This window comes from uncultured Eudoraea sp. (assembly GCF_947258925.1).
Classification (GTDB): domain Bacteria; phylum Bacteroidota; class Bacteroidia; order Flavobacteriales; family Flavobacteriaceae; genus Eudoraea.
The window spans coordinates 1-57,671 of the sequence record NZ_CAMYKG010000012.1; the positions used below are offsets into that span (position 1 = coordinate 1).

A 57,671-nucleotide genomic window follows, 5' to 3' on the forward strand; every position below is an offset into this window, starting at 1 on the left:
AGATTCGGTCATTCCTTTTAAAAGGGTATAGCCCGGGATTTTAGACAGCACTTTTGCTTCAATCCATTTCTTTAATTCGTTGGCTTTTTTTGTTTTGGCAAATAAACCCGCTATAAAACAAAACAGTAATAGTACCAATAAAGCGATTATCCGGGATACGGTTATTCCTGCGACTGTTTCAACCGGAATCAAATCCGAAATGGGTGCGACCAGTTTTCGCAAAATATCCAGGACCTTGTCAATAATTAAAATGAGCAATACCAAAGGGATTACAAGAAAAAACCCTCCAATCAGGGTCGTTTTAACAAAGGATATAATACTTTTCATATAAGTAATTTTGGAAATTATATAAAGCTTGTAATGATTAGGTCAATTTCGTAAAAATATTCCTAATGACAACAAAGCCATTGTTTATCAACTTCGTTATTCCAAATCATCATCTACAATGATCGAAACATTTCCCGTTTTTTGACCTTTTTCTACATATCTAAACGCCTCAGGAATCTTCTCAAAAGGATAAGACCTGTCAATTACGGTTTTAAATTTACCCTCTTCCACCAATTTTTTGATTAAAAGGATACTACGCCTGATATTTGGTGGATAAGGAAATTTTACTTTTTTTCCTTTCTGGCCCGGGAGTTTTCCGAATAACGCTGAAACGAGAGCATAAAAGAGATTTTGAGACCAGGGCCCCAATTCAGATGAGATATAAACTCCGCCAGGATTTAAGATACCCTTGCATTTGCCAAACGTACTTTTACCCACAGTATCAAAAACGTAATCGAATTTTTCAGGATCTTTTGTAAAATCTTCTATTGTATAATCAATGACTTTCTTTGCCCCTAATGATTTCACCAATTCTAAATTTTTAGTGTTGCATACCCCGGTTATTTCTGCCTCATAATAACTGAGTAATTGTACTGTTGCCGTTCCAATGCCTCCGGAAGCCCCATTCACCATTACTTTCTGGCCTTTAACCATATCTACCTTGTTGATGATGTTATAGGCGTAATGTGCTCCTTCAATACTGGTTGCAGCCTGCTGATAAGTGTAGTCTTCAGGAATAGTGGAAACACCTTTGTCTTCTGAAATCACCAAATATTCGGCATATGAACTCAAAACACTATCGTCGAACCCAAAAACCCTGTCTCCTTCTTTAAATGAAGTTACAGCAGGACCAAGTTTAACCACATCACCAGCGAATTCCGTTCCCATCACGATCTTTTTTGGTTTAAAAAGACCCATTGTAAAGCGCATAATAAATGGTTTTGCCCTGAGGTTAGCACAGTCTGTTCTATTAACCGAGGTAGCTCTCACCTTAACAAGAATTTCATTATTCTTGGGTTCTGGTTGCTTTATCTTACGTAGTTGCAACACATCTGGAGATCCATATTGCGTATACACAATGGCCTTCATATTCGACTATTAATTTTGAGTGGCAGGAAGCATATTGCGAATCGCACTTATTTTCCAGTCCCCCGATTCATGAACTACTATAAATGTACTCCACATTTTTCGGCTCATACCATCCATATTTTGAATTACATAGCGAGCATCGACTATTCCACAATGTGGATTTAAAAACCGGATATTTTCAATTTGCAGTGTTCTTGTACCGGGATTCTTCACTGAGCTTTGCGACATACCCTTCATGGATTCTTCTTTACCTTTTCTCCATTTCCCGGAAGAAACCAATTGGTCAATATCGTTTGTCAAAATGCGCCCCAATAGCATGCTATCTTTTTGTTGTCTTGCTATAGTGTAGTTATCAATCAGGGTTTTAATAGCCTTTTCCCGGGTTATCGTGGGTTCAATTTCCTGAGCATAAACGTAAACCATCGTCGATAAATTGAATAACAGTAGAAAGAAAATTTTGTTCATTATTTGCAATGTTTTCTAATAGTTCCGATCTGCATCCTTATTGCCAAACTAAAATTTCTTTTATTATGCTAATTTATTTTTTAGTTCATCAAAGCTGATAAGGTTCAGGCTCTGTTTCCTGTTTTTATCCAAAACCTTGTATTCATAAAAAGGATTGGTGTTATCCATACTCTTCCCTATCGGATGTTTTTTAGATAAAATACCAACTCCCCAATCCGTATCAATACAACATGAATATAAACCGGAATTAGAACGCCATTTTAAAAAGGCCTTCCAGGTAGTTCCGTTCCAATACCCGCTCGCCGGAGAATTCGTGTACTGATAGTCTTCCCTTGCATGCCATTCGGTGGGAGGGTTGCAGTCATGAAGGACTATAAAACCGTCATCTTTAATATAAGCTAATGAATTTTTGATGTCCAGGTCTACTTGCTCTGCCAGATGCAAGCCATCAATAAAAATAACATCAAATCTTATATCCTTGGAAAGAATTTCATTGTTATTTAGTTTATCAAAGAAACTATCACTGGTAATCTTAAAATCTATTGTTTTTTCTTTGTATTCCACACCCGGGTCTACACTATACTTCGTGGAAGCATTTATATGATTATAATTGTCCGCCGGATTTCGGACTCCTATTTCCAAATAGCAAGTTTCACCCTTAAATTTTGATAATAAAAAATTTATAACCTCTGTTCTTTTGGGAGTTTTTTTGAGTTCTAACCTGGTTTTTTCTAGTGTGATTTTATGAATAGGGTCATTTACTACACGTTTCCCGTGTTTATTGTAGTTTTTTAATTTTTTGAAAATGTTCATAATAAGCGTATTATCTGTCAGGGTTGTATATCAAACTTGATTGATTACTCTTTTTTTGCAGTTCCTCGAGGTTGTTCTGTAATGTTGTATACCTTTCTAAAGCATCTTTCCCTATTTCCTGATCTGCCTTGTTCATCATATTATATAAATATTTTATTTGGCTTATCAACATGGGTTGCTGGTAAATGCCTTCCCTGGTATTTAGACTTTCCAGAATTACGCTGATTTGTTCTGCTTCTTTTGTTTTCCCATTCGCCTCCAATGTTTTCTTTTGTTCTTCCAGGTCTTCTGCCATAGACAAAGCTCTATTTAACAAGTCCAGGATATTTAATTGAAATCTAACTTGCTTTCCTATAATTTCTTCGGAGATTCCCGATTCCTCAACCCTTGGATCAACTTTTATTTCGAAGGTCTGTGCGAGTATTTTGTCATCAATGGTTAGTTTAATTGTATACATACCCGGTTTTACAATTGGACCGTTTTTATAGCGATCCTCCACTTTTTCACTCCATGGCCCTTTAGCCCTCATGTCCCATTTAAAACGATTATAGCCTTTTTGGGCCTTAAATTTGTCGGAAACCCTTACATCCAGGAATTCCGTGCTCATATCCCTTTTAACACTATCCTTTGAAAAGTTAGTGGTATCGCTCATAAAGGTATTCAGAATAACTTTCTTTTCGTCCAGAATTTCCAATTTGATTGGCTTGTTCACTTCTGATTTTAAATAATAATCAATATTGATTCCCGGAATAGGATACTTAGGGTTTTTACTGTTACGTGCACCAGACGGGGAACGATATCGAATGCCGTCATTTGGTTTGAACAAGACATGATTAGTAGTTTTATCTAAATTACCCTGTCTTAAAAGGTTCATATCTTCCAGGATCCAGAATCCTCGCCCCATAGTTGCCAAAACCAGATCACCCCTATGAATTTTCAAGTCGGTTACCGGTGTAGTCGGTAAGTTTTGTTGAAACGCCTGCCATGTTTTGCCATCATTTAGTGAAATAAAAATTCCATATTCTGTACCTGCAAATAATAAACCTTCCTTCACTGGATCTTCACGCACTACCCTTGTGGGATATTCTTGAGGGATGCCATTGTTACCGGTTGTAAGCAACTCCCAGGATTTACCATAATTATTGGTTTTATAGATATAAGAATTGCGATCACCGAGTTGATATCGCAGAACACAGATATAGGCTTTTGCAGGATCATGTTTTGAGGGTTCAACGGCATCTATACGTCCACCTGGAGGAAGATTTTTTGGTGTAACATTTTTCCATGTTTTACCTCCATTCCTGCTCATATGCACCGGACCATCATTGGCGCCTACCCAAAGCAGGCCTTTTTCAATAACAGATTCCTGTATGGCATAGATCGTACTATAGAACTCTTCACCGGTAATATCTCGTGTAATAGGACTCCCTGAAATTACCTGTTTGTCGGCTTCAAAAGCCGTAAGGTCAGGTGAAATAATTTTCCAGGATTTACCCTCGTCTGTGGTTTTGTGCACATACTGAGAGGTATGGTAAATGACATTTGGATTATGCGGAGAAACAAGAATAGGGGACACCCTTTGAAATCTGAATTTAAGATCTATTGGGTTGTGCCCATACATATTGGATGCTCCTACGTAAAAGGACTTTTCTGTTCCGGTTTTTTTATTATAAACCGTAAAACGACCTTTACAATTGGAGTAGACGATGTCAGGGTTTGTTGGATGAGGTACCGCAGGCCCTGTTTCACAGCCACCTGTATTTATAATATAACCAATTCCTGCTGCCTGAATACCATAAGGAGGCATACTTGGGACCGCTACTGTTGAATAGTTATCTTGCTGTCCACCATAAAGCCAGTAAGGATATTGGTTATCTACTTCAACCTGGTAAATTTCTGAAGTGGGCTGGTTGAATTGGGTGGACCAGCTCTTACCCCCATTATGGGTTACATTAGCCCCGCCGTCATTGGCTTGAATGAATAAATCCGTGTTTTCAGGGTTTATCCACATATCGTGATTATCTCCATGCGGAACAGTAAGGGAAACCCAGGTTTTACCTCTGTCTGAAGATTTCATGTAGTCTGTGGCCATACTATAAATAACATCCGGATTTTGCGGGTCTACTTTTATGTTTGTATAATAAAATGGCCTTGTACGTATCTTTTTATGATCAGATACTTGATTAAAAGCATTGCCGTTATCTTCGGAAATATATAGTCCGCCTTCCTTCTCAGGTGCTTCAACCAGGGCATAGAGCAAGCTGGGATCTGCCCGACAAACCTCAAGATCTATTTTGCCAATCAGCTTTGATGGAAGACCAGTTTCAAGTTTGCTCCAGTTTTTGCCTGCGTCAACAGATTTATAAATCCCGCCTTCTTCAGGTGTACCCCCACTAATTATTGTCCAGGGTTTACGTTCCGCTTTCCAGGCCGCTGCATAAATGATATTGGGGTTATTGGGCATCATCTCTATATCCGAGATTCCTGTATTGTCAGAAATAAACAGAATTTTGTCCCAAGTTTTACCCCCATCTGTAGTTTTATAAAGGCCTCGTTCAGAATTTGATTCAAACGCACGTCCAATAGCGGCCACATATACCGTATTTGGATCGTCTGGATGAATGCGCACAGCTCCTATCTGTCCAACTTCTGAAAGCCCTATTTCTTGCCATGTTTCTCCGGCATCTATAGATTTATACATGCCCATACCTTCAATAAGGTTGCTGCGTAAACCGTCAGATCCGGTTCCAATATAAACTATGTTTGGATCTTTTTGGGATACTGCGATACTTCCTATAGAAGGTGTTTTAAAAAAGCCATCGGAGACATTGGACCAGCTAGTCCCATAGTCATTGGATTTCCAAACACCACCTCCTGTTGCACCTAAATAGAAGGTGGAAGGTTGTGAAGTAATCCCGGCTACCGCCGTAACCCTACCACCTCGGTATGGACCCACATTGCGGTATTCCATTGAAGAAAAATCCTGGGCATGCAGGACACAAAAATTTGCTGATAACAAACCAAAAGTAAAGGCGAGAAATAATGGTCTTAAAATATTCATTTACTAAAATTGAGCTCTAAAAAAGTATGGGATAATAATTTAAAGACCGGAAAGATAAATTCCTTTGATCATTTTTCCTACTACTTTTGATGATTATAAGCACATAATTTTTCAATCCATCAGATCAATAAAACATTTTAAATACATGTGCTTATACAACCCGATTTTAAGAAGGGAACCTTTTTTTAATGAATTTAATTTGTCCATTGTGATTGGATTCATGTTCACAAACATGAAACCATTTACAGTAATTATTGGTGGGTTGTTCCTGGAAAAATGGCTCGGACTTGTTAAGCCATTCATCATTTCTTTGGGCAAATTCTTCCTTGGTAACTTCTCTTACCTCATTCAATTTAGAGATATAATACTCTATTTCATTGCCTTTAATCTGATCTCGACCTTTTTTACCCAATCCCATGGGTACATCCCATTCCTTTTTTATTTCCTCACTCCAGCTACCCCAGGCCAACTCTTCAAAGGTGTTTAATTGATAATACTTTTCAGTAGCGGCCAGGTGCAGTAACATTGCACCAATAGAATTTGATTGGTCATCAATTTGATAATCCAGTTGTTCCACGGTTAAATCTTTAACACTATAAATCAACCATGTCCGCATCATGGTCATGGTAGACAAAAGCGTGCCTATCTGGGGAGCATAACCTTCTTTGGGACCAATAATATAAAGCCCTTCAGTGTTGGTATTTGATCTTTCATGTGCCAGACTCAATAAAGGACTTGAGATAAGTCCTGCGGTTAGGATAGTAGACCCTTTAATGAATTTTCTCCTGTTCGTTTGGTCATTGTTGATTTTCATAGTACTAAGAAATTAAGTTGATTTATTGGATAGGTAGGGGGATTATTGATCTGAATTCTCCTTTTGTTCATTCTTTTTTGATACAGCACCAATTGCAATACCGGCACCGATCTGGTTTTTATGTTTCATAGATTGATGTTTATAGTTGGCTGAACTAAACTTTAATAAATGACTTATAAGATACTAAATTCCTGATGATACAGGTTCGAATAATTCAAAATAGGAAGTTAAGCTTCTGTACGCTCTAATTCGAGCCTATACTTTTTTAAAGCCAACAATGAGAAATAGCGTTTGTAATTCCTGTAGGAAACCATTGTTGTCTTATAAAATAACCCGGTTATAGGTTGAACGGGCCAGTCGCCATCTTCCTGTTGCTGATCAATAAGCCAATTTATCGCTTTTAATAGTCTGGGGTCTTTGGCATAACCCCCATTTAATAATGCGAGTATGCTCCAGGCTGTCTGATCTACCACACTTGCCCTGGCTTGGATGTAATGTCTTGCCAGGGCGGTCTCCTGTGCTTCACCCCAACCGCCATCTTCTTTTTGTTTAGACCAAAGGTAGGTACAAGCATTCTGTATTGCCTTATGATCTTTGGGCAACCCATACATGGTCAGCCCTTCAAGAACAAAACAAATGCCATAGGTAAAACAGAGGCCCCAAAGGGCTTCCCAGCTTCCGTCTTTGTATTGCGAATTCAGCAAGTATTTTACCGCCCGTTCCATTGCTTTTTCCATTTCTATTGTGAACAAATGGGGCCGGCTTTGTTTTATTCGCATAAAACATTGAATAATACTGGCTGTGCATTCTACATAGGAATGGTCAACCATAATATCAACAAATACATTTGCTGCGTTGAACCACTCCAGTTTAGGGCTCCCAATGGCTTTGTCCACGCTGGTCCACCCACCATCATCTCCCTGAAGTAGCATAATAAAATCAATAGCCATTATAATTCTTTCATCAGATAGTATTTCGTCTCCCAAGCCCTCAGTTTCCAAAAGGGCTTTAACAGCCTCAGCCGTGCAATCAGATACTACCCAGCCATTATCCAGGTAACTGAAAGTCCAACCACCTGCTCGGGGTAGGCGATGGTATTTAAAAGGATCTTTGAGTTCTTTCATGACCTGGTTATCCATCAGAAATTTACGGGTCCTTAGGGTTATTGGATTTAACAATGGATCAGTACAATCCTTACCTATAGCCTGTAAAAAGAACCCATTATCCCAGGTATAGGTATTCGTAAATCCCTGCATTAATATTTCATCTTCACTCTCCCATAGGTATAAAGGAAGTTTTTCCCATGATTTATCCAATTTCTCCTGTTCTCCCCTAAAATGGTACACCAAAGTATTGTAAACGGCATTAACAGGAGCTTGCCTTATAAACGAAGAATTTTCATCTTCATATTCAATATGTTCATATACCAATGCAAGCGCCTTCTTTTTAATGAATTTGGGAATGATAGGATCTATTCTTTTTATCCACCACATTGAAATTTTGAATATTCGCGTTTCGGGGAAGATATTATCCGTATCTGCAAATGTTCCTCTGTGCTTGGCAAAGTTTATCTTTTCGTAATCTTCCTTGTATAATTCCTTTCTTAGTTGCAGAATTAGTTCATCCGGTTCAATTTTAAGGCGCTCCCTGTAGAAGTAGCACATAGGCAAATAGATAATCCTTACATAGCCCGAGATTTTTCTAGGGTGAAAGGGAAACCAGCTGGGAAGTATATAAAGTTCCGGAGGTACCGGGGCAACCCCCTTATAGGAATACAAATTTAAAAATGAAAGGATAAATTTACACCAACTTGCCGCATACAGGGGTCCGCCTTTTTCATGTATCCAATTCAAAGCATTTTTTAATTCAGTCTCTGTAGCTGAATGACCCAAAAAACGCAAGGCCACATAATTTATTACACTGGTAAAAATTGTGCCTACCTTGGATTCCTGATGCATTCCAAAACTTCCATCAGGCAATTGATGCCTGAGGATATAATTACTCATTTTAGTTCTTGTTGCGGTGCTCATGGGCTGCCCGCATATTCTCATAGCAAAAATGTACAGGGGTAATAGGAAAAATGGGCCATCATAGGGAACTGGCCAGGTTCCTTCCGGGGTTTGATTAGCCGCCATCCACTTATAAACTTTACGAATAGCTTGCTCTATTTTATGCTTTGGGTTGGTCATTAATGAAAAACAAATTATAATTTACGGCAATTAATTTAGTGGCCCATGATTAAGCTAATAATAAACTATATAGCAGATATTAATTCCATTGCAAATATAATTCAATTTAGTTTTTAGTTCTGTTTTTTACAGGTTTGTATACACCTGCTAAGGAATAAAAAACAATAGATTTTTTTCAAGTTTATCTTTAATGCAATACCTTTGTCTCATTAGCTTATACATTGTATAAGCTGTTTTCATGAAAGCTAAGGTGCAATCAGGGAAAACAGCCATAACTAAATGTAATGATATTTAGAAAAGACAAATGGTAAACAATAGAACAAACAAGGATATTGATGTACTGATTGTTGGTGCAGGTATCGCCGGTGCTTCGTTGGCCGCTAATTTGGCCAAAACGGGAAAGAACATTGTTGTAGTTGAAAGAGATTTGAGCGAAAGAGATGTTATCATCGGTGAATTGTTACAGCCAGGTGGGGTACAGAAGCTAGAAGAGATGGGTTTTTCATCATTTATAAACGATATTGATGCACAGCCTGTTTATGGCTATGATATTATTTATGAAGAACGTGATTATGTTATACCCTATCCAAATAAGAATGGCGAACCTTGCGGATATGGATTTAGAAATGGGGCTTTTTTACAGAATATACGGAAGCACATATTGGCACAGCCCAATATAAGAGTTATTGAAGGGACGGTTACCGAGCTAATTGAAGCAAATGAAGCCATTACTGGTGTAAGATATAAACTCAAAGGGGCTACTGATGAAGAATCTCTTTATGCGCATCTTACTATTGTTACTGATGGCCCTTTATCCATCTTTCGTGAGAAATTATCTAAACCGGTTAAACAAGTAAATGGCTTTTTTCTTGGACTTTTAATGAAAGATTGTGAGATGCCTTTTGCAAATCACGGACATCTTGTAATGGGTGATCATCCACCAATGGTTATATATCCTGTTACTTCTACATCCTGGAGGGTTCTTATAGATTTTAAAGGAGAAAAACCTCCAAGGTTGGGTAAGGATATCAGACAATCACTATTGGAAAAGTTTGAAAATGCCATACCTCAAAGCGCAAGGCCTGCTTTTGTAGCTGCCGTTGAAAAAGGAAAATTCAAAACGTTCCCGAACCATAGACTACCTGCAAGCCCGGTAAATAAGGCCGGTGCAGTACTTCTGGGGGATGCACTAAATATGAGACACCCTTTGACTGGGGGAGGAATGACCGCAGCTTTCAACGATGTTTTAAGGCTGAGTAATAATCTCGAAAAGGTCAAGGATTTTAGTAATAAAAGGCAGCTTACTAAAGCCATCAAAAACTTCTACGAGAAACGTCATCTTGGAACACAAACAACAAATATTTTGGCTGATGGCCTTTATGGGGTAGTTTATAATGCCGATTTAAGAAATGCTTTCTTTGAATATGTGAGCAGAGGGGATAAGTATGCCGAGGAAACCTGCTCTATTCTTGCGGGACTTAACAAAGACAAGAAATTATTACTGAATCACTTTATTGGGATGGCCAGATATGGGACCCAATTAAAGATAAGTTCAGAAAAGAAAAGTGTTGTTGTAACTGAATCTATTACTATGGTAAAAGATGCAGTTGGTATTATTACCCCACTACTTCTTTCCGAAAAACCGGATCCGGGAAATAAATTAATGCTGGAGGCATTGAACCGGATAGTGTAAAAAAGGCTATTCTGAAATTATTAAGGCGAGTAAACATCTATTTCGGTTCTTACTTGTAGTAATAATATGAGTGACTCAGATGTTTGCTTATACTAGTAATTTATTAATTACAGTGTAGTCTTTAAAATAGCTTATGAAATCCTTATATAGTTTTATAATTATAGTCTTCAGAACTTTGATAAAATGGAGAAAGTATAAACCTCTGAGTAAATATCCTTTTGGACATTTTTATACCCCGATTGTGTCAAAGGCAGAAATTATTGAATTTGAAAACCAAATTTGGGAAGAAGCTAATCAGCATAATATCTCAGGGATAAATTTGAATCTTGACCAACAATTATTTTTATTAGAGGAATTTGTCCAATATTATCCTGAAATGCCCTTTGGAGCAGAAAAAACAGGTAGTCAAAGATATTGTTTCAATAACGGAGCCTATTCGTATACAGATGGGATAGTCCTTTATTCATTTATACGGCATTTTAAACCTAAAAGAATTATTGAAATTGGTTCAGGACATTCATCGGCTGTAATGTTAGATACCAGGGAGACATTTGTAAATGATATTAAACTCACATTTATTGAGCCTTATCCAAAATATCTTAATAGAATTATTAAAGATAATGACAGACTTAATTGTGAAGTCCTGGAAAAAAAAGTTCAGAATGTTCAATTGAATAAGTTTCAGGAACTGGAACATGATGATTTTCTATTTATTGATAGCAGCCATGTATCAAAAACAGGAAGTGATGTAAATTACGAGATATTTAAAATATTACCTGCTTTAAATCCGGGTGTAATTATTCATTTTCATGATATCTTCTACCCTTTTGAATACCCTAAAAGCTGGGTGTCTGAAGGACGGAACTGGAATGAAAACTATTTGCTTAGAGCATTTTTAAGTTATAATGATCAATTTGAAATAATACTCTTTTCACACTATATGCATCAACATCATAAAGATGCATTCAAGCAGATGCCGCTTACCTATAAAAATACCGGAGGTAATCTATGGATTAGGAAGAAGTAACGCTTTAATCCTAATGCTTATTGGTATCAATTAATTCATGGTGCAGTTCATTGTGCTATTAGTCAGCGCTAAATTTTAGGACTCCGGATTGGGAAGATTAACCCCTTTCAAAAGTATTGTGACTCCCATCAAAGCCAACCAAATAACTTTTACATGAAAAATTGGTTTGTAAATTTCAAAATTATCGGGTATTCCCATGATAATTGCCATAGCTGCCAGACCCAAAACCACAGTAAACCATCCCAACAACGGATTGAAAATTTTCCACTTCACAAAGCCAAAGCCCAGTAATACCAGACCAACGCCCGAAAAGATTCGTCCAAACCTTACAAAACAGGTAACATATTGGTTGGTATAAAGGATATTATCCATGAATTGTTGAATTTCCGCAGCTGACTTACCCATGGTTTGTCCAACACCCCAGGCCCCGAAGTTATAGTAAAATGCCGAAGCAATAGCAAGGGTCATAGTGCCAATAACTACCATTCCAGCACCTGGCACGAGCATAACCCTGTAGGGCGCTTTCGCTGTTATTGAAGCAAGGGAAAATATGGCTATTGCCATGGTAACCCAGCCAAAAATATGAAACCGGAACATCCATATCCAATACCACAGATCTTCGCCAATGGCAGTAAAATCTGAAGCGACTATATATTCTCCTATATGATGAGGTGAAAGTGCCCATCCACCCCATAATAATATGGCTGCAAAAATAAATACCCAACCCGTAAATTTGGTTTCAAAATCTTTTTTCATAATCCAAAATTTCTAAAATTAATAATACATAAAATTACTTAAAACCTAAAATTTTAAGCGCTTAATTTATGAATTTATTTAATCGTTAAGCGCTCTGTTCTTTGCTATAGTTCGAAACTATTTTTAAATCGGGCAATATGGTACCCTTTTGATATCACCAATTTAGACTCTTTACTTTCAGGATTGAGCATTGGATTTGTATGGTTCATATGAATAAACCAAACTTTATTTTTTTCCTGAACCATCAGACTATCAAAAAGTTCCATACTCTCTAATACCGTCGGGTGTGGAATTTCAGAAATATCCCTATTGTCAATTTCAGCTTCACTGAAAAATCCGGCATCGAGAAAGGCATAGTCAACTTTTTTTATCTCATCCACTATACTGGACTCCCATTTATACCATTTATCAATATCAGGAATAAAGAGAGCCGTTTTCTCCGGACCTATTATCTTATATCCCACAGTTTCTGAATATTCATCCCTATGAGGTACAAGAAAAGGGATGACCTTTAAGTTTGAAGTTAATGCAATCTCTTTTTTATTTTCCAGCGTTTTCAGATTAATATTTTTATTCCCGACAAGCTGACTCCAGGGACCGTTGTTCCTTAAGTAGGAATCCATTTCTGGCATGGCATGTACAGCAATATTTGTAGCTCCCATCGCCTCGGTTCCAAAATACATCAGGCCGGTATAATGGCCAATATGTGCATGGGTCAGGAAGATGCCATCAACGGTCTCACTTGTGTTGTCTGGCAGGTAATCCTTCAATACCTTTAATTGTTCAGGCATATCAGGGGTAGCATCGAACAGGTACTTCCTGTTATTTTTCGGATCAACAACTCCCAGAGACACAACTTTTCTGTTCTTATCAGGATTTTGGAATAGCCTGCGACAGCATTCTTTTTTACAGGCAATATGAGGGGAACCCGCGTCCTGGACATTGCCAAGTACTATCAATGAAGTTTGAGTTTTATTAAATTGTTCCAATTCGCCGGTATTTGTTTTTTTATCCGGGGCGGGATTGCAGGCGAAGGTGAAGACCAATAAGAAGAGTATCACATTTTTCATTTCGTCCTATTTTGGGCCCACTCTGTCCAGGAACCGTCATAAACGGATTTTTTATTATCAACTACCAGTTCACTTGCAAGTAAGATAATACAGGCGGTGATTCCCGAGCCACAACTGAAAACCAATGACTTTTCTTCGATATTCAAAGTATTAAATAGCTCTACAAGATCTTCCTTGGGTTTAAATTTTCCATTTTTCAGGACAGCAGTATAAGGCAAATTAATTGAGCCGGGGATATGGCCACTTGGAAGTCCTTCTCTTGGTTCCGGAGCTATTCCTTCAAATCTGCCCGCCGAACGTGCATCAATTAAGACGGACTCTTGAAGTGAAATATTGGACGATATAAAATTATAGTCTTTCAACATTTCAGGATTAAATTTTGATTGAAAATCACCCGGTAGAACGTTATTTCCCTTTTCACTTACAGACGTATAACCAAGTCGTATCCATTCTGGCAAGCCACCATTAAGTACGGCGACATTTTGGTGCCCCATGGTTTTAAACATCCACCATACCCTGGGACTTAAATAGATCCCCAGGTTGTCATAAACTACAATTTTGCTGGACCTGTTAATCCCCAATTTTCTACAGTTTTTTTCAAATTGCTCTGCACTTGGGAAAGTGTTAGGAAGCTCATTGGATGTATCCCTGAACTCATTATTCAGATCAAAATGCCTGGCGCCCTTTATCCGGGTATTATTAAAATCACCGCTAGCTGTTTTTTGACTTGCATCCAAAATAATTAAATCAGGATCATTCAAATGATTAAATAACCAGGTAGCAGAAACAATTGGTTCAATCATGAATTCAAGTTTTTATATGCCATTTTGCTGATGCCTGACCATAGGTTTTTGTTGTTATTCCTATTTATAGGCTGGAATAAATTTTTCCAAAACCGCTTTCTTAATTAAACGGGGTGGTAATAATCCCTGGCCTAGTACAAAATCATGAAAAGCTAGCTGATTAAATTTTTCCCCAAGAACCAATTCAGTTTCTGCTCTGAGTTCCATCAATCTTAGATATCCATTGAAATAGGAAGTAGCCTGACCAGGAGCCCTGAACCGATATCGTTCCAGTTCAGATCTTACCAGAGCTTCGGAAAGCCCTATCTCGTGACTTAAAATGAACCTTGCTTCCCCGGTTGTAATGGTGCCCAAATTCAAACCAGGATCCAAAAAAGCTCGGCCAGACCGCACCAATCTGCTCCAAAGCGTCATAAATTGTCCTTCAAGGGGTAGATAGGGTTGTATTATTTCTTCTGCATATAAGGCCCAACCTTCGATATTTACACTATTTGCAGCAAAAATTACCCGAGCCTGAGAAACACCTCTTTCTACCATTGCTGTGAACTGTAATTCGTGGCCGGGACGACCTTCATGCGCTGTCAGGGGCCAGGAAGCGGCCAAATGCGTAAAATCATCAATTTGCAGCGAAGTTCCATCAGAGCCTCCGGTAGCTTTTAATGGTAATACAAACTCGCCATATTCACCGGTATTCCCTATAAGACGGGGCGGACTCATAAAGGGGGCAGGAGCAGCAGCACTTTCGGCAGGAGAAGCCAACCGAATTACCATTTCCCGATCAGGTAAAGTCAATATTTGACGATCCTTTATTATATCCTCAATCTCTTTGATCTGTTGCCTGTATACCGTTAATATGTTTGCACTGTCTAGTTGATCTTTTTTCAAAGAGCGAAGAACATCCCTGTAATCATTTGAAGGATACTTGTTTTTATCAGCGATAATCTTACCCAGGACCTGCAATTGGGTCTGCAATTCTTTAAAGGCAACCATGGCTCGCTGTTGCAATTCCCCTATAGGCATATCAACCCCATATTCCTTTAGGTTGAAGGAATAGATGTCTAATGGAAGTTTAAAGTCTGTTCGTGTGTTCGGTAAAACTTTCTCCCTGATATAAGCGTGATAACTCTGCAATTGCGCGACTAATTTTTTATAATCTTTCTGAAATCCTTTGATCCCGTATTTTATAAAAAGTTCTTCTATTTCCTCAATGTACTCATTGCTGGTTTTTAAATCGCGTTCAACCTCTTCTCGGAAGGGGGCAATCCTATCTTTATTTTCTTTCCACTCCCTCTCCATTTCTTCCCGTGCCAGCGTTGTCAAAGGCTCATAGCCTTTTTCGCTTCCTACATATTTTTTTAAACGCGCCAAAGCGGCCTGTCTGCGCTCTTCCGGGATACGGTCTTCCAATAAACCGCGAATACCCCTGTAAACGATGCTAGCCGTATTGTAATAGGGCAGGAGATAGGTATCTTCCAGATTTATTTCTGCTATCTCGTTCTCGGTACTTTCTATTAAGATGAGCAAATCTTGTTTAACAAGTTCTTCCTTTACCTGAGGCAGTTCAGCCTTCAGGTATTCATTAACCGTATTCAAATCATTGAGAGCCCTTTCATTAAAGCCTTCGGATAAATCGGAGATTTGATCGTCCAATCCATCTATCCCTAGTCTTGCAGCAGATTCCGGACTATGTTTTGCAATTACATCAAGAAGTCTTGCGGTATATTGATTACTTTGTGTTATCCATTCAGGAGTTTCCTGGGTAAAGCTGTTTTGCAGATTGAGGATACAAAAAAGAAAGACCAGGCCTAAAACTTTGAAATAATGGTTTTGAGTGCAGTTTGTCATATGAATCTTGCTTTAGGGGGTAAGGTTTTTAATGACCTTAATAAGCTTTTCCTGTACTTCCTCAGCCAGACTTCCGAGGGTATTATTTTTAACAGTGCTCATGGAAGCAATTGGGTCTACCGCAGCTACTTCAACATCACCATTTTCATGCTCTTCAACTATTACATTGCAAGGCAGGAAAACACCAATTTTATCTTCGCTTAGAAGCGCCTTGTGGGCAAAATGAGGATTACAGGCCCCTAAAATCTTGTATTTCTTGAAATCAACATCTATTTTGTTTTTTAATGTTTCTTTCACATCGATTTCGGTGAGTACTCCAAATCCTTCTTTTTTTAGTTCTGCCGTAACCAGTTCGATGGCTTCTTCAAAGCTTGTTCCTTTTAATAAGGCATTAAAATAATAACTCATGGTTTAAATAGGTTTAACTCGTAAGTAATTACAAAGTTGATTTTATTATTAATTATCTTCAAAATGTATTAGGGTAGAAATATACTTAATTAATACGAATAAAGGAATGAGATAACCCCCCACGAAAGTTTAAACGGTTTTGATTCCCTTATTGCCATCAAAATTATGCTATTCAATAGGTTTAGTGGTCACTGATTACGCCTTGCTGCTTATTCTTCAGGGACTTCAATATTCTCATCCCAAATGTATTTCCCGAACCATTTCCAATTGTGCCATGTAGCGGCAAGCCTCTCTTTTGGTTTATTTATTCCATGTCCAAAACCTTTATATATAATTAATTCTGTTTCAATCCCTTTATCCTGGAGGCCCTGAAACAATTCATATGCATTTGCTACCGGAACTCTTTTATCAAATTCACCATGCTGGATCAATGTTGGCGTGGCGGCCTTATTGATATTAGTCATTGGGGATGTTTTCTCATAGACTTCTTTGTCACTCCAGGGGGTTCCTTTTAAATATTGCCTGGTAAAGGGATGTATGTCGGTATTTACGTAATAGGTCATCCAGTTTGAAATTCCTGCACCTACCGATATAGCTTTAAATTTAGTTGAGTTTGTGGTTAAAAAAGCAGAAATGTAGCCGCCCTGGCTCCAGCCCATGGCACCTACTTTATTACTGTCAATGATTCCTTTGTCTTCCAGTGCTGAAACTCCGGATAATACGTCCCATGCGTCTCCAACCCCTAAATTCTTGACATTTAATGAGCGGAAGCTTTCGCCGTAACCCGCAGAACCCCTGTAATTAGGTCGTAAAATAAGCGCTCCTTTATTAAGCCATTGCACCATGGGATAAACATACGATGGGATAGGGCCTGGGGTAGAAATACCTGTGGGGCCTCCATGAATGATAACAAGGAGCGGATATTTTTTGGTGGAATCATAATTTTGCGGTTTGTGTAAAATACCTTCTATAGTAGAGCCATCCTCACTTTTCCAGGATATGACCTCACTATTGGCTACTAACCAATTATTGATTTGAGCAGTTGATCGGGTAATTTGTCTTGAATCTCTTTGTGGGTAATCACTTTTGTAGATTTCTGTAAGGTCATTATCATTAGAGGCTGCGTACGCCATTTTTTTACCATCTTTAGAAAAAGAGTAATTCCAGATCCTCTCAGCGCTGAGTGCTAATTTTTTTACCTTTCCATTTTCAGGGTTTATTTTAATGACCGGGCGAAGTGTTTTTTGCCAGGCAATTCCAAATATTCCATTTACAGTCCACTTTAAACGATAGATATTTTCATCAAAATCTGCTGCCAACTGATTGTTTTCAGTACCATCCGAATTAATTCTGAATAGTTTACCATTTGTATAATAGTTGGAAGTACTGTCGTTGAGGTTGGTTTGATACAGAATTGAATTTCCATCCGGGGACCAGTCTACAAGGCCATCATAACTTGGGTTATTGACAAGGATTTTATGAGATTTGGAATCCATATCATAAATAGAAATATCAGCCTTAAAAAAACTGTTTATTAAAGGGTCCGGCTGATGTTCAATGGCTATTTTTTTTCCATCAGGCGACCATTTAAAACTATTAACGGAAAATGCGACACTATCGAGTAATAATTTAGCTTCAAGATTTTTGGTGTAAATAGAATCTTTTAACTGATCAGGCAAGGGCATTTGACTTAATTGACTCGGTTTAAAATCTGCTACCCATATTTGACTCAATTTAAACTCCTCATCTTCCACTGCAAAGCCACCAAATTTTTCTTTACGTTTTTTATCTTCTTCGGATTTGTCTTCTGCCTGAAGAAATGCAATCTTACTTCCTTCTGGAGACCATTCAAAATTATTAATATCATTTTCTGTATGGGTTACCTGAAATGCCTCTCCACCAACCACACTAATAACCTGTATTTGTGTTTTTTCACCGCGTTTGGATAGAAAAGCGATCCATTTACCGTCCGGAGACCATTTTGGACTGCTACTACTGCCGTTGAGGTTATTGGTTAGCTGAAATGGTGTCTGGGAATCCCTGGAAAGCCATAATTCCCTGTCATATTTGTTTTCCTTCCAATCTGTGGCTCGGGATTCAAATACAATATGGTTTCCATCGGGCGAAATCACGGCATTAAAAACAGATCTTAAAGAAATGACATCCTCAAAAGAAGGGGATATAGGATTCTGGGCATTTAAAAAACCTAGAAAGGAGAGGGCTAGGGTAATCAGAAAGGTGTTTTTCATAATTTATATCAAGGTGATTTTACTAGTTTTATGGTTCGCGCAAAAGCAAACCATCATTTTAATGATTTCCATTCTTCCCATGAAATTTCTCTTCCGGGATAAGCAACTTTTTTAAAGGGCCAGTCTTCTTTAATCCAGTCTTTAACTAAACTATAAAGGATTGCATCCAATCCTTGATCAAGCATACTAGATCTAACCCACATACTTATTGTGGCATCATAATCACCTTTTGTAGTAGGGTTTATATAAAGACACCCAAGTACTTTGCTTTCATCTATAGATACTACGGTATATGCAAAAGAACTTCGCATTTGAAATTCTTTCTGATGCCATCCCAAATCAATTAAATCTTGTTCAAAAGTCAAGTCTTTGGCAGGCCAGCTAGATAAAGGATACATTTTTTGCAAATGATCGATACTGGTCATCACCGCATCATAGTCTTTAACTACATCATTCACAGTTAACATGCGTATACGCAGGTGCTGGTTCTGCAGTGTATCAGGAACCTTAAAGTCTTTAGGTACAAATGGTTTATTTTGTGAAAACATGTTAAAGGAGAAAAGTAGTATTACAGAACAATTGATTAAAAATATTTTTTTCATTATAATTTTGGATTGAATTCATAGATTATTTTTTCAAACCGACTTTTTTTTCGAAAATGATTTACTTTTTTTGAATTTTAGAAAAGAGGAAATTTAAAAAGGTGGTCAAAAAGAATGACCACCTTTGATTGTAACTATGTTATTGATTTATTCTTCCTCCTCAAGTTGAGCAGCGAGGCCATGTACATCAAAATAGTCGGATGATTGTACAATCTTCCCGTCATCATTGACCGAAGTAAGATTAAAAAATTTGACGCCTATCTCTTTTCCGCTTTCCGTATGGGTGGCGGTCCATGTACCGTATACCCGTATTACGCTAGCGCTGGCGTTTGCATTTGCTGCCGGGAATACAGAGCCGGACCAATAGCCATTGGCTGTGGAATCGGGCATAACAATACCTTCTGTATATTTAATATTGTCAAAGCCATCATGATAGCCTTTTAAGGCTTCAACCAGCTCTCCTTTACCTAACCATTGGTTTCCGTTATAAGCAGGAGGGCTCCATTTCATATCATCGGCGAGCAGGGCACTTTGAGCCTCAATATCTTCGTCGCTGTGCGCCTGAAAAAAAGCACGGATTACAGCTACTTTCTCATCAAAGTCCGCAGAATCAGGAGCTTCCGTTTCCTCCATAACCATCTCCGTTTCTTTTTCTTTTTCTTTGCAGCCGAAAAGGGTTATAACAGTTAGCATTAGCAGTCCAAAAATTTTTGTTTTCATTATTGTTTTATTTAAAGGTTAGTATTGCCGGGGGAGTGATGAACAAGATACAAATTTTTCAGCGATACCTCTTTTTCCGGAAGTACAGGAATTCGAAGAACCCTGGACACATGAGATAAAATGAGGAAATGAAACCTATTAATGCAAGGTAGTTCAGCTCAGGTTAAGCCGAAAACAAGGTTTAATCTATGGTTTGGATATGTTTTATTTGCTCTCCTTTATTCTTACGTAAATCAAAGTTACTGTAAAAGAACAGCCGTATGGTATGGTTCAGGTTATAATCTGTACCGTTGGCTAATTGCTGGTAGACCAACATGTAACCGCAGTCAAAACTCCAGGTCTTGCTGAGCTTTTGTTTAATCCCAATAGTAAAGCGGTTTTGATCAAAAGTGTTAAAAACGACTTCTTTACCAAAATTCAGGTGTACTTCATTGGCAACCAAAAAAGAAGTTTCCCCACCTTTTTTAAATGGCACAGCTATGCTCAAAAGAAAGCGGATGCGATTAATGTAAAAATCGTCTTGCAAAGATACCCCCTCCTCTACATTGTTAAAAAAACGCTGTTCGGTACGTATCCTAAACAAGCCCCCAAAAGTAGGGTAGGTGTCGGCCAGGATTAGTTCCTGGTATATTCTGTTTTCGTTTAGGTATAGCGTCCAGTTTTCATCTTTTGCCAACCAAAGGTGGGCATAGCCGCCGGAGAGTTTTATATTGTCATTAAAGTTATAGCGACCTCCGAAACGGATAAAATTAAAACTCGGATCATTAGCAAAATTACTGCGCCGCATGTGTATATCGGCCAGGCCTGACCAGTGTTTTGTGAATTGGAAAACACTATTTAGCGAAATCCATGTTTGTACCTGCTCATTAATATTCTTGGAAGGTAATTCTTCTTCAGTTTGTGCCTGAAGCCAATAGGGTAGGAAGAAGAAAATTAGGATAAAAGTTTTAATCCACTTGTAGGTCACAAAGCCTGTTTTATGCAAAGATATCCTATCGAAACGTTACATTAAAAGGGAAATACCCCTTTTCAACCTTCCGGCTCAATTCTACATAACAGCAAAAAGTTAAATTGGGAATCCCTAAATCACTATGTATTAGTTTCTAAGCGATACTTACTATGATTTTCCCTTCATGTTTCCCTTCACCAAAATAGTGCATTACATCAGGAACTTCACTTAGCTTATAAGGTCCATCTATGATCGGTTTAATTTTACCTTCAGCGAAAAGTTGGTTTATATAATCCAAATCTTTATTGGGTTTTAAGGCAACCATATGTACACTCTTGGTACTAATAAGAGAAATCAGGGGTTTTAGAATTATAAGTAGAAAAATTTGGTTCAGATACCCGCCAACGCTAACATAATTTCCATTTGGTTTTAATACCTTCAGATATCTGTAAGTTGGCCGGGTGGTCTTGGCATCCAGGATGAGGTCATACTGCTCTTTCTTTTTTGTGAAGTCCTCTTTCTTATAATCTACAATATGATCAAAACCAAGCTTCTTCATCATCTTTAATTTGTTGCCGGTATCTACCCCGGTTACTTCCGCATTGTATAACTTTGCGATTTGTAAACCAAAAGTGCCCATGCCGCCTCCCGCGCCATTAATCAGGACCCTCATACCTTTTTCTATTTTACCAATATCAACCAGTCCTTGCACCGCCAACATTGCCGCATGTGATATGGCCGCGGCTTCTTCAAAGCTCATTTCAGGAGGTTTATGAACCAGGGCTTTTTCATCAATGCAGACGTATTCTGCAAAGCTACCGAAGCCATATTCAGAGATATCACCATAAACTGCATCCCCAGGCTCAAAAGATTTTACATTTGCACCGACAGCTTCAATAGTGCCCGCCAATTCCATCCCGGGAATTTGATGTTTGGGTTTTAAAAGGCCGAAGAGTAAACGATACATATAAGGTTTCCCTCTAATCATACTCCAGTCGTAGTCATTAATTGCAGTGGCGCGTATTCTCACCAAAACTTCATTCGCTTTTGGTGTTGGCTTAGCGATCTTCTTAAGCCGAAGTACCTCCGGGGAACCATATTTTGTAAATACGAATGCTTTCATAGGATTGCCAAATTAAGTTGCTTCTGAATTCGATCTTCTAATTAAAGCATATGTGATACTAATATGCGCAAGATAATAAGTTGGTAAAATCATGAAATCTAGTTTACTGTATTTTAAGAATTCTGCAAGGGCAATAATTGTATCCGAAAATACAATTAGAAAAATCCCAAATATAAAAGCCCATTTAAATACTGTATCTCCTTTAATTCCGACAGATGTGCCAAAGGTAAGGCATGAAATCAGTAGATAAACAAGTGCGGCATATCGCAAAATTTGGTCGTCAATGGAAGGAACTAATAAAAGAAAGAAAAACAATAAATAGGCTATTAGAATTGACAGCGTGAACCTCCATTTTATTTTTCCATTTAGAAGGGCAAACCCCAGATATCCCAAGTGGGCAAGAAAGAACAATGCAATACCTTTGCTAAACATCATGCTATCACCCTGTTTATTAGACATAAACCAGTCTCCGGCAATTGAAAACAAAAAAGCACCCATAATTAGCCAGGTATCATTGGGTTGTTTTGACTTTCTGAAATTGAGCATTAAGATGATAAGAATCCCAATCCCGGCCGATCCCGATTTATACAGAAATTCTGAAGTGTGCAAAGCTATGACGGCCGATATTACGGAAAAAAGTAACAGAAAATATACCCAGTTTTTTTCAAACCAATTAGCTTTCATTTTAAGTATTTGTACAAAATTAACTCATCGATATTTTTAAGTTTATTCTTTTGTGATAATCATTTATTAAGAATCAGCAAGCATTGTTTTCCAAAAATACCTGCTACACCGGCGGCTAAACCACCAATAATACCAGTTATTAATATTAAAAGAAATGTACTGCCGCCAAAAGGAAATAGCACCGCTATTTTTTTGGCTAAAATATAGTCGTTGCCGCTAGCCAGTAAGAATGAATATGCCATCCAAAATGCAGTGACAGCTAAAAAAGGAACCAAGAAAACGGCTGCATTTCTTAAAGAAAATAGTATTGCGGTTATAAATGCAGCCAGCATCACTGACCACCAGGGCAGAAAAAAAGAAAAGATAAAGGCAACAACAATTGTGGCTAGAAAATTCAGGATTTTCAATTTCATTTAGTTCGGGATTAAAGTTTGAGTAGCCATTACAGCTTCCGTTTTAATGGCAGACTGCATAAAGTTTAGACTATGATAGTTACCTGCTGCCCAATCGTCGATAAAATTATCGTAATATTTGCTCCCGGGGTTACCGGACTGGCCTCCGGGATAAATCCCAAGTGCAGTTGGTGGTGAGCTCATCTCAACAATCATTCGCCAGGAAGGACCATGATTTTTTTTGGTAGCGTTAACAATATTTCCGCCCCCTCCAATAGGTAAATTAAATCTTGAAAAAGCGGGTAATCCCTGTAGTAAATGACCAACGTAGGTGCTTTTGTAAGCATTCCAGTTGTAATCTCCATTTTCAGTTTTCCATTTTATTAAGGATTTGGCTGCTTTTTTGAAGCTGATTAAAAATAGATCTTCAGCAGTTTCAATTTCAGGTGTATCAACTATGTCCATAAATTCATTGTCGCCTTCAGTTTTAAGCAAGTGAATGGTTTGATAGGTAAAAGGTCTATCCAATGCAATATTTTCAATATCGAATTCATCCCAAACCAGATCATTTAAATGCTTCCACCAACTACTCCAAATACTTGGCCCCAGCTCGTCTATATTGTTGTTAAATTCCCATTTTTTAATTTGATTAAAGATGCTAAGCTCTTCTTCTGTTAGCCCCGCTGTAGCTATACTTTCAAAAATATAGGGCAGGAGTTCCGCGGCCTTAAGGTTGTAATTATTGTTGTGTAAATCCTTAAAATCCTGGATATTAAAAGTATCCCTGGAATTAAAAAAGTTATTGATAACCCGGTTTCGGTAGGTTTCATAACCGTCGTTAAACACATAGAAGGGGTAGGATTCATCTACCGGATGTTGATTAGCAGAACTTACAAAGCCCCGTTCCGGATTTTTGATATGCGCATTATAGGGTTGAGGAATAAAACTTTGCCAGTCGTGCTTTGGATTGCTGCCATCCATTAGAAATTTTCCCTGACCTTTCCATTTATTAGGGAACTTTCCCTGAATCCAAATGGCAATATCACCTTGCGCGGAAGCAAATACGAAGTTTTGGGCAGGCGCTGTATAATGTTTAAGGGCATTTACATAATCATCATAATTTTTCCCTTTGTTGAGTTCTAAAAATGTTCTCTGGTTATTACCACCTATATGGCCCGACCATTTCATGGCGTAGCCGGATAGTTTATTGTTGCCCATGAAATTTTTATCGAAAGTTACCGGTCCATGATGCGTGTATCGTACTGAATCTACATAAGCCGGTTTCCCCTTAATTCTAATTTCTTCAATCCTATAGCTGACGGTTTTCCATGTATCACCATATTTATATTCATTGCCGGTTTCATCTTTAAATTCAATTTTATACCAATCCAATACATCTCTGGTTGCGTTGGTTTCGCCCCATGAAATGTAATTGTTAAACCCTGAAATTATTCCCAGGGCTCCGGGTAATGTAGCGCCAAAAGTATTATGGTTAGGAGTACTCAATTGCATAACAAACCAGATAGACGGGAGGTTTAGGCCCAAATGCGGGTCATTTGCCAAAATAGGATTTCCTGAATACGATTTCTGAGCAGAAATAGCCCAGTTATTGCTTCCGTTATCAGGATTTGGTTTGTCCAGGTTTTTTGGGATAGAGTCGAGGGGGAGCTCGCCAGGCGGAATTTCCGTAATTGGAACATCAATGAAACTCCAATCGGTTCCTTTCGGTATGATCGGGTCTATGTCCTCATAAAAATCAGGATACAGTAGGTCGAAACGCTCTTTACCCAACATTCGCAGTGCATTGGTGTATTCCAAATCAGAATCCCCTCCGGACAAATCTTTGGTCATGTACATTAAAAGCAAAGCTGTTTTTTTGACTGTCCAGGGTTCCGGTTCATAATCCAGTAGTTTGTACTCAACGGGAAGGTCTTTGGGCTGCAATTGGCTAATGTAGCTATTTACGCCTTCGGCATAAGCTTTAAGTAAGGCCATAGTTTCAGCGTCTTCTTTAATCTTTTTCAGGGCTTGTTCTGCACCAAATCCCATCCCTCGTCTGCGTTGTTGCCGATCAAAATTTAAAGCAGCTTCTCCAATAATTTCCGATAAACGCCCTGCTGCTGCGTAGGTTTGAAATTCCATTTGCCAAAGTCGGTGTTTGGCAGTAATATAACCTTGGGCATTGTATAAATCATTGTCATTCAATGCAAAGATGTGGGGAATTAACTGTTCGTCGTAATGTACGGTAACCTGGTCCTTAAGACCACTGATGGAAATTGTGCCAGAAATGTTTTCATCTGTTTCATTTTGCCAGATACCGTTATATGGATTTAGAAATTTTCCAATTGGTGGAGCTGAGCCAAACTTTTTGTCGAGGCCGTAAAAAACGGATGCTGTAAGAAGAAGGGAAAGTATAAACTTTAAGTACTTCATTAACAGGAATAATTTAGGATGATTAAAATACTAAATAAATATGAATGCTAAGCTCCATTAAAAACTAAAAATTTCATCCTCAATTGTGAACTCAATTTTTTATTAAAACATTCCAATAAAATCTCAAACCAGAAATATCGGAATCTGGCTGCGGATATTATTCCCCTTTCAAATAGGCCTCTTGCAACCACCCTTTAAGTTCATTATCAACTTGGGCCACTTCCGTTAATTGCACCCTATGTGTGCACATAGTTCCGAAGGGACCTGAATTTTTAAGACGGTCAGTTGTTGGCTTGTCTTTTATTTTTAATCCCAAATCGATTCTGGTTTTAGTGGAAGGTTTAATGAGCGCAAATTGCCTTTTTCTGATAACACTAACACTTGTCTTTTTTGGAGTTATAGTTACATCTTTTCCAAGGCTTTCAACCAGGGCCAGGAGTTTATTATAGATAGGGATTAAATTTTCTTTCCCTTTATATTGATTATGTACCAGATCGGCGGGCATGGTATTTTCTTCTTTTGAAAGTGTTACAATGGTGTTGGCAAAACCATGGGTTACCTGGTGTTCTTTCTTTAGGAAGTTAACAGCCTCAGAATGTTTGGTGAACGACTTTTGTTTAAGTAGCGATTTCCATTCATTTAATGATTTCCCGGTTTTGTCGGGCATATTTTCAATCATTGTCTGCAGTGCTTTATCCATAGTTGGTGTTTTTTTCTTTGTTAATGGCCTTCCCGGCATATATTACATATTCAGAAGTACCATTATCAATGGTCTTCTAAATTAGTGAATTTGCTTCTTAGTTTCAAATCATATGAACCGTTATGGAATAGACGGTTCAAAAGTTTGAATTTCCTGTGATGTACTTTTTAAGTTAATCAATCTTAAGACATTTTTGACTTATAAGGGATTCGCATTGGTCATAGTTATTTTCTATTAAAATCCGGCTTTTAACAGCAAACAAATGCGTATTTTTATTAGCCTAAAAAAGAAATTAAAAATCGATCATAATATGGATACTAACAAGAGTCAAACAACATCGTCTAACGCCACCTACCAAGGCAATAATGATGCAGGCAAATGCCCCTTTTTAAATGGGGAATTGCACCAAGCTGCAGGTGGTGGAACTACAAACCGTGACTGGTGGCCTAACCAGTTGAATTTGAACATCCTTCGTCAACATTCCTCCTTAGCTGACCCTATGGATGATGATTTTAATTATGCGGAAGAATTCAAATCACTTGATTTGGAAGCGGTTAAGAAAGACCTCTATGCTTTAATGACAGATAGCCAGGAATGGTGGCCTGCAGACTATGGCCACTACGGTCCATTCTTTATACGAATGACATGGCATGCCGCAGGCACTTATCGTATTGCTGATGGTCGCGGGGGTGGTGGCACAGGAGCTCAGCGTTTTGCTCCCCTGAACAGTTGGCCAGACAATGCCAATCTGGATAAGGCGCGACTACTTCTTTGGCCCATTAAACAAAAATATGGGAAGAAGCTTTCCTGGGCAGATTTATTGATCCTGGCAGGTAATTGTGCTCATGAATCCATGGGATTAAAAATGTTTGGTTTTGCCGGGGGTCGTGAAGACATATGGCAGCCTGAAGAAGATATTTACTGGGGTTCAGAGGCGGAATGGTTAGGAAATAAAAAAAGATACAATGAGGATGGAGAGTTGGAAAATCCCCTTGGTGCAGCTCACATGGGATTGATATATGTTAATCCGGAAGGACCAAATGCTAATCCTGATCCGGTGGCTGCTGCACATGACATCCGTGAAACTTTTGGTCGTATGGCCATGAACGATTATGAGACCGTAGCCCTTATTGCAGGAGGACATACCTTTGGTAAGACACATGGTGCAGCCAGTGATGCGGAATACCTTGAAGCAGAACCGGCCGGCGCGGGCATTGAAATGCAAGGTTTAGGATGGAAGAATAATTTTGGTACCGGAAAAGGATCTGATACTATTACCAGCGGTTTAGAAGGTGCCTGGACAGACACCCCCACAAAATGGAGTAATAAGTATTTTGAAAACTTGTTTGGTTACGAGTGGGAGTTAACAAAAAGCCCGGCAGGAGCCCATCAATGGAAACCGAAAGATAATGCCGGGGCCGGCACAATACCAGATGCACATGATCCGAAAAAGAAGCATGCTCCGTTTATGCTAACAACGGATCTATCATTGCGCATGGATCCGGCTTACGAGAAGATCTCCAGGCATTTTTATGAAAATCCTGATGAATTTGCTGATGCCTATGCACGCGCCTGGTTTAAGCTAACGCACCGCGATATGGGACCAATACAACGTTATTTGGGACCTGAAGTGCCTAAGGAAGAATTAATTTGGCAAGATCCGATTCCTTCTGTAGACTTTGAACTAATCAATGATGGGGATATTGTCAACCTTAAGGCAAATATTTTGGCCTCAGGGTTATCCATTTCTGAATTGGTAGCTACAGCCTGGGCTTCTGCTTCTACTTTCAGGGGATCAGATTTTAGGGGTGGTGCCAATGGTGCCCGTATTCGTTTAGCGCCTCAGAAAGATTGGAAAGTGAATAATCCTGCACAATTGGAGAAAGTCCTGGATACCCTTGGACGTATTCAAAAAGAGTTTAATGACTCCCAGTCCGGTACTAAGAAAGTATCTCTCGCCGACTTAATTGTTTTAGGTGGATGTGCAGCAGTTGAACTGGCCGCTAAAAATGCTGGTCATGAAATAACAGTACCTTTTACACCTGGCAGGAATGATGCCACAGATGAACAAACTGAAACAGAATCTTTTGAAGTACTCGAACCGATTGCAGATGGATTCCGTAATTATGTGAAAGATAAATTCTCTGTTAGCGCTGAGGAACTTTTAGTAGACAAGGCCCAATTGATGACCTTGAGTGCTCCTGAGATGACAGTGCTCGTTGGCGGATTACGTGTATTAGATGTTAATTTTGATCATTCAAAAAATGGTGTCTTCACTAATACTCCGGGATCCCTTACGAATGATTTCTTTGTTAATCTTCTCGATATGGGTACAACCTGGAAGGCGACATCGGAATCCGATGATGTTTTTGAAGGTCGTGATCGTGGAACAGGTGCAGTGAAGTGGACTGGAACTCGTGTGGATCTCATCTTTGGATCAAACTCAGAACTTCGTGCGCTTGCTGAAGTATATGGATGTGCAGACTCGCAAAAGAAGTTCGTAAGTGATTTTGTAGCTGCATGGGACAAAGTAATGAACCTCGATCGTTTCGATTTAACGTAGTCCTGGTTTTAACTAACAGAATACATACAGAAGTTAAAGGTGGTCCGGAATAGGACCACCTTTTTTATGCCATAAGGATAAACCTATTAGAATTGAGTATGATGTTTTATGGCGAATTGCTCCGGGATTTCCCCTTCGGACTCTCCTAAATTTTCTCGAAGGTCAATTTCAATGCCTCTCGAAATTGTGGAAATGGGAACATCATTGGCAGTACCTTCAAAAGGGTTTTCACCGGTTCGTCCTATTCTTTCCATGGTATGGAAAATCCAGGCTACGATAACATAAAAAGGCACCGAGAACCAAACAAATAGGTTTCCTATTAGAGGACTTTTATCCATAAACTCCCGACCTATTTCAGCAAACTGAGGTACCAGGGCCAGGGGTAATAACAGGATAAATAGCCACATGAAGAAGTGATTCAGTGTGGCAAACTGTCTTGGATACGGAAAGTTTTTTATACGTTCACTTTTCCCTTGCAGCGTAAAAAATTCTTGAATAACCCCTTCCAGTTCCAAAAAAGAAAATTCCCAAATCACCCCTTTTTCTTTGAGTTGTTTTAGATGGTGAGATTGCAAATATAGCAAAGCAGTTTGCTTGTTGCTTTTGCTCATTACATAGCTATAATCACTTTCAGAAATATAGGATTTTATATCCTCTTCTAAAGTGGTATCTCGCTCAGGGGGTTGGATATCCCACTCTTTGTTGGTTTTTTGAAGAGAAGAGGTTTCCCATGGTTTATATGAACGCATAGCGTGGCGCAGGGCATTCATCCAGGCTATATGCCTGTAGGTTAATGTTTTAATTTCATTTTGAAGAGCTGCCTCTTTCATAGGAAGTGGTGCATAATCGTTGTTTACCATATCCTGGACAAATACCCCAAACGTTCGCGAAGTATTTACGATTCCACCCCAAATTTTGCGGGCTTCCCAGATACGGCCATAGGCTGCATTATTTTGAAAACCTATTACAAACGCCACAGCAGTACCAATTAATGCCAGGGGAGTCCAGGGAATTTTTAACCACTCTAAATCCAAAAAATGATAAGCAGCCACCCAGGCTATTATAATCACTAAAAATGAAAGTGTTTCAAAACGGGTCCACCAAGCCATTTCATAGGCCGTATAGGTTTTTTTAATGTGCATAATTCAATTTTAAAATTAGTTGATCATAGAGACAACAAGGTTACTAAATTCTTTATTAATGTTGGGAATATTGTGTTCAGAGACGAAATGTAATTTTTATATGTATCGTATTCATTTATTTTTAAGTCTTCATTAAATGAAGATTATTCATTACAAGGGTTTAGACATAGCAATAAAATTAAAATTCTCACTTCCTATTTGAAAATCGTGATCTCCTATTTGTTTAAATCCATTTTTAAGATAAAAATTTACAGCACGCTCATTGCTTTTAAGAACAGAAAGCCAAATCTCATTACTACCACTTTCTTTAGCTTTATTAAGAAGAAGGCCTTGTAGATGAAATCCTATTTTCATGGATAAAAAATCCTTGAGAACATAAATTTTTTGCAATTGGCTTACGTTTTTCCCGGTTATAAATTGGGATGGTGAGTTTAGTTTCAGCTTGGCGTAACCTACCGGTAATCTCTCTACAAAAGCAATCCAATATACATTGTTGGGTTTTGACAAACTACGCTCAATTTTGTTTACCGAAAATGTTGAATCAAAATATTCGCGTAAGTCATTCTTATTACTAAACAAATGACCAAATGTTTCGTTAAAAGTTACTCTCCCGAGCAATGCAATAACATCAGCATCATTTTTATTAGCTTGTCTAATTTCCATCTTTTTCTGCTTCCAGGACCAACTTCTTTAGTAATGAAATCTGGCCTAGATGATAGTAAGCATGTTCAATAGTTCCTTCAATATTTCTTCTGTAGGTTCCATATTTTTCATCCACAAAAACTTCCTCTAACTTCTCATCTGACATTTGTTCAAGGTGATTTGCAAACAAATCTGCATTGCGTAATAAATCTTTAACCAAGAATTCCCATTGCTCTTTTGAACTTATTGGCGGGAGGTCAAAACTATATTTGTCCCTAATTTCGAGGGGACCACCGGTGAAAACATTCAAAATACCTCGGAGGTAATAATTGATATGATAAGCAAGAGCGGCAATCGTATTTAATGATCCTATTTTTGTAGTTGCTTGCTTCCAGGACAGCTTTGATAATTGATCCTTATAATTTGTATTGGCTATCCATTTACCATTTAAAAGGACTTCTCTAAAACGTGTTGCTAATTGACTAGAATTTTCCATTTGTCTCCGGGATGTAAAGATCTTCCACAGTATTTCAATATTGAATACCTTAAAAATAAGATATTCTCACAAAATTTAACTTGATGAACTAACAATTACTGGCATCTTAATAATGGAGCCACTCTTCATTCAAAGATGGCGACAGCCCTTACTGGTGAGCCTGTGCCACCTCTGATTTTTAACGGAAACCCAATAAACCTGAAACGTCCCTTCCCTATCAGTAAGTTTAAATTCTTTAAGTTTTCATAATGTGTAAAACCAAGTTCGCCACAGATATAATGAACTTCTTTATTTGAAATTTCCGGAACACCGGGCGACATTGTTTCAACTCCGAAAGCAGAAATCTCTTTTGCGCCCAGCCACTGTGCTGCTTCTGCTGTTATACCGGTTCCGGACCCCCAGTTGTCTGTGCCGTAATGCTTCCGGTAATGATCTGTATAAAATAATACGGTATCTCCCTTTTTGATAAAAATATTGGCTTTTTCACAAGCCTTTTTAATATCAGTAGTTGAAATGAGTTCTTTAAGCCCTTTCTTTAAAAAGTCTAGACACACACCTTCTGTATAAAACATGGATAACGGCATAGTATCTCTGGAATTTTCTTTGTTTTTTTTGACATATGACTTAGAGCGTCAACATGTGTCCCCGTATGTTCCCCCATTTCAATTTTTAAGACACTGGGCGTGGAAACTTCGGATTCTTTGATGCCTTCCCATTCTTCATGAGTGCTGTGAACCGTAATTTTAACCGGCGAAAGGCTTTTGTAAACATGCATTCCGACAAATATTTCTTGACTCAAATCAATTATTTCTTGCATGGAAGGTTAAATTAAAATTGGTTAAAGCTTTTTCAGAACATTTTTACCGGTAATGGCCATGGCAGTCAAAACTCCCGAAAACAAAGCACCCCCTATTCCTGCCGTTACAATATCCTGACCTGTAAGATAAAAGTTTCTGATTGGTGTCCTGGGGATTAAAAAAGGTTGCCTAAACCTGGATGGACTGTGATCCAAACCATAAATCTCTCCCTTTTTATAATTAACAAAATGCTCTGTGCTAAGCGGGGTGGAAAGTTCATAACAATTCACTTTTCCTTCAACCTGCGGAAGTTGTTTATAGAGTTCATTCAACAACCTTTGAGCAAGCTCCTCTTTTATGGACTCATATTCTTTTCCCCTTTTTTTCCAGGGTGTATCAGACCATTTTTCAAATATTTCGTAAGGGATCAATGTAATGATATCAATTGTGCTTTTCCCAGGGTACCGATTGGACCAGTCGGGATCTTTGGCGGAGGGGAATGAGATATAAACTACCGGGAAAGGTTTTGTCAAATCCTTTAAATACCTTTCAACACAAGTATCATGATCGCCTTCGGGGGGATAAACCCAATAATTTGTTTTAGGAAGTTGAAGTTCTTCGGGGGAGCCCTCCAACCCAACATACAAGCTTACATGTGCCACTGATCGATTTACTTTTTGTAATTGTTCTTTGAGCCGATGTTTTTTAACTGATTCAGAAGGCAATAATTTGGTATAAGTTGTCATTATACCTGCATTGCTTACGACGTTATTTGCCCTCAGTATTTTTCCGTCAAACATCCTAACCCCATTAGCCGCATTATTTTCAATTAGTACTTCGGCTACTTCGGCGTTGATTAGTATTGTTCCGCCCGAAGCCGTTATTATTGGGGTAACTTTTTTTACTATCTGCGAAGAACCACCAATGGGGAAACTTCCTCCATCAAAATAATGCCTTACGACCGTGGCGTGCATGTAGAAACTACTTTGTTTAGGAGGTAATCCATAGTCCCCGTATTGACCGCAAAGCACTTTGATTAAAGTTTCATTCGTTGTCAGGGAACGCAGTACTTCATCGGTTGTTTGATCCGCTATTTTATAAAATGGTGTTTTCAGGAACCTGCCGATTAAAGTGTTCAGAAAGGGAGGAACAGCCTTGCTGATGAAATAGTTCTTACTTGCTTTAACAGTCTTAAAGACTAAATCTACATAAGTGTTTATGGCCTGCTCTTCCTCCGGAAAATAAGAGATCATTTGTTCCTTAAAGTTTTTGACCCCTTTCACCAAGTTATAGTGCTTATCGCCAATGACAATTCGGTCATAAACATCTCCCATATCGGCCCATTTCAATTCACTGTTAGTAATATAATCAAACAGTTTACGCATCATACTGTTCTCCCGTTGTACTTCTCCAATGTAATGGATACCCACATCCCATTCATAGCCCTTGCGTTTAAATACATGGGTAAAACCACCTGCAGTATAATGCCTTTCCAAGACCAGAACTTTATGGCCTTGTTTTGAGAGGATTGCTGCAGTTGAAAGACCACCCATTCCAGATCCTATTATAATGGTGTCATAGGTTTCCTTTAATTGTGGCTGTCGTTTATAGGATTGAATCATATGATTAGTTTTCTTAGTACATCGTATTAGGGTTAGCCGATTCCTTAGGAATCTGCTGAATTGCGTCCCAATGTTCACAGATTTTTCCGTATTCATCAAAACGAAAAAAGTCCATAGTTATATATTCCTCATTTCCCGGCCATATTTGATGTGTATGCAATGCCACCAGGTCACCTTCAGCAATGCATCTTACAAATTCTATTGATTTTTCGGGATAGTCTTTTTGCATTCTTTCAAAATAGTCAATAAATCCCTGAGTGCCATCTGCAACATCAGGATTATGTTGTATATAATCTGTTCCAATATAATTTTGTACGGCTTTCTTGGGGTTACCATAATAGGCCGTTTTGTAGAATTCGATGGCATTTTTTTTGTTTTCTTCCAGGCTCATTACTTTAATTTTAAAATTGTTTCCTACGTTCCGGTATGATTCTATTCGTAGCAGAAATCATAATTAGCAATGGCTTTTTACTTATTAATTGCTTCTTCGAGGCAAGTTTTAAGTTTCTTTATCTGTTCCATTTGAATTTCACTCCTGTAGAGTGGATAGCCTGTATTCAGCCACAAAGATGAAAGCATTTGGTCTAACTCCTGACTACCGTATAGCTCTTTAAGTTTATCATAGCTGATCAAATTAATAACGGTGTCGCGTACATTTTTCCAATTGGGATTCACTTCGCGAAAAACAACATCCGCGCTCATTAAACCATTCTTTTCAGTAAAAGGCCGAACCATTTCCATTTTTATATTGTTAAAGTCCTCATAGCCTTTTAGCGTCATTTTTTCTTCTTTTATGTAATCATTAAGTGCTGCCCTAACGGTTTCATTTGTGATCATAGGCATTGAACTCAGGTAATTTTCTGTTATTACCGGGATATAATGCCTGGTCAATCGTAGTAAATGATAATTTACGTTTGGGTCATACTCCGCCAGCCCCCTACTTTCCTTATAAAGCTGTGCATGCATCTTCTGGTGCTCTTGAAATCTTTCAAAATCAGAAGATACATTATCATGCGCAATGTCAAGATCGAGTAGAATTTTACTATATATCTTTTTTTCCTTTTTCTGGGCAATCCTGGTTTCATTCCAGTTATTCACCTGCAAGGCAATAAGAATGCCTATTACAACTAATAGGATTTCACCAACTGCATACTTGAAATATTTGGTTGTTTTACCCTCATTCAAAAAATTCTGACGAATCTTCCTAAATATTTTCATGATTTATTGATAAATGGTTTGGTGTTTAGTTTAAAGATTACACATAAAAGGAAAAATAGATTTCCGGACATCAATTTCTCCGAATCATATACTTCAGTTTTAGGATTAATTATACCTATTGTTCTTACCCAATTCAATCTGTTACCATTTATAGGTATTATAAATTCTGGTCCATTCTATTGATTGGCCGGGCTTTATAAATATACGAAAGAATAATTCCGGACTCACAACATGCTTCCAGCCCCAAAGATTTACTTTGTTTGTTTGAAAATCAGTAGTTTCTCTGATTCCAATTTTACTATCAAAATTCATAAGTTCCCATGCTGCCCGAACACTTTCACCGCCACTTAGATTACTAAAAAAGAATTGTTCTTCAGGTGTACGTTTAAATGTAATTTCCTTTTGCCTGATAACCACATTTTGCCCCGGATTAACACTTTCTTCAAATAATTCCGATTTTAAGGTAAACGGGAATTTTAATGTATATTTTTCCCCTATTAATTCATTATTTATCGCGATAAAATTGTGGCTGTATTCATTGGTAGCAATATCTTTTTCACCAGTATTTTCTAAATGGTACTTGACTGAAAAACTACTTTCGTGAAGGCTTATCAATTTTCTCAGCACGTATGAAAAGCCGTTAATTGCTTCAGATTTGCAACTAATTGAAATCCTATTAGACTCAGGAATAGTATTAAACTCAGCAGGTTTAATTTCATAATTTTTACTAAACAGGTAAGGTGAATCATCTTTCTTTAACAAGCCAACGCCTATTTTGTGAAACCAATCCCCTGTGTTGGTTTCTTCAAACCCCAATGGCGCATCTATACCAAATTCATTATAAAACCCTTTACCAAAATGGTGTTCATTAAGTGCGTCAGTTCTTTCAATACCGGATACAAGGACATTTTGAAACTTGACTTTGGCTATTTTGCCGGTCCAGTCAAAACGAGAAAAGTTATAGTTTTCAAAAGGCAGGTCGATATGAATTTCGAGCTTGTTGTTTTTAAGTATATGAGGCATTCTGAGTATAGAGGAATGGTTAAAAACTAAAAGTACAGTTTAAAATTTTTACATTACAGAGAAAACCCGGGATAGAACAGGAAAAAGGGCAATAAGGCAAGTAAATGACCTTCAACTTATTTCTATATAGGCTATAGAAAGGTGTTCACTAATTATCCGGTAAGGCGTCAAATTCTTCCTGTTTTCTGATCATCCAATTTTTCATGGCATCAGAATCTGCAGATTGCATCAAGGTTCTCATTTTGCTCATTGCTTCAAGATGATGTTTGTCATTTTTTTGAAACATTTCCATACCGTGCTGTTTACTCATTTCAGAAATTTCTTCAAAAGTAGCAGCATGAAATTCTTTGTCACAGGCCCCGCCTAATTGCTTGCAAGTCATTGTCTTCATATTTTACAATATTTAATAATAACTGTTATTGTGGTCCTTGATCTATTACTATTTGTCTGACCATACAGCGAGTTCGTTTCCACTGGGATCTCTGAAATGAAATCTTCTACCTCCCGGAAAGGAGAAAATATCTTTTACGATTTCCCCTCCCTTTTTCCGGATATTCGATTTTAAAAACTCGAGGTCTTCATGATATAATACAATTAAAACCCCATTGGTGATTCCACCTTCTGTTAGCTCAAATCCTCCTGCGATACCACTTTCTGAAAAGGAACAATAGGTTGCACCATAATCGGTAAACTTCCAGCCAAAAAGATTCGAATAGAAGTCTTTTATGACCTCAAGGTTATTGGCCTTAAATTCTATATAGTCTATGTGGTTATTAATCATTATGATTTTAAGGTTAATGCACCTTGTTTAATTGATGTAGTTGATATAATAAGACTCGTGAGTCTGATTTTCAGGCTCAACACCTCAGCTAATTAAAGTTAGGAATTTAATTTGAATTTGAGCAGGAGGTTGAATTCTATACTTGTTGTCTTACTTTTTTATTATAACTCTATTTCATAAATCCTGGATTCCTCTCCCCAGGGATGGTATCCCTGACCTATATATTTGAAATCATATTTTTCATAATACCCAATATGGCTGGTACATAAGTATAAAAAGTTAAATCCCGCTTTTTTAGCATCAAACTTTGCTTTTTCTATCAATAATGAACCATAGGCATGCCCCCTATGTTTTTCTTCTATGAATATTGCGCAAACCCAGGGATACAAATCACCGCGACTAATAAAATCATTTGTTATTAGTCCCGCACAGCCTATAATTTCTTCATCTTTTTCAAGTAAATACCACTGCGGTAATGAGTTCTTAGCATCGATACTATGCGTAATACAATCTTCATATATTACCGGCAAGACACTTTTCCAGTTGCACTGAAAATAGGCAATAGCGATGTCTTTGTAGTCTGGATTTTCTCTTACCGAGATTATCTTCATTTGATCTATATTAATGGACCTTATTCTTTTCAAATACGTTTTTAGGAATATGCATAGTTACTAGCATATTGGGCACATCTACTACCTCCGCTATTTTTAAATCTCCTATTAATGAACATAGCATATAGGCTTCATCCCAGGACATCTGATAGGTTTCAGAAATATGCTTCACCATGTTTCTTGTGGCCTTTTTTGCGGCTTCATCAATTGTGGTGGCAAATCCTGTAGTTGCATAATATTCTTCAGTTTCATATTCAGGTTCTGTAATGGTTTTACCCTTAATTACGGTTAAACGGAAACGCACTCTCATATCGCATTCTACTGCTGTGCCAACAACTTCTCCAAGACCTTGAACCGCATGTGTATCTCCTATAGAAAATAGGGCACCCTTAATGAAAACAGGGAAATACACTGTTACGCCTTTTACTAAATGTGGATCATCCATATTTCCCCCATTGGCACGGGGAGGAATGGTAGACAACATCGCCGTCGTATCTGGTGCAACCCCCATAACTCCGGCAAATGGTTTCAAAGGAATGCTAACGCCTTCCGAAAAGGTTACCCGGTTTTTCTCTTTATCCAATTCATATGTTTTAAATAATTCTGATTCGTGCTCCCCTGCCAGAAATCCAAATCCGGGTTCCATAGCAGTCCACCCCCAATCACCGGGTTCTAAATCGAGAAGTTCCACAGCTAATACATCTCCTGCTTCCGCTTCTTCAACATAGATAGGTCCGGTTAAGGTGTGAACTTTGTCCATATCCACTTTTTTTAAATCTTCTAAGGTAGAGTTGATGTTCAGCTGACCACCGGTGGCTTCCCTTGTAAATGCTTCAATGATGCTTCCGCTGCTTACCGTGATTACAGGCGGAATTACGCTGCTAAATTTGTCATGGGTTTTTTGATCCCTGGTAATTGTAAAATCGGGTTCAGGAATTACCTCCGATGAGGTGTCCAGTGAATTATCTAATTGTAATTGGGTTTTTTTATTTGCCTCATTGCAATTGCAAGTGATTATTAGAATTATAAAAAGTAGTATTTTTTTCATTGTTCTGGTATTTATTCACCATAAATATACGGCGATTTTAATGCTTAATAACTTCAATTGACTGTGATAAGTTTTCTAAATGGTTTAAGCACTCGTATTGATCTTAGCGTATTCCATCGCTACCTGTTTTTATTGAAAAATAGAATTATTTTGAGGGTAATAGGATTTGCTAATTGTGATCGAAATCCATTTTAAATATAGGGAACCATTTAACAACCGTATTATATAAAAAGGCTTCAAGTATTCCTGCAAAAAATCCAACGATACCAAAAATCAATGGCATTCCAATTAATGCAATAAATGCCAGCATTGTACCAAAACTAAGTCCATCTGTTTCTTCTGAGGTGATCCAATTCAAACTCACTAATGTATCAATAATAAGTCCGCCAAAAGAATATAAAATACCTGCCAACAGACCAATAAGTGAAAATAAGAATGCCTGGAATTTAGCAAATGAGAATATACCAATGCTATTCATTTTTCTTAATTTTTATAATCATGTTATCTCCGTTACTTTGAGAGTAAAATAAAAATCATTACACTGCAGTTGTAACCACTACTTGGGCTCAAGACTCATTACATAATCAAAGCTCTCGTTTAATAACTTTACCATATTTTCCTTATCCTCTAACATTTTTTTCGTTATCAGGATATAGCCATGCATTACCGAATTATAGGACTTATATAGGGTTGTATTATATTCTTTCATATACTTTTTTTGCACCTCCTTTGCAAACCTTATTCCTATTTCACACGCCTTATTGAATAGCGAAAACATATAACCATTAGCAGATGTATAGGGCATGGTCTTGCCTTTTCGTTCAAATCGCGGACATTTGCTGACTAACTCATCGTATATTTTTAGTTCTTCCTCCCACATATTCAATTATAATAGACTACTACATTTGCTATTTTCTATACATGCTATTGTACTGGGTTTTATGGTGTTTTTATAAAATTGTCCTCGAAATATTTAACCCACTTGCCGTTTTCAAATTTTTCCCCATATTCCTGGAAATTCCCTTCCGGGGTCAGATTGAAAACAAACCTTTTATTTTTACTTGGCCATACTATAAATTTACCATCCTTAATTTCAGCGGTATATTTTGCTGCGCCATTTTCGTAGTATGGATTGTAATAATACGCTTCATCCTTTATATCATAATAAATTACGGTGTGTAACTGAAGTTTCTCAGAATGTAAATCAATTGTGATGATAGTTCGATCTAATTTATAACTGACTTTTTCAAAAGCAGGTATTTGACTTGCAACAATATCATTTTCGTAGCTGGTGGAAGTACCGATCCATTCACCTATCATAAAACTTAATTTTTCCATCTTTTGCTGTGGTATCGTTTGAGCAGGGGTAGTAGTAAGCGCAAAAAGAAAGAAGCACACACAAAAGCGATACCTAAGATTAAAAGCGAAGTTGATAAAATTCATAGTTGTTTTGTTTATCTATAGTTCAATGATGATCTTGGATAGTTCTATAGATATATTCCATTCCCTGGAAATATAGTCATCTGGAAATCAATTTTTTAGAGCTTAATCCATATCGTATTAAATTTAAATTCCCAGTGTTGGCAAATGTTTTACCTTATGATAGGTTAGTGCGGCTGTAATACAAAGTTTTAAATCGTCTTTGGGAATTTTGTCGTCAATCCTGAAAATAATGGCCCTATTCCCCTCAAAGGTAAAATTGTCTTTGAAAATAAGTTTAAAAGTCTCAACCAGCCGGCTTGTGCATTTAAAGTACATGGCATATTGATCAGGTTTTTTTGATTTCCAGTCCATTCTTAATGTACTACCGTTTTTTGTCAAATAACTGGGTTCGCCCCATCTGAGTGTTTCTTCCAGTTCTGTTACCACCTCAATTTCTCTGGCTGTTTCAATAACTAACTCACGGAGCGCTAACATTTTACTCCTAACCAAATCTGGGTAATTGGTAAAAACCAATTCAACTTCCGGGTTTGTATGTATCTGCAAATTATTCATTAAAACTCCACTCCAGGTGCTAAGAACAATCTAAATAAAATCAAAAGAATCACCGGGAATACTGACAGAAATTACTTCAAGATCAAAAACGCTTTGCATACTACCCATATTCATAGCTGTCCGATTGGAACCCTTCCCGGAATTCTTCAGTTAACAAAAGATCTTTAGTAAGTAAGAGTTGTCTATTTCACTAACCCGCTTGTGCAGCGTGTTTTCGTTCCTCCTCTTCCTGTTCACGAGACATATCCTCCAAACTTCTGCCTTTGGTTTCTTTAACATACTTCTTAACAAAGAAATATGCTACTACACCGAAGAGTGCATAAACACCATAGGAAACGCCGAGTCCTAAATTTTTAAGCATAATAGGGAAGGTCATGGTAATAGTAAAGTTGGATCCCCATTGGGCTATTCCACAAACAGCCAGTGCTGCTCCCCTATATTGATTTGGAAACATTTCGCCTAGCATAACCCACATTACGGGACCCCATGAGGCCGCAAAAAAGGCAATGTAAGCATTTGCCGCCAATAGTGCATAGGTACCATTATTTCCTTCCAAAATAAGATTATTTGCACTATCCACGGTCGCAGTTCCGAAAAGATAGGCAAGGACTCCCAGCATTACCGCCTGCCCGATCGAACCTACCAGGAGTAAGGGTTTTCTTCCAACCTTGTCAATCAGAACTATAGCCACAATGGTGAAAAATATATTAACACTTCCGCTGATGACATTGGTAAGTAAGGCATCGGCCTCCGCAAATCCTGCAGCTTGCCAAAGTGTAGCGCCGTAATAAAAAATTACATTGATACCCGTAAACTGTTGCAGTACAGCAATTCCGGTACCAACCCATACTAATGGATGAATTTTGCCGGTATATTTGCTGATAAGGTCACTGAGTTTGGGGCGGCTATCCGATCTTACCGTAGATTTTATATCTGCCACCTTAATAGTCGCTTCTTCGACATTGCTAATTCCGGAAAGTACTTTCAGCGCTTTTTCAGCTCGGTTTGAAGCCACTAAATACCTTGGTGATTCAGGGATGAAAACCAGCACAACTACAAATATAGCCGCAGGCAGTATTTCCGCCCAAAACATCCATGACCAGGTTTGAAACCCTAACCAAAGTTCCTCTTCAGCACCACCTGAAAGCCCAACGAGCCAATAATTACTCATAAATGCCATAAACAGCCCAATTACAATCATAAGTTGTTGTAATGTAGCCAGGCGGCCCCTGATTCTGGAAGGGGCAATTTCACTAATATAAAGGGGAGCCAAAATACTGGCTGCTCCTACCGCCAATCCACCGATTAATCGATAAATAACAAATTCCAATGAGCTTGTAGAGATACCGGAACCCCATGCACTGATAATAAAAATTATAGCTGCAGTCAGCATCATTGGTTTTCTTCCGAACCTGTCGGCCATTGTACCGGCGAAAAAGGCGCCCACAACACAACCCAGGAGTACCGAGGCAACATTAAATCCAGTGCCCGCCGCATCCGAGTCAAATGCGACCTGTAAAGCATCTACAGTTCCATTTATCACTCCGCTGTCAAATCCAAATAAAAATCCACCTATAGCGGCAACAAAGGCCAAAAAGACGACCTTAGGTAAATTAAAACTCTCAATGTGTGTGGATTCCTGGTGTTGATTACTCATATTGGTTAGATATTAATTAAAGATTATGATACCCGAAGAGGGTTTCATTTTTCTGTGAGCCGTAGCTCAGTCTGGTTTGTAGTTGTGAATATAATGGATTATTTTTTTATTACCGAGGTTTTCAGAGAATCTGATGGTATTTTCACTTAGAAATCTTGTTGAAGACGGTACATCGATTGATCAAATTAATGCTTCAATAGCCATTTTATTCGGTCATAAGATACTATGTAGTGTATAACTACGCATATTCCATAAATACTACTAATCCTGGTTAATCCCAAATCCTTAAAGCACCAAATAGCAAAAGCAAAAAATCCCAATTCTAACAGTAGCCTAATTGCACCTGGGGTCATAATTGGGGCAGCACCAGAACGGCTTGGATCATCAGGAACAGCAAAAGTCCCCCAAATGACGGCCATAAGAATCGGTATTCCCATGGCAAGCAGTAAGCTTGCCCAGCCATCAGCTTGCCGCCAACCCCAAATACCAAATGCGGTTAATGCAACTAATTCAAGCAGAAAACGAACAATAAGATTTATTGGATGTGAGCCCATAATTCAAATCACCTTGCGTATTACTGAAGAGAACTTTGGTTGAACTTCTTTTCAACTTTGATATTATTGGCTTCCTTTACTAGTGAAATCTTTTTTCTTATCGGAATCCAAATTTCTTCCTCTGAATTTGGGTCATTGTTTTTATAGTTCGAACCCAAAACTTCAAAATGGGGCCTGTCATCAACTTCATAATTTGAACTAGGCAGCCATTCTAAGAAAATATATTGAAAGATTGAGTTGTCTGAACTTGATCCTTTATAATCAAAAACAGCATATAATCCGGAGTTTAAACTAAACGATTTCATTCCCTTCGGTATATATTCAAAATTATTAACTTCCGTCGTTGCCCACTTTTCGAACTCAGTAGTTGGATTGAATTCTTTAAAATATGAAGGTGGATAAATTTGCATAGATATTTTATCTTCTGATGTTCTATTTTGAATTTCTTTAATTCTTGGCGCAAATTGTCCCCATAGTTGTCCGGTTTTATTATTGGATAAAGTCATTTTTATGCTGTGACCAATTAACATTTTTTCTTCTAATTCTTCAATTCTTGGATTCATATATTTCCTTGCAGTGATTTTTGAGATTGCAGCTTATATGTTGGTTATGTACTGGTACGACAATGCACAAACCATTCCAAGCTTAATTTATAAACTCTAAGTTAGGGAATTAAACCAAGCCACGGCCGGCGATTGGCTATAGGTGTTGTCAGGTGCAGAGAGGTTAGTTTACTTCGGGCGCGTTTGGATCAACGCTTGGCACCTGCTTCCGGATCTCCCGCATCTTGGCTTTTGCCACTTCAGATAGTTCCTTAAACCTTTTATCAGCTCTATAGTTATAGAATTGGTGGTCCTTGAGCATAAAATACCCGGTACCCCCTCTTATCCAAGCCGCCGACAGATCTGACATATAGTAATACGCACTATCCGGCATATTTAGGAACGAATATATTCCGGCTGTAACATATTCTTTGTAATAATGGCCCATTTCCAATAGTTGCCTGTTGATTGAGAGTTGCTTTCTCACCAGGGCATGATGGATTTGTCCGCCTTTGGAGGGTTATAGGCATGCTTAGCAGCAGTTATTTTATTCTGACCTTAAAATTTTTTCCATTTTTCGACCTCTTGCCAGTTCATCAACCAACTTGTCTAAATACCTGGTTTGTCTGGTTAATGCATTATCAATCTCTTCAATTCGATAGCCGCAGATTACACCTTTTATCAGATGGGCGTTTGGGTTTAATTCAGCCATTTGAAAGAAGGTTTCAAACGTCACTTGCTGATTGATTAAGTCTTGTAATTTCCCTTCATCAAATCCGGTTAACCATTCTATCACCTGGAGAAGTTCTTCTTTTGTTCTCCCTTTTTTCTCCACTTTCGTTATGTAATGTGGATAAACTGAAGAAAATTTCATTTTTGCAATCCGGGCGTTGTGTTCAGGTGTAACTTTCATTTTTTATCAAATTGGTGCCAATTAGCTAAATAATTACTACGATTTCAGGCAAACTTTAATATTACTAACCCCATTCGGGAAATTGAGTTTTATTCAGATCCAGAGTCGCAATGGTGTTCATATCCTCTTCAGAAAGCTCGAAATCAAAAATATCAAGATTTTCAATCATATGGCTTTTTTGAGAAGACCTCGGGATGGCGACAACAGCTCGCTGATACTGCCATCTCAGGCATACCTGAGCGTTCGTCTTTTGGTACTTTTTGCCAATTGCAGCAACAGTTGGGTTACTAAAAATGCCATTCCTACCTGCAGCAAACGGGGACCAGGCTTCTATTTGTGTCGATGAGTTTTTCAGATATGGATAGGAAATTTTCTCCTGGAAGAAAACATGGGTCTCTATTTGATTGATTACAGGCTCAATTTTTGCGTAAGTTTTCATTTTCTCGAGTTGTTCCGGCAGAAAATTACTCACGCCAATGGCTCTGATTTTGCCGGCTTCATACAGCTCTTCCATTGCCTGCCATGAACCTTTCACATCTCCCCTTGGGCGATGGATAAGATAAAGGTCTAAATAGTCAACCCCCAATTTTTTTATGGATCTTTCAAATGCCTTTTTAGTGCTTTCATAGCCCATATCGCTAACCCAAAGCTTTGATGTTATAAATAGCTCCTTTCTGTCTATCCCACTTTGGATAATCCCTTCTCCTACAGCATCTTCGTTTCCATAAATATGTGCTGTGTCTATTAGGCGATAACCTACTGATATGGCATCAGACACACATTGGACGCCGATTGAACCCTTTAAGGTATTTGTGCCAAATCCCAGAATTGGCATTTGTATGCCGTTGTTGAGCGTCACCGTTGGAATTGAAATATTTTTGGGCGAATTGCTCACCGCTCCCAATAGTTTTGTACTAACCGGTCCTATAAATGCTGTTGCAAGAGCTGCCTTTGCCGTCCCTTTTAAAAATTCCCTTCGTTTTAATCCATTCTTCTGATTTTCCATTTTCATTTATATTAAATTGTCATTTCTCATTTCTTATTGATATAGAAGCCAAGGTGTTCGCGTATGATTAAATGCGGTAAGTCGGCTAAAATATTTCGCCTATATAAAGATAGGAAATGCGAAGTAATTTCTGACTATACTTACCGAAGCAAGGGTAGGTAAGAGGAATTTCCGCAGCAATTAATTAATTTCGTAACGTGCTTTCGTTATTTTTTCTCCAGTCTCTCAATTTCTTTATTCAAATCCTTCGACAACTCTATTAATTTAAGCTTTGTTTCTTCGATAGGTTTATATATCAACCAGCCAATATGATTCTTCTGAGTCCGGATAAAATATTGGTATTCCTGATCTGATTGTAAGTTTTCATAGTCCAGAGGAATCATTTCTCCTTTGCTATATGTCAAATCTTTATAGTCTCCACCCCAATAATCTTTAAATCTAGTATTAAATATGTTTTGACTTGCATTAAAAAGGAAGTCTCTGTAAACTATTTCAAAGTTGACTACCCATTCATCATTATCTTCATATAGTTGAGCAATTCTTTTTCTGATATCCGTATTAGAGATGAGATCTATACCCAGCGATTTTAAGGATTCAAAAACGTTATTATCTAAATCTGAATCTCCGTAAAATCTCGTTGATACATAGAAATGTTCATTTAGCGAATCATTATATGGGATTTTATTTTCGAGGTGGTAGATAATGATATCAACAGACTTTGAAGCACCTTCGTAAAATTTTAGGCTTTCGTCAAATTGAAGTATATCATTTTGAAATTGAGTTTCGAAAGACTTTAAAATCTGTATTTCCTTTTGTACTTTAAGCCTATTTTCATTCCAGTTATTTATCTGTAGAGCTATCAATATACCAAGAACTACAAGTATTATTTCTCCAAAGGCGTAGAGTAGGTATTTGCTGAATTTGCCCGCCCGCCCGTTTGGCGGGTTTTCAGTTAGTAATTGTTTTCTAATATGTCTAAAGAACTTGATCATGCTTGTTTATTTTTAATTCCAGCACGCTAGGCTGGCTCATTCGCTAAAAATATCTGCCAGACATTTTCTTAACGTTCTGCCCTCAAAAGAATTTTATCATTGGTTATTGGTTGATCATAGTTTCTATTCCGGTCTTGATAGCCTCTCTATTTGTGCCTTTGCTAAAGCTTCAACGGCATGCGAACGACAAAGGAGGCTAACGAAGTAGCAATGAAGCACAACACTTAACGTTTATGTCTATGATTAGTAGAGTTAAAGCAGTAAGATAACGAAAATGAATAAAGAGCTTGAGAATTCAGCAAAATTTCCCGAACCATCTTTAAACACTATTAAATATACATATGGTTATAGCCGGTTTATTTTACCTCATTAATTAATTCTTCATTTTTTTCAAACGCTTTAATATTATTTAAAGTCGTTGTGGTAATTTCAACCATAGCCTCTTGTGTAAAAAAAGCTTGATGAGAAGTAATCAAAACATTAGGAAAACTCATCAATCTTAAAATAAACTCATCTTCGATAATTCGTTCTGACAGATCTTCAAAAAAAAGATTCTCCTCTTGCTCATATACGTCAATACCTAAGTAACCAATTTTTTTGTTAATTAGACCTTCAATAACATCGCCTGTCTTTATTAAAGCGCCACGACTGGTATTAATAATCATAACACCATCTTTCATTTTAGATATTGAATCTTTGTTTATGATATGTTTTGTGTGTTCATTTAGGGGACAGTGCAATGAAATTATATCTGCTTTTTTAAAAACTTCATTTATATCCATGTATTCTACACCTAAATCTAAAAGGGCTGTATTCTTATGAATATCAAAAGCTACTATTTTACTGCCAAACCCTTTAATTAACTTACAAAAAGTAGCTCCAATTTGGCCTGTTCCAATAACACCTACTGTTTTGTTCTGTAAGTTAAACCCAATCAAATTTTTTAATGAAAAGTTACCCTCTCTTATTCTATTGTACGCTTTATGCGTTTTCCTGTTTAAGGTAAGAATTAATGCTATGGCGTGCTCTGCAACTGCCTCAGGGGAATATGCAGGGACTCTTACAACTTTAATATTATATTTATTAGCTGATTCAATATTTACATTATTGTAACCGGCGCAACGCAGCGCAATTAAACCAACTCCATTGTTCGATAATATTCTTAGTGTTTCCGGATCAACAATATCATTCACAAAAACACAAACCACATTAAATCCATCAGTAAGTCGTGCGGTATCAAAATTTAATGAAGTCTCAAAAAATGAAAATTCAAAATTGTATTCTTGATTATATTTTTCAAAGTATTCTTGATCATAAGATTTTGTACTAAAGACAGCTATTTTCATATAGTGTGAATTGGGTAAATTGTTTAAACTAAAAAACTCAAAATAGATGATAACTACTAAAATTATTTCCAGCTATCGTTAAGTGAATTGTTCTTTTTCGTATAGGTTGTGAATTATAATAATCAATAATCCGAAAAGAACAGCGACAACGATTAATATTGTACTAATATATCCACTCACTCCAAATGAAAGTCTAATTAATATTGTTGACACTACAAATCCTGAGTTTCTAATTATTTTATGGAATTTATCTGTATAAAAAAAAGAAATAAGCAGGAGTATTACATCGACTAATATTAAGACCGTAAAAAAATCATCGAAAAAAAGATTGTTAATTTTTTCAAATGATGGTAAAATATTTGACGAAAATGAGACTTCTGAGAACCATTGTACTAAGGTGTTTAAAGCCAAAATAAAAAAGAATGGGACTAAAATAACAGCTATCAGTTTCTTTCTTTTTATAAATCGCTTAACCGGAGGTCCAATTTTACTTTGTTTTTCCTTATTTCGATAACCTTGTTTTTGAAAGTGAAATATTAAAAAGAACAAAATCAGTGATGCAATAATATCGAATGTAAACTGTAAATCCCCCTTAATATCGAACCAATCTGAAGTTAGTTCCAGCATTGATAAATCCTTAAATAATTTTCTAATTATTATAAGAGTTATGATTTCATATTGTTTTGTTATATAGGTTGTAAAAGACTTGGGCAGGTAATAAATCAGAAGATACACCTCATAGATAAGGATAAAAGAAAATGGTGTATAGATTGCCGATATAGGGTTGGTAAGCAATCCAGATTTTGGAAACAAGGTAATAATATCAAACTCTGAAAGACCAATAATAATTAGATGAATAAAAAAACCCAAAAGTGCTATGGAAAGTATTACCTTTTCAATACGCTTTTTAGTGTTTTCTGAAAGAAAGACTTTTTCTAAGGTTTTCAGTAGCTTCATTTAGACGTCTCTTGTGTTTTTTTAAAATTGGGTATAACGTACAGTGTTATTGGTCGTTTTCTTTGATCGCCCAAGCCCGGGTGAAGGAGATAATGCCAATTATACATTGTTATGGAGCTATTTTACTTCAAAAGTCAGAGTTGCCCAATTTGATTCATAGTCAAAATTTTCCTCATTACTTTCGAGCATATGAATAGTTGCAATATACCAATGCCCTCCATTACTGATTGTAAAATTGACCTCTCCTTTTTTATTTGTTCTTAGGGAAGTCTCCTCTTTACCTTTCTCTTCAAGGTTCTTTCGCGAGCTTATATGTACCGTTTGGTTGCCGAGAGGTTCACCCAAATACAAAAGTTTGAATGACATTACATCACCAACTGAAAGGTTATAAGGGTTTTTTAGAGGGATAAATTCTATTGGGTAATTCAGCTGAGTTGAAAAGTTGTCTGTTCTTTTTTCGTCTACCTGAAATATGGCTTTTACATGTTTGGAATATTTTTCACTGGCACCTTGCTTAGCAATCCCTTTGGCTTTTCTATCCGAAATCACCTCGGTCAAACCTTCGTGTTCCAGGTATGCAGTAAAATCTTCTCCGTTTAATTCGATAGCTCTGGGTTTTGTTGAAACCCCGGCTACATAGGTACCGGCATTACCTGTTTTAAATTTTAAAAAGGTGATTTCACCTTTATCATAGTAATCATCCGAGGAGGGTTTAAAATCGTAATTAGGACCAAGGATTGTTGGATTGATAATTCTATCTCTTGTTATCACATTTTCACTTTTGTCGAATGTTCCATTAAAAAGGTAAAGTTCCTGCAGGCTATTTTCCTCAAAGAAATAGCTATCGGACTTTAGAAATAGTTCGTGTGACGATAATAGGAAAAATAGGGCCAATAGAATTATTGTAGTCGATGTTCTTCTCATTTCAGTAATTTGATTTATGCTTTATAACGTTGATGGTTTTTTAATTTATGATTGGATTATGGGGCAGCAGGCATGCTTGTATTCCATATATCTTTATCATATTTCCATTTGCCATCAACTTTCTTCCATATGACTATATATTTTCCTTCATCCAATTTGTTATCATGAGAATCATATAAAGCATATTTTCCTTCCTCAATGGCAGTTTCACCAAACCCTTCTGCATAATTAGTAATAAGCTCACCTTTTGTTATTCCCATTTCAAAAACCCCTTTCCAAAATCCTTCAATGGCATCACGCCCTTCGATAACACCACTATTTGTAGGAAACAGCTTACCGTTTGTGGTATAAACTTGCCCCATTGCCTTTGGGTCATTTGAATTAAATGCCGCAATGAATTCTTTATTCGCCTCTATAATTTCAGCGGTAACATCGGTAGGATGACTTTTGCAATTTAACATCAGCATTGATACAAACAGAATGATTGAAAATGATTTAGTTTTCATAATTAATTGATTTTATTATAATTATTATAGCCAACCGTGCACATATAAGGCTGTGAGACCTTAAGGGAGCACTGAACGGCATATGCAATGTTGTATGAAGGCTACTCTCATTCAGTATTTCTGCAGTTTTTTAAGTTATTCTAATTTTAGTTGTAGCAAAACTACGGAGTGAGCAGGAATTTCTAAATCCACTTCCTTGGAATTAGTTTTTCCAACCTTAAAGTCTCTGATTATAATTTTTTCATCCTTACCGAAGTCATTATAATCTGTAATCTCGTCCCCAGTAACAATTTTACCATTTATTGATTTAAATACTTTTCCGGTATCACATTTAAGTGAAATGGCTTTATTGGGATTCGCATTGGTTATCGTAACATTAATTACATCATTTTTTTCGGAAGCAGAGGCAGTCAAGGCAGGAATCGACTCGTCATTATATTCATATTTTTCAGTTTCAAGTTCAGTAGGAATTAGAAAAGCATCCTGGTGAATATTATACAATTGAAACACATAATAAGTAGGGGTTCTAATCATCTGATGACCTTTTGTCAAAATAACTGATTGCAATACATTAACTATCTGGGCAAGATTAGCCATACTTATCCTGTCGGCATAATTGTTGAAAATATTTAGGTTAATACCGGCAACCACAGCATCTCTTACCGTATTTTGCTGTTGTAAAAAGCCGTCTTTTGTTCCTGGTAATTTGTCGTACCAAGTACCCCATTCATCAACAATTAATTTCATTTTTTTTTCAGGATCATATTTATCCATTATGGCCAAATGTTGTTGAATGTAATCTTCAATATACATTGTATTTCGCAGTGTCGCAAACCACATATCTTCTCCAAAATTTGTTGAGGAACCTTTTTTGTTCCAATCACCGGTAGGTAATGTATAGTAGTGTAAAGAAAGCCCTTGGGCAAGGTTCATTTTCTTATTTAAGCCAGTAAGAATAGTTTCCGTCCAATTAACATCATTTCCCGAAGGCCCACAAATGACTTTCTGAAAATTAGATCCCTTAATGTAAGAAGAGAAATTTCTAAAAATATTTGTATAATAGTCGGGAGCCATATCACCACCGCACCCCCAGTTTTCGTTACCAATTCCCCAAAATTTTACTTCCCAGGGTTCTTCACGTCCGTTCTTTTTACGTAAATCTGTCATAGGGCTTTGATTACTTGAGGTAACATATTCGACCCAGTCTCTTGCTTCCTGAACGGTTCCCGAGCCAACATTGATACTTAGATACGGTTCGGTACCTATTAATTCACAGAAATTCAAAAACTCATGTGTTCCAAAACTGTTATCTTCCGTAACACCACCCCAGAAGACATTTACAATAGAGGGGCGTTCATTCTTAGGGCCAATGCCATCTTTCCAATGATAGGTGTCCGCAAAACACCCCCCTGGCCAGCGTAATACGGGTACCTTAAGTACTTTAAGAGCTTCGACAACATCTTTTCTATAGCCGTTGATGTTTGGTATTTCAGAGTCGTTGCCAACATAAATGCCTTCATAAATACAAGTTCCCAAGTGTTCCGAAAAATGACCATAAATTTCTTTTTCGATTTTAATATTTGAAGTTCTTGCTTTCAGACTCAGTTTATTTTGACCGAAAAGATTTACGGCAACTGAGAAACTAATAATCAATAGTAATATTTTCATTTTATTCTATTAAGTGAACCTGCTTGTTTGCAACGGTTCGTATAAGAGGACTTATTCTTTGATCGCCGAGGCCCGCGCGACGGAGATTATGCCGTTTATATAGTATTGTATGGCGTTATTTTTAATTTTTTTCTAATTCCAACCAACGTTCATAAGAAATTATTCCATTCTCTGGTTTTCCTTTGCCGTTTAAAATTCCAATAAATTCAAGCGAATGTCCATCTGGGTCGTCGAAATAAATTGCTATCGCAGGCATCCAGGCAAAGACCATTGGTTTATCAGTGCCGTCATTTAAAAAGTTCCTGCATTTTAAATTTCGAGACTTTAGGAAGTTAACAGATTCATTCAAAATCCATTCCGGTTCACATTCAAATGCGAAATGTCGAATATCTATTTCTTCTTTAGGTTTTTCCCACAAGCCTAACATAAACTGCTTATCCTTTCCAACCCAAAAAAAAGCTGCTCTTCGTTCCTCTTCATAATGGCATTGTTTTAATTCAAGAACTTGACCATAAAATTCAATCGAGTGTTCAATATTTTCTACAAATAAATGAGTTTCATACAGGCCTTTAATCATATTAAATATTGGTTTTTGCAATGCCATACAGTCTCGCGTATGGTTCGTTGCGGAAAACAAGCTATGATTTTCCGCCTATATAAAGATAGGAAATGCGAAGTAATTTCTACCTGTGCTTACCGAAGCAAGCCTTGGTAAGAGTTATTCAGCCGCATTGAGCTATAGGTCGTTGGCAATAGTTTTTATTTGATTCAACCAAATATCATTCAATTACATTTGATGACGCCACCTCTCGGTGAAGTCTCCAAATGCCATCTTTACCTTTTTTTAATATAGCCAAAAAGTTATCTTTCAATTCAACAACAATTCCTTCACTATTCGTGTAATATACATAACTAACACCAAAATCATATGCAACACTGTCTGATGCAATTATTGTTTCTTTTGGGAACATAATAATACTATCGTAGGGGAAAGGACCTTTATTTTTACTAATCTCATACATTTTACTCCAATCAGTGCTTCCGGGTGAAACAATCTTAACATCTTTTGTCACTATTTTTCCTATGGTTTCACCATCAGCTTCTTTTACAGCTTTCATAAATGCCTGACGAGTTTCTTCTATTGACGCCAATTCGGCTTGAATATCAATAGTACTGGTATTGGAAGACTTCAGTTCCCCTTTGTTGCTCTTTTCGTTGCAGGAAACTAGAATCATGACAAAAAAAAGAATTATTGAACTTCTCATATTTTAAAATATTTATTGTTATTCAAAATTATTGCCAACGGTTTTGCCCATGTGTATGTAACAGGAAAATGGACGAGTATTTTCCGCTGACTCTCCTAATTTAGCAAAACGAGTTGAATTTTCGGTAGAAAATTCAGCTGTTATTGGACTTACATACTGTTGGTTATAGGTTTTATTCTTTGTTTTAAGGGGCTGAATTAAAAAAAGGCTACCAAGTTGATAGCCTTTCTAATAATATATTTTTTAACGGCCAATTAATCGCCAGCGCTTAAAGAGTAACTTCCGTCTCCATTAAATGAAGTAAGCGTAATCGTTACAGTCCAATTCCCGGGTTCGCCAGCTTGGGTAACACCATCAATAGAATCAGGTTCAGTTTCACCGTTAAGGTTTCTGTCAAGTACTACAGTTCCGTTAGCATCTGCAACTACAATTTGGAAAGTTCCGGAAGCTGTAGCAGTAATATCAGCATTATAGTCGGCAGTTGACAAGTTGTTTGTCCAATTGATTGTCCTTGAGCCATTTCCACCATCGCCGGTAAAATCGCCTCCTATATCTCCATTAGGTCCTTCATTGACTGTTATATTAACCGCAGGACTATCGTCATCTGAACAAGAGGTAAATGTTCCTATGAACAATACCATTGCAATAAAAATTGTAAGTAGTTTAAAATTTGAGGTTTTCATTTTTATTAATTTTTATTATTCATTCTATTATAAAACAATTACGTCGATAAAATTCCCGAACCGAAAACGTAATTATTTTAAATTTATTTTTAATGTGTTATTAGTCAATTCATAATATGTCAATAATTTTTATTCTTATTACAGTCATCGGTCCTGGGTATGATACTGTGGATGTGTGGCCAAACCCCAGCGGACCAGATTTGTTCTAACTAAGATAGGAAACAAGCGCAAGTTTTAAGAAGTGATGTGTTATGGGCACAGTTGGCGTTTTGTATTTTCTTTTTAAATCCTTTGTCCAAATGTCAAGAGATTATTATCTGGATCAAGTACAGAAAATTCCTTTTGTCCCCAAGGTTTGGTATCCAATTTACCATTCGGATGAATTTCAGTCTGTTTTGCCAATAATGATTTATAAAAGTCGTCAATTTTGTCGGTTCTGATATAAACTTGGCCATAATTCTCTTTGGGGTCAAGCTCCTTAAATTCAAAGAAATGAATTTCTATTTTATCTTTTTGAAGCATCAAATACCCCTGATAATCTCCTATTTCTTTAAATCCCAATTTATTGATATAAAATTCACTAGTAACCTTTTTATCGCGCATTGGCAATTTCGGATTGATGTCTGTGAGCATATAATTCCACATTTAGATTTTTAATCCACTTTAATTGTGTTTTAGTTTAGGCTTTCTATTTTTCATTATACCCATGGATTGTATGAACCAAAATTCCATATGTACCCCTCTGGATCTTGACAACTATATCCACGACCACCATAGTCCTCGTCTTTTATATCTAATACTATTCTAGCTCCGGCTGCAATTGCCCTACTATAATGGTCATCGATTTCTTCAACTATGATATACGGGGTTTGCGTATTAATTCCATTTAGGTCTTTTGGTGTCTTGACGAATTTGCCGTATTCGTTGTCATCTTCAGACCCTAACATGACCATAGCATTACCAAAATTTAACTGTGCATGAGCGATAGTTTCATTTTCACCTGGTACAACCAAATGCTTTTCAAATCCGAAAGCATTACATAGCCACTCAATCGCTGCTGGAGCATCTTTGTATCTCATGGTTGGAATTATAACAGATCCGTTTTGTTTCATTGAATTTTTAATTTGTTATTTTTTTGTGGCTTAAACGGTTGGTATAAGGCGCGTTTTAATGCGCTTTATACATTGTTGGCTTTAGTTTTTTGCAAATTCTATTAGTGGTTTCACAATTCCATTATCAGCTTTTCTCAAAGCGTTTATATACTCTTTTCTTGTTTCATCCGCTTTAACCATATTTGATTGATGCCAAGTAAATATCTCTTTTTGAAAAATAGACTCCATGATTATATCGGCCATCATTCTGGAATGTCTTCCGTTACCATTTGGAAAACAGTGAATTGAAACTATTCGATGTTTGAATCTAATAGCAATTTCATCTGGTGAATATGTCTTGTTTTCAATCCAATATTTTGTATCGTCCAATAAGTTCTTCAATTCAATTCCGATTAGTGTCCATTTGATGCCGATATTTTTTTCTGACTTACGGAATTCTCCAGCCCACTTCCATACTTCACTATACATTCTTTTGTGCAAGTCTCTTACAAACTTTTCGGTTAATATTTTCTCAGGTTTTAAATTAGCTCGCATAGTCCATTCTACAGCTTTTTCAATGTTTAACTGTTCAAATTCATCCAGTTCTTCTTGAGTTGTTAACGACTTAATTTTTAGACCTTCTTTTTCTTCTTCATCTAAAGGGGTTTGTCCTTCTTCATATTTTAGTTCTAATCCCATAAAGACTTTCTTACCTCTCTTTTTATTTCGTTTGCAAGGTCCTTAATTGTATCATTAATCTTTTCATCTCCAATTCCTTGGTCCTCCAATTTCATATTTTGATTGGTCCTTAATACTATTTTTTGTGCCAACTTTTCAGCTTTCATTTGTATCAAATCGTCAATTGTTCCTTCCTTCGGGACCAGTGAATAGACAAATTTCATATCCATGGCAGCAGCAACTTCCCTCATTGTGTTTATTGTAATCGTCCCGTTTGCCTCGCTCTCCTCAATTTTTTTAACTCCTTGACGAGTTATGTTCAACTTGCTGCCAAGTTGTGCCATTGTCATATTTAATGTAGTCCGGATTGTATTTATCCATCCTCTTTCTGGGACCAGGACCATTTTTGTTTTAAGAAATGGTTTTAATTTTTGGTCCAGTTGTTCAATCATTAATTTCCGCTTATTTCTCACTTTTACGATGATTTCAGTTTGTAGTAATATGGGTTATGTAAACTATTGAGTTTACAAAAATATAAAAAAGTAAACTTATAGGTTGACAAATAATAAAAAAAGTAAACTTATAGGTTGACAAATTGAAGTTAAAGTAAACACTTAGGTTTACTTCGTTAGGTCTTTTAAAAATAAAGCCAACGTGTTTGTATAAGAATAGCACCCGACTGCATGGTATATTCCTGTCAAGGTACAGGAAAGTTAATATGGACTAAAGCTCTTGAATTCACTACTTCCCTGGCTATTATTTTTATACATTGTTAACGATAGTTTTAATATCATTATTTAAATTTATCTTTATGCCCTGGCAAAAAAAGGATTTTATAATTATTCATTATAAGTTTTAAAATCCTCCAAGTGTTGTGCCGCTTCTTCCAAATCCATAATGAAAAAGCCGAAACCAACACCCGCTTCCTGCTCGGCTTTTCCGATTTGAAAACAGAGGTATTTTCCATTGTCTGAAACCACACCTTGATTTGCTTTATATCCCCTATAATCAGTAAAATATGTCAATCGTTGCATTTCCCCGGAACCGTCCAATTTCAATTTGTATAGATCAAGTAATGGCCAGGCAGTTTGTTTACTGGGTGCATGTTCAACGCAGGTATATAGACCGTCTGGAAATATGCCTTCTGGTTCATCATAACAGCATGGGGAACTAGTGATAGGCTGAAATTCTCCGCTTTCGCTATCTACCATGTAAACATCAGTATTGTTGCCATTTTCGATGGTATAAACAGCAAAGGTTACTTTTACATCTTCGGGTGGAACGAGGTTTTGAGTTTCAAGGCTTGAATTACCCAATGAAAAAGGCAATCGCTTGGAATCGAAAATCACCCGCTCATTGCTCAATCTTGGTATTCCCTCTTCGTAAATTATCTCTGCCATTAATAACTTTGCCCTGTTTTTCCCTAACTCAGGTAATTGACGATCACGATGAGTCCAAGCTATTCTCATCCCACTTCTGGAAACAGCTGGTCCCTCTGCGCAGAGTGTATTTAGAGGAACCGGTTCTTTCTTACAGCTTTTATCCATAACCGACAACCAACAAAGGTCACGCGCTTTGTCCCTTTCTTCAATATCAGTTGGATCAAAGGGTGCGATTGGACCGGAAAGTAGAATGTCGCCATTAGATAAATACATGGCTCTCGTAAAACCGTAATGATTAAAATGTCTGGTTTTTGGACGTATAATTCCGGTTGCTACTTCCAATTCATATACTTCACCCATTGGTTTATCAACAAATAATATAAACCGGCTATCATGCGACCAATCGGGGCGTTCTCCAAAACCACATGCAAGTTTGATGTATGGCGGCAAATGATCTGCCGGATGAGCATTAATAAAACCAGATTGTGTTTTTTCACTGTCTTGTCCAAATGCAGCTACTGCATAAAACAAAATGTACAAAAAAAGAAATTGTTGTTGTTTCATCTTATAAGTTCTATTTAGATTTAATGATGTTGTATTCCTAAATTACCGCTAACGTCTAGGCTATGAGTTGTTGCGTGTCCCGATAACTATCGGGATAGCACTTAACTTTGCAAGCCTGCCTGCCGGCATGCAGGTACACACAAACCGAAAATTCCAATGGAATTTTCAGAATAGGCGAGAACAAGTAACCTTTCCGCCTATGGCGGATTACTTATAGCCATTGTTTGCATTAGTATTTATTTATCAATATTTTTCAAGTCAATAATCAAGCGTTCTGTCCCCAGGGCAGATTTTGTCTTTTGATACATAAAAGAATCCTTGTTATAGCCTAAAATAAGGTCCGCTGCGATTAGGCCATAGGCCAATGACCCTTTCGCACCAATGCCAGACATCCCTCCAACCAAAACAAAACTTGAATCAATATTCACTTTATTTTCTATTGCGTTACTCACGTAAGGTATTTCAGATTCTGTTAGCGAATAAACACAAGAATACCCTTTAACAAATTCCAAATCAGACGCTATTATTGGCAAATCAAGTTTTTGCATATAGTCTACAGTATTTTCTTTGCTCCACTGAATTTCTTGCTCGGTTAACTTTATTGACCATACTTCATCTAAATCCTTTATTTCTGTCCTTAAAAAATGTCCTCCAACTTTTAATAACGGTCTTTGGTCATTGTCAAATTTCTCAATCATGGAATAAAATATTTCTGAATTCAGATATGCAACTGGGTAAGACGTGATAAATCTATTTTTTTGTTCAGCGGTCAACATATCATACTTTTCTGGAT

General features: G+C 37.3%; 61 protein-coding genes and 1 pseudogene (1 of these 62 running past the window's edge). 3 read left to right on the forward strand and 59 right to left on the reverse strand.

Features of this window, described 5'->3' with window-relative positions; all coding sequences use genetic code 11:
• The 7 genes and pseudogenes from Q0X77_RS05520 to Q0X77_RS05550 all read right to left on the reverse strand — a co-directional run.
• Positions 1–327, reverse strand: a pseudogene (locus Q0X77_RS05520) (hypothetical protein); the annotation flags it as partial.
• 96 nt (positions 328–423) lie between these two features.
• The gene (locus Q0X77_RS05525; RefSeq protein ID WP_297794247.1) at positions 424–1,416 is read right to left on the reverse strand and encodes an NAD(P)-dependent alcohol dehydrogenase; all 993 of its coding nucleotides are present in this window, start codon (positions 1,414–1,416) and stop codon (positions 424–426) included.
• 9 nt (positions 1,417–1,425) lie between these two features.
• Positions 1,426–1,881, reverse strand: a complete 456-nt coding sequence (locus Q0X77_RS05530) for a DUF4440 domain-containing protein (protein ID WP_297794250.1) — start codon at positions 1,879–1,881, stop codon at positions 1,426–1,428.
• A 63-nt stretch (positions 1,882–1,944) separates the two neighbouring features.
• Positions 1,945–2,694 (reverse strand): class I SAM-dependent methyltransferase, encoded by a 750-nt coding sequence (locus Q0X77_RS05535; RefSeq protein ID WP_297794252.1) that lies wholly within the window; start codon positions 2,692–2,694, stop codon positions 1,945–1,947.
• 10 nt (positions 2,695–2,704) lie between these two features.
• Positions 2,705–5,755: a hypothetical protein gene (locus Q0X77_RS05540; protein WP_297794255.1), complete on the reverse strand. Its 3,051-nt coding sequence runs from the start codon at positions 5,753–5,755 to the stop codon at positions 2,705–2,707.
• A 166-nt stretch (positions 5,756–5,921) separates the two neighbouring features.
• On the reverse strand, positions 5,922–6,569 hold the full coding sequence (locus Q0X77_RS05545) for a DinB family protein (RefSeq protein ID WP_297794258.1): 648 nt from the start codon (positions 6,567–6,569) through the stop codon (positions 5,922–5,924).
• A 227-nt stretch (positions 6,570–6,796) separates the two neighbouring features.
• Positions 6,797–8,758, reverse strand: coding sequence for a prenyltransferase/squalene oxidase repeat-containing protein (locus tag Q0X77_RS05550; protein ID WP_297794261.1), 1,962 nt, complete (start codon positions 8,756–8,758; stop codon positions 6,797–6,799).
• Between the two features lie 304 nt (positions 8,759–9,062).
• Here Q0X77_RS05550 and Q0X77_RS05555 point away from each other — a divergent pair, with 304 nt between their 5' ends.
• Positions 9,063–10,451 (forward strand): FAD-dependent oxidoreductase, encoded by a 1,389-nt coding sequence (locus tag Q0X77_RS05555; RefSeq protein WP_297794265.1) that lies wholly within the window; start codon positions 9,063–9,065, stop codon positions 10,449–10,451.
• 133 nt (positions 10,452–10,584) lie between these two features.
• The gene (locus Q0X77_RS05560; protein ID WP_297794268.1) at positions 10,585–11,478 is read left to right on the forward strand and encodes a class I SAM-dependent methyltransferase; all 894 of its coding nucleotides are present in this window, start codon (positions 10,585–10,587) and stop codon (positions 11,476–11,478) included.
• Between the two features lie 75 nt (positions 11,479–11,553).
• Here Q0X77_RS05560 and Q0X77_RS05565 read toward each other — a convergent pair whose 3' ends face one another.
• The 14 genes from Q0X77_RS05565 to Q0X77_RS05630 all read right to left on the reverse strand — a co-directional run bounded on the left by Q0X77_RS05565 (position 11,554) and on the right by Q0X77_RS05630 (position 26,212).
• Positions 11,554–12,234, reverse strand: coding sequence for a hypothetical protein (locus Q0X77_RS05565; protein ID WP_297794270.1), 681 nt, complete (start codon positions 12,232–12,234; stop codon positions 11,554–11,556).
• Between the two features lie 104 nt (positions 12,235–12,338).
• Positions 12,339–13,304 (reverse strand): MBL fold metallo-hydrolase, encoded by a 966-nt coding sequence (locus Q0X77_RS05570; protein WP_297794273.1) that lies wholly within the window; start codon positions 13,302–13,304, stop codon positions 12,339–12,341.
• On the reverse strand, positions 13,301–14,107 hold the full coding sequence (locus Q0X77_RS05575; RefSeq protein WP_297794276.1) for a sulfurtransferase: 807 nt from the start codon (positions 14,105–14,107) through the stop codon (positions 13,301–13,303). Before Q0X77_RS05575 ends, Q0X77_RS05570 begins: the two co-directional genes overlap by 4 nt.
• 60 nt (positions 14,108–14,167) lie before the next feature.
• Positions 14,168–15,952, reverse strand: a complete 1,785-nt coding sequence (locus tag Q0X77_RS05580) for a DUF885 domain-containing protein (RefSeq protein WP_297794279.1) — start codon at positions 15,950–15,952, stop codon at positions 14,168–14,170.
• A 12-nt stretch (positions 15,953–15,964) separates the two neighbouring features.
• A complete protein-coding gene (locus tag Q0X77_RS05585) occupies positions 15,965–16,360 on the reverse strand; it encodes a DUF302 domain-containing protein (RefSeq protein ID WP_297794282.1) in 396 nt (131 codons plus the stop codon).
• A 209-nt stretch (positions 16,361–16,569) separates the two neighbouring features.
• Complete coding sequence (locus Q0X77_RS05590) at positions 16,570–18,609, reverse strand: S9 family peptidase (protein ID WP_297794285.1); 2,040 nt, start codon at positions 18,607–18,609, stop codon at positions 16,570–16,572.
• Between the two features lie 53 nt (positions 18,610–18,662).
• Complete coding sequence (locus Q0X77_RS05595) at positions 18,663–19,211, reverse strand: GNAT family N-acetyltransferase (RefSeq protein WP_297794288.1); 549 nt, start codon at positions 19,209–19,211, stop codon at positions 18,663–18,665.
• Positions 19,212–19,358: 147 nt separating this feature from the next.
• Positions 19,359–19,931, reverse strand: a complete 573-nt coding sequence (locus Q0X77_RS05600; protein WP_297794291.1) for a nuclear transport factor 2 family protein — start codon at positions 19,929–19,931, stop codon at positions 19,359–19,361.
• A 181-nt stretch (positions 19,932–20,112) separates the two neighbouring features.
• Positions 20,113–20,898: a DUF2490 domain-containing protein gene (locus tag Q0X77_RS05605; RefSeq protein WP_297794294.1), complete on the reverse strand. Its 786-nt coding sequence runs from the start codon at positions 20,896–20,898 to the stop codon at positions 20,113–20,115.
• Positions 20,899–21,034: 136 nt separating this feature from the next.
• The gene (locus tag Q0X77_RS05610; protein ID WP_297794297.1) at positions 21,035–22,003 is read right to left on the reverse strand and encodes an NAD(P)-dependent alcohol dehydrogenase; all 969 of its coding nucleotides are present in this window, start codon (positions 22,001–22,003) and stop codon (positions 21,035–21,037) included.
• 12 nt (positions 22,004–22,015) lie between these two features.
• Positions 22,016–22,687 (reverse strand): lysoplasmalogenase, encoded by a 672-nt coding sequence (locus tag Q0X77_RS05615; RefSeq protein WP_297794299.1) that lies wholly within the window; start codon positions 22,685–22,687, stop codon positions 22,016–22,018.
• Positions 22,688–22,746: 59 nt separating this feature from the next.
• The gene (locus tag Q0X77_RS05620) at positions 22,747–23,100 is read right to left on the reverse strand and encodes a hypothetical protein (protein ID WP_297794302.1); all 354 of its coding nucleotides are present in this window, start codon (positions 23,098–23,100) and stop codon (positions 22,747–22,749) included.
• On the reverse strand, positions 23,101–25,512 hold the full coding sequence (locus Q0X77_RS05625; protein ID WP_297794305.1) for a penicillin acylase family protein: 2,412 nt from the start codon (positions 25,510–25,512) through the stop codon (positions 23,101–23,103).
• Positions 25,513–25,669: 157 nt separating this feature from the next.
• Complete coding sequence (locus Q0X77_RS05630; protein ID WP_297794308.1) at positions 25,670–26,212, reverse strand: DUF4287 domain-containing protein; 543 nt, start codon at positions 26,210–26,212, stop codon at positions 25,670–25,672.
• Between the two features lie 310 nt (positions 26,213–26,522).
• Between Q0X77_RS05630 and katG the strand changes: the two genes are divergently transcribed.
• Positions 26,523–28,775: a catalase/peroxidase HPI gene (gene katG / locus Q0X77_RS05635; protein WP_297794311.1), complete on the forward strand. Its 2,253-nt coding sequence runs from the start codon at positions 26,523–26,525 to the stop codon at positions 28,773–28,775.
• Between the two features lie 86 nt (positions 28,776–28,861).
• Here the strand turns inward: katG and Q0X77_RS05640 are convergent, their stop codons facing one another.
• The 38 genes from Q0X77_RS05640 to Q0X77_RS05825 form a co-directional block, all read right to left on the reverse strand.
• Complete coding sequence (locus tag Q0X77_RS05640; RefSeq protein WP_297794314.1) at positions 28,862–29,917, reverse strand: bestrophin family protein; 1,056 nt, start codon at positions 29,915–29,917, stop codon at positions 28,862–28,864.
• Positions 29,918–30,067: 150 nt separating this feature from the next.
• Positions 30,068–30,580 carry a GNAT family N-acetyltransferase gene (locus Q0X77_RS05645; protein WP_297794317.1) on the reverse strand — a complete coding sequence of 171 codons (513 nt, stop codon included), beginning with the start codon at positions 30,578–30,580 and terminating at the stop codon, positions 30,068–30,070.
• Entirely contained in the window at positions 30,570–31,055 is a 486-nt protein-coding gene (locus Q0X77_RS05650; RefSeq protein ID WP_297794320.1) for a DinB family protein, read from the reverse strand. Before Q0X77_RS05650 ends, Q0X77_RS05645 begins: the two co-directional genes overlap by 11 nt.
• Positions 31,056–31,180: 125 nt before the next feature.
• Entirely contained in the window at positions 31,181–31,627 is a 447-nt protein-coding gene (locus tag Q0X77_RS05655; protein WP_297794323.1) for a cyclase family protein, read from the reverse strand.
• The gene (locus Q0X77_RS05660; protein ID WP_297794325.1) at positions 31,600–31,872 is read right to left on the reverse strand and encodes a cyclase family protein; all 273 of its coding nucleotides are present in this window, start codon (positions 31,870–31,872) and stop codon (positions 31,600–31,602) included. Before Q0X77_RS05660 ends, Q0X77_RS05655 begins: the two co-directional genes overlap by 28 nt.
• 21 nt (positions 31,873–31,893) lie before the next feature.
• The gene (locus tag Q0X77_RS05665; protein ID WP_297794329.1) at positions 31,894–33,474 is read right to left on the reverse strand and encodes an NAD(P)/FAD-dependent oxidoreductase; all 1,581 of its coding nucleotides are present in this window, start codon (positions 33,472–33,474) and stop codon (positions 31,894–31,896) included.
• 13 nt (positions 33,475–33,487) lie between these two features.
• A complete protein-coding gene (locus tag Q0X77_RS05670) occupies positions 33,488–33,865 on the reverse strand; it encodes an ester cyclase (RefSeq protein WP_297794332.1) in 378 nt (125 codons plus the stop codon).
• 77 nt (positions 33,866–33,942) lie between these two features.
• On the reverse strand, positions 33,943–34,692 hold the full coding sequence (locus tag Q0X77_RS05675; protein WP_297794335.1) for a DUF6090 family protein: 750 nt from the start codon (positions 34,690–34,692) through the stop codon (positions 33,943–33,945).
• A 141-nt stretch (positions 34,693–34,833) separates the two neighbouring features.
• Entirely contained in the window at positions 34,834–35,715 is an 882-nt protein-coding gene (locus Q0X77_RS05680) for a hypothetical protein (protein ID WP_297794338.1), read from the reverse strand.
• A gap of 148 nt (positions 35,716–35,863) precedes the next feature.
• Entirely contained in the window at positions 35,864–36,106 is a 243-nt protein-coding gene (locus Q0X77_RS05685) for a DUF1059 domain-containing protein (RefSeq protein WP_297794340.1), read from the reverse strand.
• A gap of 48 nt (positions 36,107–36,154) precedes the next feature.
• A complete protein-coding gene (locus Q0X77_RS05690; protein WP_297794343.1) occupies positions 36,155–36,496 on the reverse strand; it encodes a VOC family protein in 342 nt (113 codons plus the stop codon).
• 161 nt (positions 36,497–36,657) lie between these two features.
• The gene (locus Q0X77_RS05695; RefSeq protein WP_297794347.1) at positions 36,658–37,107 is read right to left on the reverse strand and encodes a GNAT family N-acetyltransferase; all 450 of its coding nucleotides are present in this window, start codon (positions 37,105–37,107) and stop codon (positions 36,658–36,660) included.
• Positions 37,108–37,117: 10 nt separating this feature from the next.
• The gene (locus tag Q0X77_RS05700) at positions 37,118–38,155 is read right to left on the reverse strand and encodes an acetamidase/formamidase family protein (protein WP_297794350.1); all 1,038 of its coding nucleotides are present in this window, start codon (positions 38,153–38,155) and stop codon (positions 37,118–37,120) included.
• A gap of 169 nt (positions 38,156–38,324) precedes the next feature.
• A complete protein-coding gene (locus tag Q0X77_RS05705; protein ID WP_297794353.1) occupies positions 38,325–38,633 on the reverse strand; it encodes a hypothetical protein in 309 nt (102 codons plus the stop codon).
• A gap of 78 nt (positions 38,634–38,711) precedes the next feature.
• Complete coding sequence (locus Q0X77_RS05710) at positions 38,712–39,035, reverse strand: hypothetical protein (protein WP_297794356.1); 324 nt, start codon at positions 39,033–39,035, stop codon at positions 38,712–38,714.
• 59 nt (positions 39,036–39,094) lie between these two features.
• Positions 39,095–39,598: a hypothetical protein gene (locus Q0X77_RS05715; RefSeq protein WP_297794358.1), complete on the reverse strand. Its 504-nt coding sequence runs from the start codon at positions 39,596–39,598 to the stop codon at positions 39,095–39,097.
• A gap of 123 nt (positions 39,599–39,721) precedes the next feature.
• Positions 39,722–40,150: a DUF1801 domain-containing protein gene (locus tag Q0X77_RS05720; protein ID WP_297794360.1), complete on the reverse strand. Its 429-nt coding sequence runs from the start codon at positions 40,148–40,150 to the stop codon at positions 39,722–39,724.
• A gap of 190 nt (positions 40,151–40,340) precedes the next feature.
• Complete coding sequence (locus tag Q0X77_RS05725) at positions 40,341–41,807, reverse strand: sugar porter family MFS transporter (protein ID WP_297794363.1); 1,467 nt, start codon at positions 41,805–41,807, stop codon at positions 40,341–40,343.
• A 185-nt stretch (positions 41,808–41,992) separates the two neighbouring features.
• Entirely contained in the window at positions 41,993–42,361 is a 369-nt protein-coding gene (locus Q0X77_RS05730) for a YrdB family protein (protein WP_297794367.1), read from the reverse strand.
• A gap of 20 nt (positions 42,362–42,381) precedes the next feature.
• Positions 42,382–42,924 (reverse strand): GyrI-like domain-containing protein, encoded by a 543-nt coding sequence (locus Q0X77_RS05735; RefSeq protein ID WP_297794371.1) that lies wholly within the window; start codon positions 42,922–42,924, stop codon positions 42,382–42,384.
• Between the two features lie 163 nt (positions 42,925–43,087).
• Entirely contained in the window at positions 43,088–43,390 is a 303-nt protein-coding gene (locus tag Q0X77_RS05740; protein WP_297794375.1) for a hypothetical protein, read from the reverse strand.
• A 60-nt stretch (positions 43,391–43,450) separates the two neighbouring features.
• Complete coding sequence (locus Q0X77_RS05745; protein ID WP_297794378.1) at positions 43,451–43,816, reverse strand: DUF2200 domain-containing protein; 366 nt, start codon at positions 43,814–43,816, stop codon at positions 43,451–43,453.
• Between the two features lie 64 nt (positions 43,817–43,880).
• Positions 43,881–44,822 (reverse strand): aldo/keto reductase, encoded by a 942-nt coding sequence (locus Q0X77_RS05750; RefSeq protein ID WP_297794381.1) that lies wholly within the window; start codon positions 44,820–44,822, stop codon positions 43,881–43,883.
• 206 nt (positions 44,823–45,028) lie between these two features.
• A complete protein-coding gene (locus Q0X77_RS05755; protein ID WP_297794383.1) occupies positions 45,029–45,814 on the reverse strand; it encodes a DUF6090 family protein in 786 nt (261 codons plus the stop codon).
• Positions 45,815–46,170: 356 nt separating this feature from the next.
• Entirely contained in the window at positions 46,171–47,160 is a 990-nt protein-coding gene (locus tag Q0X77_RS05760; protein WP_297794386.1) for a 2-hydroxyacid dehydrogenase, read from the reverse strand.
• Positions 47,161–47,238: 78 nt separating this feature from the next.
• Positions 47,239–48,117 (reverse strand): hypothetical protein, encoded by an 879-nt coding sequence (locus Q0X77_RS05765; RefSeq protein WP_297794389.1) that lies wholly within the window; start codon positions 48,115–48,117, stop codon positions 47,239–47,241.
• 117 nt (positions 48,118–48,234) lie between these two features.
• The gene (locus Q0X77_RS05770; RefSeq protein WP_297794392.1) at positions 48,235–49,041 is read right to left on the reverse strand and encodes a DUF4198 domain-containing protein; all 807 of its coding nucleotides are present in this window, start codon (positions 49,039–49,041) and stop codon (positions 48,235–48,237) included.
• A gap of 56 nt (positions 49,042–49,097) precedes the next feature.
• Positions 49,098–49,547, reverse strand: a complete 450-nt coding sequence (locus Q0X77_RS05775) for a DUF4440 domain-containing protein (protein ID WP_297794394.1) — start codon at positions 49,545–49,547, stop codon at positions 49,098–49,100.
• A 135-nt stretch (positions 49,548–49,682) separates the two neighbouring features.
• On the reverse strand, positions 49,683–51,215 hold the full coding sequence (locus Q0X77_RS05780; RefSeq protein WP_297794397.1) for an alpha-L-arabinofuranosidase C-terminal domain-containing protein: 1,533 nt from the start codon (positions 51,213–51,215) through the stop codon (positions 49,683–49,685).
• A 121-nt stretch (positions 51,216–51,336) separates the two neighbouring features.
• The gene (locus tag Q0X77_RS05785; protein WP_297794400.1) at positions 51,337–51,792 is read right to left on the reverse strand and encodes a VOC family protein; all 456 of its coding nucleotides are present in this window, start codon (positions 51,790–51,792) and stop codon (positions 51,337–51,339) included.
• Between the two features lie 202 nt (positions 51,793–51,994).
• Positions 51,995–52,480, reverse strand: a complete 486-nt coding sequence (locus Q0X77_RS05790; RefSeq protein ID WP_297794402.1) for a nuclear transport factor 2 family protein — start codon at positions 52,478–52,480, stop codon at positions 51,995–51,997.
• A gap of 254 nt (positions 52,481–52,734) precedes the next feature.
• The gene (locus tag Q0X77_RS05795) at positions 52,735–53,163 is read right to left on the reverse strand and encodes a hypothetical protein (protein WP_297794406.1); all 429 of its coding nucleotides are present in this window, start codon (positions 53,161–53,163) and stop codon (positions 52,735–52,737) included.
• 282 nt (positions 53,164–53,445) lie between these two features.
• Positions 53,446–53,796, reverse strand: coding sequence for a VOC family protein (locus Q0X77_RS05800; protein ID WP_297794408.1), 351 nt, complete (start codon positions 53,794–53,796; stop codon positions 53,446–53,448).
• A gap of 65 nt (positions 53,797–53,861) precedes the next feature.
• Complete coding sequence (locus Q0X77_RS05805) at positions 53,862–54,275, reverse strand: VOC family protein (protein WP_297794411.1); 414 nt, start codon at positions 54,273–54,275, stop codon at positions 53,862–53,864.
• An 81-nt stretch (positions 54,276–54,356) separates the two neighbouring features.
• Entirely contained in the window at positions 54,357–54,953 is a 597-nt protein-coding gene (locus Q0X77_RS05810) for a mobile mystery protein B (protein WP_297794413.1), read from the reverse strand.
• Positions 54,944–55,405, reverse strand: coding sequence for a mobile mystery protein A (locus Q0X77_RS05815; RefSeq protein WP_297794416.1), 462 nt, complete (start codon positions 55,403–55,405; stop codon positions 54,944–54,946). The genes Q0X77_RS05810 and Q0X77_RS05815 overlap by 10 nt, the downstream gene beginning before the upstream one ends.
• 366 nt (positions 55,406–55,771) lie before the next feature.
• The gene (locus Q0X77_RS05820; RefSeq protein ID WP_297794419.1) at positions 55,772–56,878 is read right to left on the reverse strand and encodes a hypothetical protein; all 1,107 of its coding nucleotides are present in this window, start codon (positions 56,876–56,878) and stop codon (positions 55,772–55,774) included.
• Between the two features lie 236 nt (positions 56,879–57,114).
• Positions 57,115–57,671, reverse strand: partial view of an FAD-dependent oxidoreductase gene (locus Q0X77_RS05825; RefSeq protein ID WP_297794422.1) — the final stretch only. 802 nt of this gene lie beyond the right edge of the window; only the last 557 of its 1,359 coding nucleotides appear in the window; its start codon lies off the right edge, out of view — the gene reads right to left on this strand; the stop codon is at positions 57,115–57,117.

What these genes read in the sequence shown, in the direction of transcription:
- Q0X77_RS05810 (WP_297794413.1), bottom strand. Translation starts at nt 54,953, where the DNA reads ATGGGATTAGAACTAAAATATGAAGAAGGACAAACCCCTTTAGATGAA.
- Q0X77_RS05680 (WP_297794338.1), bottom strand. Translation starts at nt 35,715, where the DNA reads ATGCCTCATATACTTAAAAACAACAAGCTCGAAATTCATATCGACCTG.
- Q0X77_RS05660 (WP_297794325.1), bottom strand. Translation starts at nt 31,872, where the DNA reads ATGCAAGAAATAATTGATTTGAGTCAAGAAATATTTGTCGGAATGCAT.
- Q0X77_RS05710 (WP_297794356.1), bottom strand. Translation starts at nt 39,035, where the DNA reads ATGTGGGAGGAAGAACTAAAAATATACGATGAGTTAGTCAGCAAATGT.
- Q0X77_RS05730 (WP_297794367.1), bottom strand. Translation starts at nt 42,361, where the DNA reads ATGGGCTCACATCCAATAAATCTTATTGTTCGTTTTCTGCTTGAATTA.
- Q0X77_RS05690 (WP_297794343.1), bottom strand. Translation starts at nt 36,496, where the DNA reads ATGATTAATAACCACATAGACTATATAGAATTTAAGGCCAATAACCTT.
- Q0X77_RS05585 (WP_297794282.1), bottom strand. Translation starts at nt 16,360, where the DNA reads ATGAGTTATTATTTTAATGCCTTATTAAAAGGAACAAGCTTTGAAGAA.
- Q0X77_RS05675 (WP_297794335.1), bottom strand. Translation starts at nt 34,692, where the DNA reads ATGAAAATATTTAGGAAGATTCGTCAGAATTTTTTGAATGAGGGTAAA.
- Q0X77_RS05695 (WP_297794347.1), bottom strand. Translation starts at nt 37,107, where the DNA reads ATGAAGATAATCTCGGTAAGAGAAAATCCAGACTACAAAGACATCGCT.
- Q0X77_RS05650 (WP_297794320.1), bottom strand. Translation starts at nt 31,055, where the DNA reads ATGGAAAATTCTAGTCAATTAGCAACACGTTTTAGAGAAGTCCTTTTA.
- Q0X77_RS05670 (WP_297794332.1), bottom strand. Translation starts at nt 33,865, where the DNA reads ATGAGCCTGGAAGAAAACAAAAAAAATGCCATCGAATTCTACAAAACG.
- Q0X77_RS05630 (WP_297794308.1), bottom strand. Translation starts at nt 26,212, where the DNA reads ATGGATAAAGCACTGCAGACAATGATTGAAAATATGCCCGACAAAACC.
- Q0X77_RS05550 (WP_297794261.1), bottom strand. Translation starts at nt 8,758, where the DNA reads ATGACCAACCCAAAGCATAAAATAGAGCAAGCTATTCGTAAAGTTTAT.
- Q0X77_RS05570 (WP_297794273.1), bottom strand. Translation starts at nt 13,304, where the DNA reads ATGAAAAATGTGATACTCTTCTTATTGGTCTTCACCTTCGCCTGCAAT.
- Q0X77_RS05580 (WP_297794279.1), bottom strand. Translation starts at nt 15,952, where the DNA reads ATGACAAACTGCACTCAAAACCATTATTTCAAAGTTTTAGGCCTGGTC.
- Q0X77_RS05720 (WP_297794360.1), bottom strand. Translation starts at nt 40,150, where the DNA reads ATGAATAATTTGCAGATACATACAAACCCGGAAGTTGAATTGGTTTTT.
- Q0X77_RS05555 (WP_297794265.1), top strand. Translation starts at nt 9,063, where the DNA reads ATGGTAAACAATAGAACAAACAAGGATATTGATGTACTGATTGTTGGT.
- Q0X77_RS05750 (WP_297794381.1), bottom strand. Translation starts at nt 44,822, where the DNA reads ATGGAAAATCAGAAGAATGGATTAAAACGAAGGGAATTTTTAAAAGGG.
- katG (WP_297794311.1), top strand. Translation starts at nt 26,523, where the DNA reads ATGGATACTAACAAGAGTCAAACAACATCGTCTAACGCCACCTACCAA.
- Q0X77_RS05655 (WP_297794323.1), bottom strand. Translation starts at nt 31,627, where the DNA reads ATGTTTTATACAGAAGGTGTGTGTCTAGACTTTTTAAAGAAAGGGCTT.
- Q0X77_RS05565 (WP_297794270.1), bottom strand. Translation starts at nt 12,234, where the DNA reads ATGAAAAAAGATTTTGAAACCAAATTTACGGGTTGGGTATTTATTTTT.
- Q0X77_RS05705 (WP_297794353.1), bottom strand. Translation starts at nt 38,633, where the DNA reads ATGAATAGCATTGGTATATTCTCATTTGCTAAATTCCAGGCATTCTTA.
- Q0X77_RS05615 (WP_297794299.1), bottom strand. Translation starts at nt 22,687, where the DNA reads ATGAAAGCTAATTGGTTTGAAAAAAACTGGGTATATTTTCTGTTACTT.
- Q0X77_RS05725 (WP_297794363.1), bottom strand. Translation starts at nt 41,807, where the DNA reads ATGAGTAATCAACACCAGGAATCCACACACATTGAGAGTTTTAATTTA.
- Q0X77_RS05775 (WP_297794394.1), bottom strand. Translation starts at nt 49,547, where the DNA reads ATGAAAACTAAATCATTTTCAATCATTCTGTTTGTATCAATGCTGATG.
- Q0X77_RS05755 (WP_297794383.1), bottom strand. Translation starts at nt 45,814, where the DNA reads ATGATCAAGTTCTTTAGACATATTAGAAAACAATTACTAACTGAAAAC.
- Q0X77_RS05765 (WP_297794389.1), bottom strand. Translation starts at nt 48,117, where the DNA reads ATGAAGCTACTGAAAACCTTAGAAAAAGTCTTTCTTTCAGAAAACACT.
- Q0X77_RS05790 (WP_297794402.1), bottom strand. Translation starts at nt 52,480, where the DNA reads ATGAGAAGTTCAATAATTCTTTTTTTTGTCATGATTCTAGTTTCCTGC.
- Q0X77_RS05785 (WP_297794400.1), bottom strand. Translation starts at nt 51,792, where the DNA reads ATGATTAAAGGCCTGTATGAAACTCATTTATTTGTAGAAAATATTGAA.
- Q0X77_RS05700 (WP_297794350.1), bottom strand. Translation starts at nt 38,155, where the DNA reads ATGAAAAAAATACTACTTTTTATAATTCTAATAATCACTTGCAATTGC.
- Q0X77_RS05610 (WP_297794297.1), bottom strand. Translation starts at nt 22,003, where the DNA reads ATGAAAGCATTCGTATTTACAAAATATGGTTCCCCGGAGGTACTTCGG.
- Q0X77_RS05795 (WP_297794406.1), bottom strand. Translation starts at nt 53,163, where the DNA reads ATGAAAACCTCAAATTTTAAACTACTTACAATTTTTATTGCAATGGTA.
- Q0X77_RS05735 (WP_297794371.1), bottom strand. Translation starts at nt 42,924, where the DNA reads ATGAATCCAAGAATTGAAGAATTAGAAGAAAAAATGTTAATTGGTCAC.
- Q0X77_RS05820 (WP_297794419.1), bottom strand. Translation starts at nt 56,878, where the DNA reads ATGAAACAACAACAATTTCTTTTTTTGTACATTTTGTTTTATGCAGTA.
- Q0X77_RS05780 (WP_297794397.1), bottom strand. Translation starts at nt 51,215, where the DNA reads ATGAAAATATTACTATTGATTATTAGTTTCTCAGTTGCCGTAAATCTT.
- Q0X77_RS05535 (WP_297794252.1), bottom strand. Translation starts at nt 2,694, where the DNA reads ATGAACATTTTCAAAAAATTAAAAAACTACAATAAACACGGGAAACGT.
- Q0X77_RS05595 (WP_297794288.1), bottom strand. Translation starts at nt 19,211, where the DNA reads ATGAAAAAAATATTTTTAATCAATTGTTCTGTAATACTACTTTTCTCC.
- Q0X77_RS05800 (WP_297794408.1), bottom strand. Translation starts at nt 53,796, where the DNA reads ATGCTCACAGACATCAATCCGAAATTGCCAATGCGCGATAAAAAGGTT.
- Q0X77_RS05715 (WP_297794358.1), bottom strand. Translation starts at nt 39,598, where the DNA reads ATGAATTTTATCAACTTCGCTTTTAATCTTAGGTATCGCTTTTGTGTG.
- Q0X77_RS05525 (WP_297794247.1), bottom strand. Translation starts at nt 1,416, where the DNA reads ATGAAGGCCATTGTGTATACGCAATATGGATCTCCAGATGTGTTGCAA.
- Q0X77_RS05560 (WP_297794268.1), top strand. Translation starts at nt 10,585, where the DNA reads ATGAAATCCTTATATAGTTTTATAATTATAGTCTTCAGAACTTTGATA.
- Q0X77_RS05530 (WP_297794250.1), bottom strand. Translation starts at nt 1,881, where the DNA reads ATGAACAAAATTTTCTTTCTACTGTTATTCAATTTATCGACGATGGTT.
- Q0X77_RS05770 (WP_297794392.1), bottom strand. Translation starts at nt 49,041, where the DNA reads ATGAGAAGAACATCGACTACAATAATTCTATTGGCCCTATTTTTCCTA.
- Q0X77_RS05600 (WP_297794291.1), bottom strand. Translation starts at nt 19,931, where the DNA reads ATGAAAACAAAAATTTTTGGACTGCTAATGCTAACTGTTATAACCCTT.
- Q0X77_RS05625 (WP_297794305.1), bottom strand. Translation starts at nt 25,512, where the DNA reads ATGAAGTACTTAAAGTTTATACTTTCCCTTCTTCTTACAGCATCCGTT.
- Q0X77_RS05590 (WP_297794285.1), bottom strand. Translation starts at nt 18,609, where the DNA reads ATGAAAAACACCTTTCTGATTACCCTAGCCCTCTCCTTTCTAGGTTTT.
- Q0X77_RS05620 (WP_297794302.1), bottom strand. Translation starts at nt 23,100, where the DNA reads ATGAAATTGAAAATCCTGAATTTTCTAGCCACAATTGTTGTTGCCTTT.
- Q0X77_RS05575 (WP_297794276.1), bottom strand. Translation starts at nt 14,107, where the DNA reads ATGATTGAACCAATTGTTTCTGCTACCTGGTTATTTAATCATTTGAAT.
- Q0X77_RS05805 (WP_297794411.1), bottom strand. Translation starts at nt 54,275, where the DNA reads ATGAAACAAAACGGATCTGTTATAATTCCAACCATGAGATACAAAGAT.
- Q0X77_RS05685 (WP_297794340.1), bottom strand. Translation starts at nt 36,106, where the DNA reads ATGAAGACAATGACTTGCAAGCAATTAGGCGGGGCCTGTGACAAAGAA.
- Q0X77_RS05665 (WP_297794329.1), bottom strand. Translation starts at nt 33,474, where the DNA reads ATGATTCAATCCTATAAACGACAGCCACAATTAAAGGAAACCTATGAC.
- Q0X77_RS05640 (WP_297794314.1), bottom strand. Translation starts at nt 29,917, where the DNA reads ATGCACATTAAAAAAACCTATACGGCCTATGAAATGGCTTGGTGGACC.
- Q0X77_RS05645 (WP_297794317.1), bottom strand. Translation starts at nt 30,580, where the DNA reads ATGGAAATTAGACAAGCTAATAAAAATGATGCTGATGTTATTGCATTG.
- Q0X77_RS05540 (WP_297794255.1), bottom strand. Translation starts at nt 5,755, where the DNA reads ATGAATATTTTAAGACCATTATTTCTCGCCTTTACTTTTGGTTTGTTA.
- Q0X77_RS05745 (WP_297794378.1), bottom strand. Translation starts at nt 43,816, where the DNA reads ATGAAAGTTACACCTGAACACAACGCCCGGATTGCAAAAATGAAATTT.
- Q0X77_RS05760 (WP_297794386.1), bottom strand. Translation starts at nt 47,160, where the DNA reads ATGAAAATAGCTGTCTTTAGTACAAAATCTTATGATCAAGAATACTTT.
- Q0X77_RS05545 (WP_297794258.1), bottom strand. Translation starts at nt 6,569, where the DNA reads ATGAAAATCAACAATGACCAAACGAACAGGAGAAAATTCATTAAAGGG.